Below are 57,671 nucleotides of genomic sequence, written 5' to 3'. Positions count from 1 at the left end.
GACGCGGTGGCCGTAGCCTTCGCAGATCTTGGCGACTCGGCGCAGGCGGCGGGCTCCCTCGGGCGTGGTGGTCTCGACGTCGTAGGTGATGAGTAATTCCATTACGACACCGTCCACGGGGTGCAAGTGTCGGTGTCGCCGCGCAAGTGTCGGGCGAGTAGTCGGGCCTGGGTCAGTGGGAGCAGGCTTGCTGGGATGCTTTGGTCGAGGTAGGCGTGGTGCCAGGTCCGTTCCCGGGCGGTGGACCATTGTTCGAGGAAGAGTTTGCGGCCGGTATCGGTGAGTTGCACCTGTGCGCCGGGCAGGGTTTCGGTGTGGTCGGGTTTGATCTGGTCTCGGTTGAACAGGGTCAACACGAAGCGGTCGACCAGCAGGGGCCGGAATTCTTCCATAAGATCAAGGGCCAGTGCTGGTTTGGCCGGACGGACGCCGTGGAGGTATCCGATGTACGGGTCGAGTTCGACTTGTTCGATCGCTCCGTGTACTGCGGCTCGCAGCAGTCCGTATCCGAACGACAGCAGGCAGTTGAACGAGTCGGTCGGTGGTCGTCGGCTGCGGCCGGCGCGGGCCGCAGGGGTGAGGGTGGGTAGGGCTTGGAAGTAGTCGCGGGCGGCTCGGCCTTCAATGCCCCGGACTTCATCGAGGTTGGTGCCGTCGGCCAGCGCGGTCAATGCGGTGGCGTGGGTTTGGGCGATGTCGCGCAGCTGGGCTTGGCGTGATCCGGTGAGATCGCGGGCAGCGCGCAGCAGTAGGTCGCGATAATTGTGCAGTTTGCCGGCGACCATGGACTTGGCAATGGAGAGGCGTCGGTCGGTGTCGTCGTGAGCGCGTACCTGTTGAATGCGCAGGTGCGGATTGCCGGTTCGGGGTCCGCCGACACGTGCCAGGAATTTCCCGTTGCGGGTCAACCAGGTGACACCGCGCCCATCCGCGGCGCAGCGGTGCATCAAGTCGTCGGTGACGGTGACACCGTTGAACACGACCAGGTGGTCGAGCCGCACGAGCGGGAAAAGCTGTCGACCGGGCCGATCGGGGTGATAGACGCGCAGGGCGTCGCCGTCCAGGTGAAGGCTGGTGCCTGGGGTTGTCACGTACAGGGTTTTGAGCAGTTCAGTCATCGGTGTCTCGAAGTGGGCGCGGTGTGAACAGGTCGATACGTCGACCGGCGGTTTCTGGTAGGCATCCGGGGCGCAATGAGCATCGGCGGCAACGGTTGTCATGGACCGGGCGAGGCATACTGGAGTGCTCGATCAGTTGACGGAGATGATCCACTGCCCGCTGGAGGGCTGCTGTCAGCTCATCGTCGACGGTGATCAGGTGGCGGCGCCGGTCTTTGCCGGTGAATAACTCACCGTGCGGGACAGGCCGGTTGAACATCTCACGCAGACACAGCACTTGAGCGGCCACTTGCAGGTCGGCAGGTCCGCCGGGGTGTAGCGGCCTGATTTGTGTTCGACAGGGATCAGTCCGTCTCGTGAGCGGTGCACGGTGTCACAGACACCGTGCACCCCGAGCGCGTCACTGTGTACGGGCAGCGACCGCCAGATGCGTGCACCGGCCCGTCCGGTGAGTGTGCCGCCCCGGTCGACGGCCTCGTGGGCGAGATCGCCTCGCACAGTGTCGAGGTTGGACTCGAAATACGATTCCTGCCATATCAATACCGCTTGGCGCGGACAGTACCCGTAGTGCTCGATCGCGGAGATCGGCACGCTCCACCGGTCACCGGGCGGGTGAGGTTTGTTCATGCCCGATCAGTTGAAGACCGGGGTGTAGGTCACACCGGTCGGAAGCCGGTCGGTGTCGACCGTGGCGACGGTGTAGTCGGTGAATCGACGTGGGGCCCAGTCCTCGGCGGGCCGAGTATCCGGGACGGTGGCGGGTTCGACGTGGATCAGGTCGAACAGTTTCTTGTTGGGGGCGTTGCCGAAGGCGTTGTCGTGACTGAACACGTGCAGACCGCGGGCGGTCATCCGTCCGCGCGTCGCCGAGGCGTCGTGGTCGAACATCATTTCCAGCACCTGGTAGAGCAGCTCGAAATCCTTCTCGTCCACGCCGGTTTGCTGGCCACGGGCGGCGGAGTAGGTGATTTCCACCTTGTACAGCCCGTATGGCACAGTCCATTTCGAGCCCATCTCGGTGGATTCGCCGGCCTCGATGTCTTCGCTACGGGTCTGGGTGACCCGGGTGATCGCGTGCTCGGTCGGCAGGATCGGGTCGATGGAGCGGGCCATGCCCAGCTGCAGCGGTCCCCGGATGCTGCCCAGCGCGTTGGTGTCGCCGGTGGACAGCACACCGCCGAACAGCCGGATGTCGGCGTACCGGTCGCACAGCCATGCTCGCGCGGTCTGGGCCTGTTCCGCAGTGAGTTTCGTTTGCTGCCTGCCGTTCTTCTTGGTGTCCTTCGGCGGTTTGGCTGGCGTCGTATCGATCCCGGTGGCTGTCAACGACTCCTTCAGGCGGGTGTTCAACGCGTGTCCAGCTTGGACGAAGATGCCGTAGCGGGGGTTGTCTGCGGCGATCAGAGCGAGGCTGTCGCGGATCTTGCGTTTCAAGCACACGTCGGTGACCAGGCCGTGGCCGGTGAAAATATCTGTGCGGGGCTGGTTTCCGGCGTCGGGGTCACCGTTCGGGTTTCCGTCGGTGACGTCGAACAGGTACACCATGTCGTGGCGCACAGCAGGATTGAGGTGCGCGGTGACCGTAGTGGTCATGGGAGAGCGATCCTTTCGTTGATGAAAACTCACGCCTCAGCGGCGGTGTTCTTGGTGGTCCGGTAGGCCAACTGGTGGTGGTAGCCGAGGATGAAGTGCTCTTGTTGGGTCAAGCTGCTGCGCAACGGAACCCCTCGGATGCCATCGCATTTCTCGTACAGGTCGGTCAGCCGGTTCTGGTGCCAGCGCGCGAGGGCTTCGCCCTGATGGCGCCGGATCTTGGTCAGCCATGCGGCGGAGTCCTTCCAGCCCTGCGTCAGGATCGGCCGGGGTGTTTCACAGGCGCGGCGCCGGAACTTATCTCCGAAAGAGCTGTTCACCTCGCGCCGCTGGTTCTGCTCCTGTTCCGCATCGCTGTCGGATTCGGTTGCCGCAGAGTCAGATTGCGAAGTCCGACGCGTCTTGTAGTGTGCATCTCGCTGGGCATGCTCCATCACCGCGAACAAGCGGCCAGCCAGATAGGCAGTCTCAGTGCATGTCTCATCCAGGGACATTGGTACGGAGGTTCCTTTCGGTTTGTTCGGACGACGACTCAGGGCGAGCCGGACCAGGCTGGCTCGCAGGTCGTCGATGTGCCCGTCGTTGCGGACACGGTGGATCAGGTGGGCTCGCATAGCGGCTGGAACCGGTTCGTTGAGCACGGCAGCCCGAAGGATTTGATTCAGGGCCTGCTCGGGCCGATCCGTGTTCCTGGCACCGAACGGGCGATAGCGACCCGTCGTCTCGTCCCATCGGCCCAAGCACGCCGCCAGTGCCACCGGACTGTGCAGCCACTGTCCCGCGGGAAGATCACGTCCGTCTCGTAGCCGCACCGGTGTCGTGCGGCGAGGGGTGTTCTTGTGATCGGCGAACCAGGCCACGATATTGCTGTCGTGGTCGACGACATTGTGATTCTTGCTGGTCAATGCGATGTCGATCCATTCTCGGACCATGATCCGAGCGACGTTTCCGCCGACCGCCAGCCAGCAGAACCGGCCCTTCAACCGCGATGTGCGCTCCCGCGCCTGTGGTAGCGCAGCGAAAAAGGCGTCGACCTGGGCCGGGTCCGGTTCCATGACCAGATCCATCTGGTCGCTCTCGTCGGTATCGGTCACCCACCAGGCCAGTCGAGTGTCCTGTCCCTCCAGTGTGAGCCTGTGCTTCGAGGACAGGACGCCGGTCAACCCGACCATTACGTCATCAGCGCACGACAGGCAGATCGGTGTGTGGGTCAACTGAGCAACCAAGTCGTAACCGAACACCCGCTCGTTCACGCTGACCAATGCCGCGTCGTTGCTGGCTCCCGGTACGAGAGCGGCGGGCACCTTACCCGGGATCGTGTTCGCCAACGCCCCGCAGGTCCCGCACACCAGACACCGGCCCGACCGCCCGCTCCCCTTGCGCTGCCCGACTTGGGTCTTCCAGAATCCGGCCGCGCTCGGACTGCGATAGGCGAATTGCCCGTTCACCGCGAGCACGACCCCGTCCTTGGCGCGAATCTCCTGCGGCCGATCAATTTTCGCGAGCGCCCCGGACCTGTACAGCTCCACCAGGACGTGCGGAACACCGTCCTGCGCGACCGGTATCGTCGCGGCCCATTCCCGGGTCAACTCGACGAACGCGGCATGGCATTGCGTGACCCTCGCCGACTGGGTCGTGTCATCACCCCAGCCCAACACGTACTGCACGTCATCAGCCGCGAGCTGCGGTGCCACTGCCACGGTCCGCGTCGACGCGGGCACCGTGTGCACCACGCCGCGGGCAGGTTTGTCGACATCCCGCACCGGCTCGAGGACCGGCGGCCCGGTGATGCGACCCCCCGCAGCGGGAATGTCTACCTTCCAACGGAATTCACGCTCCCGATGAAACGGGGGGATGTCACCGCGATGCTCGTCGGCATACGCGGTCAAGCGCTGCAACAACATTCACCGCTCCTGGATCTCGTCGTCACCCAAGCCATACCGCGGGACCATCAGCGTGCCGTCACGTAGCTTCGCGTGAAACCATTTCGACTGCCGCGGAGTCGACAAGTAATCGATGCTGTGCAGCATCGTGCCCAGCTCCGCGGACAACTCGATCGGCTTGTCCTCATCGGGCTCCTGGAAATACGCCGGGAACTCCCGTGTCCCCAGGTACGGCTGGGAAAAGCACTGACCACGCTGCACCCGGCGCCGCATCTGATCCCGATACGCCGCCTCCGCCTTGCCCGCCCCCGGAAGCACGTCGATCTGGGCGAAGATCCGATACCGGACATCCTTGAGGCACAGGGCATTCCGCTGCACCCGATGCCCTGCCGCATCCACGGTCCTGTCCCCGCCGACGGCATCGCTCAATGACACCAGATCAGTCGTCTCGTTCCTGCGCAGCGTGAACGTCCGGATCGGCTCCAGCACCTCGATTTTCTGAATCCGGTACAGGAACTGCGGTTTCCAATAAATCGCCTGTAGCACCCCCACCGCGGCAGTAGGCGTCATCACCGAATACGTCGTACGCTCCGCCGTCAAACCCGGCTGCGTGAACAAGGCCCCCGACCCACCCACCTGAACCACCAACGACACACTCCACCCCTTTCGCATGAGCCAATAACGCGTACGAGCCACCGTCAGGTGGACTCGCGAAAACCTATGTCCCGCATCATGCACGAGACCACCGACAAGTAACCGCCAAGCCAGAACGCCCGGCGCTGCCCCAACAGGTCGAGCGAGATTGAGCCTCCGAATCAGCACTGCTGCTTCATGTTTTCTCGGAGGCTCCAACCCTTCGACTCGATGAGTATTGGCGGTTCCCGCCGCGAAATCAAGACGCCAGCATAGTAAATACTCAGCAATCATACAGTGCTGCAAAGTAATTCAGATAGACCAGTTGGTATTCATCCGCCATTATCAGGGGCAGCCCGGACGCACGCAGAAAACGTCGGACGAATCGATCGCCAGTCCGACGTTTTCATACGCCTACGCGATAACACTTTGAGATTCTCGCCAAACCCTAGGCTCGGCGCGGCCAATTTTTGGCAGCTTTCGAGCCTACCGCCTCGTTGGATTCTCGCCCACAAACGTGCACCGCTACAACACGACCTGCGGATCCGTTGCCCTCCACAACCATTGAGATTCTCGCCGAACACGCCTTGCCCTACGTAAGAGGTGTTCATACTATGAACACCCCTGATGTCGAGATTCTTTGCCGAACGCGGACGCCCGGTGCCGCATCGACACGTAATCCCTTGCCTCACAAGCCCTCCGCGTTGGGATTTATGCCGGATCCGGAGGTCCGGCCCTGCAGCCGGAGATAGCCGCACCGAAAAAGGCTGCGAACAAGTTGAGATTCTCGCCAGACCCGGAGGTCCGGCGCTGCGCAGTCGATCGAGCGCAGCCGCCACGCACACGAGGTTGAGATTCTCGCCGGACGCGAACGTCCGGCGCTGCCGTGTCCGCGTGCTCGCGCATCAGCCCGGCCAGGTGTTGAGATTCTCGCCGGACGCGAACGTCCGGCGCTGCTCAAGTGAGGACACCATGACTGTCACACGCGACGGTTGAGATTCTCGCCGGACGCGAACGTCCGGCGCTGCGGCGAAGGCGTCCTCAGTCGACAGCGCGAACACCCGGGGTTGAGATTCTCGCCGGACGCGAACGTCCGGCGCTGCCGATGCCGATGTTCTGGACTGAAGCCGTCGAGGGCGTTGAGATTCTCGCCGGACGCGAACGTCCGGCGCTGCTGGAGGTCGCGCTCGTCGGCGACCGTGGTGGGGTCGTTGAGATTCTCGCCGGACGCGAACGTCCGGCGCTGCCCTGCCTGAACTGGGACTTCTCCCTGTAGGCCAGCTGCCTCAGGCAGATTTCGGCTGCCCGGCGTGACAAACCGCCTGATCGTAGGTTCGGAACCCTCCTGGGGATTCGGTCGCACTAGGGGTTCCCAACCTGCTCGAAGGTCTCGGTATCGAGTTAGATGACGAGGTCTATCTCGTTCTCATCCAGTCCCACCCCGCGGCAGGTGTTCGGGTCCCAGTCGTAGATGCCGTTCCATCGGCCCAGATCCCCGACGACGGGACTGATCAGCGCGGACACACTCGGCGCGGACGCGGTTCGTTCACCAAGTTGCACAATCCACGGCTGCAACATCCGCAATGCCGCACCCGCGCTGGTCGTCCCAGCGGCGAGGTCGGCTAACAGCGCTTCCAGTGTGGCCTCGTGTTCGGCATCGGGCACGACTACGGGGACAGACTCGTCCAGAATCATTCGGAACGCCTTCTTCCGATTGCGTGCACCGGTCGCTATGTCCAATGGCCCATCAGCGACAGCGAAATAGTCCAGATCTTCACGATTGGCCTGCACGATCTGACCGACGTTGTCCTTGGACCGGTCTGCCCGTCGGTAATCGAGCTGCAGATCCTCGTATAGTTCGCGGTAGTAGCTAGCCAACATAGCCTGATCATCTAGTTTCGCACCGTGCGGTCCGAAATACTTCACCGTCAGAGCGCATGCGCGCTCGTATTCGGCGGGACGTTTCCCATCCTGCGGATCGAACACGACGACCAGTCCACCCTCACGCAGCTCGCCATTGCGATTGGCCCGACCGCCAGCCTGCTGCAACGAATCCGCCGGCGCCAGTGCGCGCCACACCACCGGGAACGACACGTCGACGCCGGCCTCGATCAGCTGCGTCGATACCAATAACGTCGGCAACCCTGCCGTCAACCGGCTTTTCACCACGGCCAGAACCTGACGCCGATGCTGCGGGCACATCCGGGTCGACAGATGCCATACCTCCTCTCGCTGGACGGATAGCAACCGGTACAGGTTGCGGGCGTCGGCGACCGAATTCACGATCACCATCGCTTGTCTCACCCCGGCGAGTCCGTCGGCTACCTGGTCCCAGCTCAGTTGCGGCTCCAGGCGCCACTCATAATCCACCCGGCGCGCCCGTTCGAACAACGGCTGCGGATCCTCGATCACCTCCGTGACCGATACCCCGGCCCGCTCGGCCGACGGCTTCCACACCGACAACGCCTGGAACTCCGGTTGAGTCGCCGACGTCAACAGCACCGTGGTCCCGAAATCCTCGACCAGCGTGCGCAATCCACTCAAGATCGGCAGCAACAACCGTGTCGGCAATGCCTGCACCTCGTCCAGGATCACCACCGCGTCCGCCAGTCGGTGCAGCTTGCGCACCTGCGAAGGCTTACGCCCGAACAATGATTCGAACAACTGCACCGTCGTAGTCACCACGAACGGCGCGTCCCAGTTCTCCGCCGCCAACCGCGCCCACCGCTCGGCATCGGTCACCGCCCGATCGTCGTCCCCACCGAATCGCACACTCGAATGCTGCTCCAAGACCACCGGCTGCTCATCCGTGTCGAGCAACTCCCGATACACGCCAGCGTTCTGCTCGGTGATCGTGATGAACGGCACCGCCACAATCACTCGCGACTTCCCATGGCGCGCAGCATGTTCCAAACCGAACCCTGCCTGCGCGTACGTCTTGCCCAAACCAGTCGGCGCCGCCAAGCGAAACAACCCCGGCCGCTTCGCCGCCGCGTCAACCGCCGCTTGGTACACCTCGGACCGCATCCGACCTACGTCGGTCACCGGTCCGACGACCTTCTCAGCCCGACGTTGTTCGAATCGCGCCGCGAGTACCCGCATGTCCACTGGTGCCGTCAAGTGCGGCGCGGCGAGCCCACGCCGGTGCGCGGCCGTGTCGAGATGGTCGGCATCCACCATCGCCGAGAACACCATCCGCAACCGCATTTCCATCCCCAGCTTGTCTTTCACCGACCGCCATCGCGACGGATACAACCCTGAGGCCAGTCGAGCACCGGATCCTTCTGGCACCGCCGTCAGGAAACGAACCGCCGCGTCGACATCCGCAGCTGACCAGTCCCCATCCAGGTCGAGATCGTCGAGCGCTCCACGATTTTTCAGGCCGCCGTGGTGCCCTAGGATCGCCAACGCGGCAAAACCGACGGCCTTCGTTGTCAGCCGCGCCCCCAACTCCTTGTGCGGCACTCCTACCGGGTTATCGGTACCCTCCACCTCCAACAACCGATCCTGCCACACACAGGACGCCTTCCCCGCATCATGAAAAAGCCCTAGTACGTATGCCAATTCGCCCGCACCGAACACTGCGGCGAACCTCCTCGCCAACACTGCCGTCGACCGACAATGATCAGCCAGCGCATGCCGAGGACCCAATACGAGCGCCTCATCCGAGCCGCGCTGCCACCGCGCGCTGTGTGCCCAAAGAACCATCCGCACAACGTAAACCCCACCACCGACATCTCAGTGTCGTCCGCGAGGGGCGCGGATTATCTCCAGGCGCATTGCTCACACGTCACCTGCTCCAATGCGGAGGTGAAGTCCCCATTGAGACTCTCGCCGGACGCGAACGTCCGGCGCTGCCTAGCGGGCAGGTCTTGCATTGCCGGGCCGAGCCCTTGTTGAGATTCTCGCCGGACGCGAACGTCCGGCGCTGCTCCTCGGCGCCGGAGTATCCGGTCGGCGGCGTCGCCCTGTTGAGATTCTCGCCGGACGCGAACGTCCGGCGCTGCGAGCCCGCTCGGCTGCGTCCAGGTGCCGTTCTGGTTGTTGAGATTCTCGCCGGACGCGAACGTCCGGCGCTGCCGCCAGTGGTGTTGTCATACAGCGTGTCTGAGGGGTTCCCGTTGAGATTCTCGCCGGACGCGAACGTCCGGCGCTGCATCAGGCGTAGAGGCTGGCGGGGCATCTCGATGCCGTTGAGATTCTCGCCGGACGCGAACGTCCGGCGCTGCGTCGGGTGCCACCTTTAGAGGCTCTCTCAACAATATGTTGAGATTCTCGCCGGACGCGAACGTTTGGCGCTGCCGGGTGCGACAGCCAGCGCCTGCTCCGCTTGCTCGAGGTTGAGATTCTCGCCGGACGCGAACGTCCGGCGCTGCGAGGTCGGCGATGCGCATCCGAGTGTGGTCATGGGGTTGAGATTCTCGCCGGACGCGAACGTCCGGCGCTGCCGCGACCCGTCGGGGTCGCAGGCGCTGGAGGGGATCAAGTTGAGATTCTCGCCGGACGCGAACGTCCGGCGCTGCCCTGGCTGAACCGGGGTTTCGCCCTGTGCACCAGTCACCACAGCCCGATGTCGGCTGACCGGCCCCCTTCCCCTCCTGGTCGCCGGTTCGGAACCCTCCTGGAGATTCGGTCGCACTAGGGGTTCCGAACCAAGCCCAGCCAACTCCCCTTCCCAGTGATCACACTTACCAGATACACGGTCAGGCATCGTCTCGTGCCGCGCCTGCGTTCAATCAGTAACTGTCGCTTTCATTGTCCTCATTGTGTCCGCTCGCCGACACGCATACGTCATGGCCGCCGGCTGGCGCGGTCCGGGTGCGGTGGTGCTGCCGAGGACGGTGCGGATGGTCTGGATGCGGGTCCGATGCACTCTGGGATCGGGGGGAAGTTGAAGACCGCGTCGAGTTCGTGCACGCGGTGCACCCCTTCGTTCGCAGGATCGCGCCGGCGACTACGACCGGGTGTTCGGGACGGAACCGCCGCGCGCGCAGCACATCATGGGCTCACGGATCGTTGCATCACTGACCACCCCGAAATCCTGCTCCGATCTTCCTCACACCCCTGGCCACGGACGGCAAACTCCCGAAGGTACCTACGACACCTTCCTCAACCGCGCCCTGTCACCCTGGCAGCGGCGCGGGTCCATCGGGCGGCTCTACCTCCTACCAGGCCGATTGTCCGTCGTGGAGATAAGCGACCTGGCTGGTTTCGCGGGCGTGGAGTGCTGCGTCGACGCGTGACCAGACATACGGGCGCAGGCGTTCTCGGGCTTGTTCGGTGGTACAGAATTCGAACGCGTCGAGTTCGTGATCGGTAATCCGGAGCGTGTTCACTTGCTGAGTGTCGAGGATTCCGGCGTCGAAGATGAACATCAGCGAGTCGTCCCAGGGACCGTGAGGTGAAACCCAGTCCAGGCACAGCAGTTTCAGGCCGTCGGCGAAAGGCAGGCCGAGTTCCTCGGTGAGCTCTCTGCGGAGCGCGGTGTCGGGTGGTTCGTTGGCTTCGGCCATGCCGCCGGGCAGGTCCCAGTTGGGTTTGTAGTTGGGGTCCACGAGCAGGATCCGTCCGGCGGCATCGAACAGGAGTGCGTCGGCGCCGACGCGTTTGCGGGGTTGGGTGGCGTTGCCTTCGGCGAGATGGCGTCGCCATTCGTCGGGGTCGCGTCGGTACAGCGGTTCCACAGGGTTCATGACATCACTGCCGACCGGATCGAGCGTGGGGTGGGTTGGTTGGTGGCCATTGTTGTATCCACATCCTTTCGCGCATGCCTTCGCCGAGGTGTTCGAGGAACTGGTGTACCGCTGGGACCGCCTGATAGGGCTGGAGTTGTTGTTGCAGGTCGGCCAGGTGCTTGACGACCAGGAAGGAGGCCAGCGACGTGGTCGTGGTGATGACCTCGGCGGCGATGGCGCAGGCGTGGTCGGGTTCGCCTCGTTGGGCCAGCAGGGCGGCGAGGGTGAGTTGGGCGAACGCGCGGCTGCGGGCGCGTTCGGGTGGGCGCAGGGTGATGATCTGTTCGGCGTGCTGCTGGGCGCGGTCGAGATCGCCGAGTGCCCGCCAGCTGCGGGCGGCCTCACTGGCCAAGGACCCGTGATCGAAACGGCTGACCCACGGTGACGCCACCGCAGCGCCTTGGTCGGTGAGCGTGCGGGCCGCGCGGTCCAGCAGTTTGGCTGCTTCGCGAGGCCGATCCAGCGCGGCGAAGCCGCGGGCCTGCATCGCCCACAGCCGGGCGGTGAGCTCGGAGTTGCCAGGAGCTTTAGACAGGGCCATCTCGCCGTCGTAGGCATGGCGGATGGCGTCGCGGGGGCGGTCGAGGTGCAGTGCGAGGTGGCTCATGCTGGCCAGGACGTGGACGTGCAGTTGCCGGTCGCCGCCGAGTTTGGACAGGTCGAGTGCGCGGTGGAAGTGCCGGTATGCCTGGGCGTCGTTTCCGGTGTCGTGTGCCATCCAGCCGGCCATTTCGGTGAGTCCGGCGGCCGCGGTGAATACCGGCTGGCTGGTGGTGGCCTCGCCCCCGAACAGGCGAGGTCCGATCTCGCTGGTGAGGTAGGAGACGACCTCGGCGTAGAGGTGTCCGCCGCCCAGTTCGCTGTCGGCGGAGCGGAATGCCTGCATGGCGGCGATGTCGGGGTTCTCGTCGGTGCCGTGCGGGCCGACTCGCAGCAGTCGGAACGGACCAGCCGGGCCGGTCATGGGTTCAGGGCTGGGGGCGCGGCGTGGGCGTCCGGGGAGCTGGAACCACAGCCGGTCGTGCGGGATGCCGAGCAGATTCGCCCAGAAGATCAGTTTGTCCAGATGCTGTATCGGTGGACCGTTCTCGACGTGGCTCAGGCGGACCTGGGTAATACCGGCCCAGCGGGCAACATCGGCCTGGCGAATCCGGGAGCGGTGGGCGGGGTTGAGGCGGTAGGCGGCGATGACCTTGCCCATGTGCCATTCGGCCAAGGCACGGGCGATGGCCGGATCGTCCCAGAACGTCGGCGGCAGCGAGGTCGGCGGGCCGGTGAGCTGGTCGCGGGCAACGCCGGTGCATGCCGAACAGCGGCCGGTGGTGTTGTCGCGGGCGAGCTTTGCCCCGCACGACCGGCAGTGGTTCGGCTGACCGTCATCCATTGCTGTGACCAGGAATCTGTGTCTTCGGCGGCTGTGGTGAACCGAGTGTATCCGCACGTACGACCGCTGGGCTGCGGATATAACTGCCAGCGCATACGGGATAACCGATCGGGCATACGCTCTCGGCTCACGTCGGGCGATGGTGAGACGCACCACACAACGTTGCGTCTCGAGAAAGAGGCCCGCCCGTGAATCAGTTGCCTAGCAGAGCATTTGGTGCCGATGAGACTCGCGCCGGGGAGTTCTATCGAGGACCGGCCGACGCGATCTTCGATGTGAATCTGCTCCGGCAGGCGTACCAGCAGGTGATGGAGCGCGTCGAGCCGCTGGTGGCCGACCGCTACGGCGACCCTCTGACCTGCGTATCGCTGACACATCGGCCCGCCGCCGTCGATCCGCTGGCCGACGGCCTGGAGTCGCAGTTCGCGCCGGACGGCACGCTGCGGTATCTGGAACGCGAATTCTGTTGTTTCAACGAGCTTTTCGCCGACACCTACTTCGCCGCTGTGCATCGGTCGATCACCACGGTGTTCCCGATCGGGCGGATGCGGTTGATGATCGTGCGGCCCGGCAAGATGTACCGGTCGCACGCCGATGCGACCAAGCGCGCGCACCTGGCGATCCACACCAACCCGGATGCCTATCTCGTCGGCCCTTCCGGGTGCGGGCATCATGTGCCGGTCGACGGCCGACTGCGAGTGTTCGATACCCGGTTGCGGCACACCGCATTCAACGCCGGTACCGCTGAGCGGGTGCACCTGACGATGTCGGTGGCCGACACCGAGCGTCGGCACCACACCGCGCTGCTGACGCAAGAGGCGAGTCAGCGATGACGATCCTCACCGGCGAGGAGATCCGCCGCCAGCGCCAGCGCGGCGCGATCCGGATCGAGCCCTTCGACGAGAGCCGGTTGAATCCCAACAGCTACAACTTCACCCTCGATGACCGGCTGCGCGTGTACAGCTGCCATGAATTGGATGCGCGCGCTGAGAATCCGACCGAAGAAGTCATGATTCCCGACGCCGGGTTCGTGCTTGAGGCTGGTCGGCTGTATCTGGCGGGCACCGCGGAAGTGTTGGGCGGCACCATGTTCGCGCCGACCTTCGCCGCCCGGTCGAGTATTGCCCGGCTGGGGTTGTCGATCCACCTGTCCAGTGGACTCGGTGACATCGGCTACGAGGGCCAGTGGACCCTCCAACTGCTCGCGACTCAGCCGGTGCGGGTGTATCCGGGCATGGAAATCGGACAGATGATGTGGTGGGTGCCCTCGGGGGAGATCACCCGCTACAACGGCAAATACCAGGACTCGCGCGGTCCCCGAGCCAGCGAGTGCTGGCGCACTCTCGACCGTGACATCGCCCGCCTGCGATTTCCCGGGTCAGACGGCCCGGACCTGGATCCCGCCTGTGTGGGTGCCAAGGCCGCAGTGCTGGCGCGGCTGGCCGACCGGGTGAGCGTGCCGGAGCTGATCGTCGTTCCGGCAACCGAATTCATGGCCGCGCTGGCACCCGCGACCGGTGAGGAGATCGCAGCGGTGTTCTCCGATCTGCATGCCACAGTAGGCGCGAATATCAGCGAAGATGCCGCCCGGCTCAGCACGCTGCTGAACGAGGCCGAGTTGAGTCCGCGCGCTGCGGAATTGCTGGTTGTGCGACTGGCTGAGGTGTTCGATCCAGAGACTCGGTTCGCGGTGCGTTCCTCGGCCGCCGGGGAGGATTCAGCGTCCTCGTCACACGCGGGGGTTTACGACAGCTTCTTGGGTGTCTCGGCGCCGGATGTGGCGGGCGCGGTGGCCGGAGTGTGGCGCTCGTACTACTCGCTACCGGCCGTGGGCACGCGGTTGCGCGCGGGCGATCTCGACCCGACGCCCCGGATGGCGGTGATCATCCAACGCATGATCGAGCCCGACATCGCCGGAATCGCCATGACCGGCCTGGACTCCGCAGTACCCGACCAGGTGCAGATCGAGGCGGTGAAGGGCCGCGCCGACGAGCTTGCCGCCGGGGCCGCGACCCCGGAACGTGCCGACATCCTGTCGCCTGAACAGGTCGCGGATGTCCACAGGTTGATCGATGCGGCCCGGGCGCACCTGGCGCAGTCGGCAGTCGATATCGAGTGGGCGCTGGACGGTGACCGGATGTATCTCGTGCAGGCTCGACCGAATACAGCCCGGCACAGCCCATCTCACCGATCCCGCCCAGCGGTGATCGGACTCTACGACGAACTCGTTCCGGGCGACATCCCGCTCGGACCGATCGGGCCGGCGTGCGCGCATTTCGTGGCCAAACGAGGCTGCGCGGCACTGTGGGCGACCGAGCTGGGTATCGCCAGAGGTGCGGCGTTCGTGGTGTACATCCCGGCCCGGCCCCCGGCAGACTGGTACACCGTCCTCGCCGCGCAGCTGGACGACCCGCTCGCCGACGGCCGGGTGATCGTGGACGCCAACGAATTCGAGCGCCAGATCGTGACCGACTACGCCCGGCTGCGACTGGAGCTGGAACGAATCCGAGCAGCGACACCACCCGAAGAACCGGTCACAGCCCTGGTCCGCCAATACGTCACCGGTCTACGCGGAGTCATCACCCGCCGCACCGCCGAAGGCACCTTCTACGGCGAGGCATCGGTGGACGGCCTGCTGGCCATGAACCGCGGTACCGCCGGATGCGTCGAATTCCGGTTCGACACCACAACGCCCGCGGCTTCCGCAATCGAGACACTCGGCGGCACCACCAACATCGGCAAGGTGGTCGCCTTGACCGAACACCTCCAGGAGTCGCTCGGACCGGTCGCGGTCGAATGGGTGGTGGATGCCGAGGGCACCCTGTACTACATCGACCACACCGTGCTGGGCACCGACCATCACGACACCCCACCCGTATCGGCCACCGACGTCGTCGTGATCGCGCCCGGCCGATGCGTGGGGCGGGTATTGCGTGTGAGCGAAGACGAGGTGCTGCAACGATTGTCGGTCGCGCCCGCGGTCAGCGTCAGCGGCGGCGTCGACGTCACCGGCCACCGTACGATCGCCGACATCGTCGCCCGCGCCAGAGAAATCCACGTCACAGGCGAGCAGGTAATCGTCTCCGCCCGCCGACCCTACGCCATCCTCGCCGCCCTGCTCGGTCACGTCGACGGCTTCCTTTTCGACGCTGGCTCCCGCCTGTGCCATCTGGGAATCATTTTGCGGGAAAACGCAATTCCCGCCGCCGTCCACCACGCGAGGAACGGTGAGTTGATGATGCTCGACGACGGCCTGGTCTACTCGCTCGCTCGAACAGGAGAACCTCGATCATGACCCCGACACGCATCTGCCTGGTCGGCCACTCCGGCTCCGGCAAATCAACCACCGCAGCAATGATCCACGACGCAACCGGCGCCAGGCATCTCACTTGCGAAGTGATCAAGGTCGGCGCACCACTCTATGAGCTTCAGCAACGGTTCTACGCCAGGCTGGGCCACCCACTGCCCGCTGGGCAGCAAGACCAGCAGCTGCTGGAAGGGATCGCCCGATGGGTCCGCAAGCGCCAACCGCAGTTCCTGGTCGAGGATTTCCTCGACCGCGCCGAGCGTGTGCACGCCCAAGTGCTGGTGAACGACGACGTGCGCTCCTACGACTTCGACTATCCCGAGCTGAGGCGACGCGGATGGACCGCGGTGCGAGTGTCGGCACCGGAGGAACTTCGCGGCAAACGCCTTGCCGCCCAAGGCTACCTGAGCCTGTCCGACGCCAGCACCGCCGGCGTGGACGACATCGGCGTCGACTTCGAGATCCGCAATGACACCACCATCGCCGCATTACGCAGCAAGGTCGGCCTCCTGATGGAAAGGGTGCTGCCGTGTTGACCGGATCCGCCATCCACACCGCCGTAACCACGGGCGAGATCGTCATCGACCCGTTCGACGCCCGACAATTGTGCGCCAACAGCTACAGCTTCCGCCTCGGCGACGAGCTGCTGCGCTACGACCCGCCCGGCGCGATCCTCGACCCCCACACCGATACCCAGGTGGCCCGAACCCTCATCCCAGACATCGGGTACGTCCTGGAACCGGGCACCCTGTACCTCGGCGTGACCCGGGAAGCGATGGGCGGCACCAATTTTGCCGCCACCCTGCACGCCTGCCGATCGATATCCTCGCTAGGACTGCGGATCCAGCTGTCGGCACCACTGGGCCATTGCGGTGCGGTGATCCCCTGGACACTCGAACTGCGGGCCGCCGCGCCGATCCGCGTGTATCCCGGCATGACGATCGGCAAGATCGCCTTCTGGCCGATGCACGGACACGTCCAGCACTACGCCGGGCGGTACTCCGATTCCGGCGGCGCCGTCCGCTCCTTGCTGGCCACCGCTGGTTGCCCCTCGCCGATCCAGCCGGAAGTGATACCGTCCGCCGGTCCCGATCCGACACCCCCGTCCATCCACGACGCGTCACAGCGAGAGGTATCACAGCGATGAGCAGCATCGATCTCATCATCCTGACCTACAACAGCGCCGCACTACTGCCGGATGCAGTCGAATCGGTCCGCGCGCAATCGGCGAACAGCGACGTCACGATCACCGTCATCGACAACGCCTCCACCGACAACACCCTCGCTGTTGCTCGTGATCTGGGTATCGAGCCGATCGCCAACCCGGTCAACGTCGGCTTCGCGGCCGCGGTGAACCAGGCCGCTGCCATCGGCACCGGCGACTACGTCGCGCTGCTCAATCCCGACGCCGTGCTGGGTGACGCCAAATGCTTGGAAGTTCTGCGGGCAACTCTCGACGACCAGCAGATCGGGGTGGTCGGCACCCGCATGATCACCGACGGCAAGCCCTACCCGAACGGGCGGCGCTTCCCCTCGACCACGATCGCCGCCCGGCACGCCGTCATGGGCGTGCTGCGGCCCGGCAACACCGCGAGCAAGGAATACTTCGGCGAGGCTTTCGGCCGTCCCGATGCCGACCAGGTCGTCGACTGGGTATCAGGCTGCTGCCTGATGATCCGCCGCCCGCTGTGGGAGGAGATGGGCGGGTTCGATACCGCCTACTGGATGTACTTGGAAGACGCCGACCTTGCCTGGCGGCTCCGTCAGCGCGGCTACCGGACCGTCTTGTCCGGCCCTGCATGGGTCACCCACGCCGGGGGTGGGTCAAGCCGATTCCGCCGCAACAAATCGCTGTGGCACCACCACCGCAGCGCCGTCGTCTTCTACGCCCGTACCCGCACCGGCTGGAAACGCCTGCTGCTGCCCGTCGCGACCGTCTTCCTCGGCGTCCGCTTGGCGGCTCTGATCGCACTAAACACGATTCGCAGGTTCACCGCTCGCCGATGACACCGCGCTAAACGCACCCGGGGGTGTCTTCGTCATGCCCGAATCACGATCCCGCTGGCTGCTTTTCGGGCCCTGGCAGGCCCGCTACCCAACTGGCGGCGCCCCTTCGGTCGGCGTCCACCGCCTCATCCGCATCCATGCCGACGGGGGCCATTTCACCCGCGTCGTCACATGGCGCCAATTGCCCGACGAACCATCTGTCTACCACTACAGCGCGGGCAACGGCCTGGTTCCGGCCGACGAGACGCTCCGATATGACGGCCTGATTCTTTCGGTCCACCAATCACGAGAGCTGCCGGATGCGATGCCCCTGGCACTGCTCGCCGACGACAGCCCCGACGGATGGGACGTCTACCTGCCGATCCGACTCGGACCGGTCGACGCACTATTCCACCGCGTCGACCGCCTAGCCACGAAGCATCACGAACCACAGCCGTCAGCCGACACACTCGACCAGGTGCTCGCCCAACTACCGGACTACTCGAAAACCGTTGGCAGCCATGAATGCTGGTACTTCAAACACGATCCGGACTACGAATACGAGCACAAACTCACCCTCGATCCGGACCTGGACATCTACAGCCTGACCCGCGACATCCACAACGAGATCGGGCACGGCGACCTGCGCCGATATCGAGCCGAGTACCGGAACGACTTCGAACTCTGGCAGTTCCGCAATCACATGTTCGAAGTCACCGGACCCGCCGACACCGACCGCGGCTACCTCTCGTTCATTCCCCGTCTCAACGGCGGATACACGTTGAAGCGCAAGCTGTTTCAGCACGACGGCTTCCGCCGAGTCGAACGTAAAACCTACTGGCCCCAGACGCACGCCACCCTCGACGAAATGGATACCCACGTTCGTCAACGGCTCGGTCTGGATGCCCGCTATCTGGGAGGTTTCGATCGGATCCGTTTCGACGACATGCTCGAGAGCGCCGACACCGGGCATATCTACTCGCTCATGACCGACCGCTGCACCTTCACCGGCCACCGAATACCTCTACAGCAGCTCGAGATCGAGTACATCCGCTCCCGCGGCGACGTCCGGGACTGCCAACGCCAGATCGTCAGCGAACTCGACCACCTCAAAACCTGGACACAGACCTTCCTCGACAACCGGGGAATCGGCTACACCGCGGACTACCGATCGAAGTACACACACCTCCGACAGCTCACCAGCGGGCCTGGTCAAGGGCCTGTCACAGGAGCTGGCGCTGTGTCGGAAACCCTTGGCCACGCATGATCCGGGTAAGACCGTGCTGGATCTGGCGATCGCGGTGGCTGCGGGCGCGGACTGCGTGTCGGACGTGGCCGTGCCCCGTTCGCAGCCGGGGGTGTTCGGGCCGGTCGCTTCTGATCCGACGATCTCCCGGTTGATCACCGCACTGTCCGCTGATGCGTCGAAAGTGTTGTCCGCCATCGCTTCCGCGCGCGCCACCGCGCGGGCGGCGGCGTGGTCGAAAGCCGGTGACCAAGCCCCGGACCGCAGGATCGACCGCGACCATCCGCTGATCATCGACCTGGACGCCACTCTTCTCGAAGCCCACAGCGAAAAGGAGAAGGCCGCACCAACATTCAAACGTGGATACGGCTTCCACCCACTGCTGGCGCTCATCGACCACGGCACCGACGGCACAGGCGAACCCGCCGCCGCCCTGCTGCGACCGGGCAACGCCAGTTCCAACACCGCCGCCGACCACAAACGCGTCCTGCACGACGCGATCGAGCAGTTGCCCTGGCAGCCGGGTTACCGTGTCGGCCGCAAAGTCCTCGTCCGGACCGATGCCGGCGGTGGCACCCACGAGTTCCTCACCTACTGCCACACCCGCCGCCTGCAATACTCGATCGGGTTCGGGCTCAGCGGAACCATCGTTGCCGCACTGGATCTCATACCCGAGAAAGCATGGACACCCGCCTGCAACGCTGATGGTGAACCACGCGATGGTGCCGCGGTCGCCGAGCTCACCGGCCTGATCGACTTGGCCGGCTGGCCACCGGGCATGCGGATCATCATCCGCCGCGAACGGCCTCGCCCTCGCACGCAAGTTCACCGACCACAACGGCATGGACTATTGGCCGCAGCAGCGGATCGCTGTGGCCAATGACGCCGGATACCGACCGTCTCCGTTGTCGAGGAACGGATTTGGCACTGGTCGGCTTGGGATTTCTCGTGTATGAATCCCCTCTGCCATTTCGACGTCTGTGGGGTGGCGGGCAATCCGGTGACACGAACCGGTAGCCCTACGACCTTTTGATGGTTACCACCCTGACCTCGGCGTTCATGCGGCGAAGCTCGTTCATCGACCTGACCAGTGAAATCTGCGAGAACGGGAACAGCGAGTCGGTGGTAATCTCTTTGCCTCCGTTGAGCAGAATCGCGAATACAACTTTCAGAGTGCCGATGTCATGGACCATGGGGTGATCCGGGTTGTGGCTCGCGACGCTGTCGCGGAACTTCTTCGCGACCTCCTTGTCGGTGCGCAACACCGTGACCGCGTTGACCGCCTGTGCGAACAAGTGGCTCAGCGGTGCGCTGCTGGTGGCCTTCTTGACGCAGATCAGCTCGCAGTCGGGGCCGAGGATGTCGCAAATCTCAAGCCCACCACCGTGGTAGAAGCTGGTGACGAAATTTTGCTTGTCGAACAGCTGGTAGCCAGCCTGCTTGGCGACCCTGTGGTTGAACCAGTCTTCGTCGTGAGAGTCCTGGCCCTGTTTCGATCCGCTGGTTCGCCGTCTGCCCTTCGTCCAGGCCGGGATGGTGACATCGGTTGTAGCGGTGAAAAGTTCGTCGAGCTCCTCGCGCAGCGTATCGAGGTACCAGGCGCCGATCTCATGCCAGCAGCCCTGCCCGTAGTAATATCGGTTGTCGCCGGATTCCACTTCCGCGACCAGCCAGTCGGTACCGCGGGTTTCCGGGCCGACCGGTACGGTCTGCTCCTGATCCTTGTACATGGTGATCCGAACTTGCTGGAGCCCGGGGACGCGGCGATGTTCGTCGCGGCCGTGGATTTGTGCCAGCAGTGCACCAAGGTCGATGTCGCCGACCGCGGTCGTTCTGCTGCCCAGCGTGATACGAAACGATTGCGCGGTACCGTAATCGTCGACGCAGTTGTCGGGCAGAATGATCCCGAGCCGGGCGTTGTTGAGGTTGCCCAATAGCTTCGCCAGGATCTGATCAGCGGCCAGGGCTGCCGGGCTGTTTTTGTTCAGCTTCCGGAACTTCTGCACAAAGGCGAGTCCGTCGAGCGGATCATCCTTGTCGCAGATCCGTTCGATTTCGGCGAGGTCGGTCAGGAACTGAACGGGAGTGGTGGCGAGCGGCAGTTTGATCGCATGGCCGGAGCATTCGACTCGCACCGCGCGCGACGTATGTGGCTTGGCCGTGAGGTCCAAATGCGCACTGCCGCAGATCCTGCGGACCAGCGAGCTGAACTTATCGAGACCGAAGCCAGCGACGTCACTGCCGCCGAGCATGGTGTAATCCTCGACACGGCCGCGGCGATCCATGATCTCGCTGCGGAACCGGGTGACATCGTTCTCGTCGAGGCAGCGGACGGCGAACCCGACTCCGAAGTCGTCGTCGCGGTAGGCAGGGTCGAGGATATGGTGCCCGAGGCTGCCGTAGGTCAGGGCGTAGAGCCTGCCGGTGGAGCGAGTGAGTAACAAGCCTCCGGTCTGATTGGTGTTCACCGATACGCGAAGGCCGGTCAGTCCTTGCGCGGCCGGGCACCATTCAGAGCGCTCTGGAGGGTTCGCTCCGCTGACCAACAGTCCTGTGAGCCCGTCGTGGCTGAACTCCCGTATCTCGTAGTTGTCGTTGTGGAGGTACTTCGCGCGGACGAAGGTGCGCAGGTTGGCGGGGCCGTCGGTGGGGTCGATCAGACGATGCAGGCTCGACCACCAAGTGGCGGTCCTTGGTGGTTTTGCGCTGTCCTCGCCTTGATTTTCATCAGTCACGCTCACTCCATTCCGGCCTCGGGTGAAGGAGGGCCGTTGTGCGGGACTCCGAGGAGACGGATGTCACCGGTGAGCGCAACTCGGTCAGAAATCACCCTGTGGCACTCCGCGCGCGGAGTGCCACAGGGTGACGTAGCATCGAGGAGTCCTACCAAGACACACCCGAGGCCCTGCTGGGAGTTCCGCTTCCGGCTAGGGCCTCGGCGTCGTTCGGCAGGTGTTCAGTTATCGTCGGACCGCAATGAAAAGAATCTTGCGGTGGCAAGCATAACGACGGACAGGGTCTATGTCCAGATTTGCTGGACATAGACTGTTACGATGCTGCTATGGCAACCGCCGGAGAGGCCCTTCAAGCAACACTCAGCGAGAACGAATACGGCACCCTGAAGGTGCTTGCCGCGAGCACGACTCCGCTTTCGGGACGAAAAATCGCTAGCGCCCTGGGTGTATCTCCAACCACCGCAAACGACGCGTTGTTCACGCTGTCGGCGGCTGGGTTCGCGACGTCCAGGAAGTCGGGGAGGGCGACACTGTGGCAGCTCACGGTCTCGAACCCTTCAATCAGCGACTGGCTGGCGGAGACGATGTCTGCTGAGACAGTGTCTGCGGCCGCATCGAGCCCGTACTCGACGGGCGGTGGAGGTGTCCGCTTGGAGCACTCTTATGCGGCATGTCTGATTGCTGAATTCCTCGCGGGCGGCGCGCTTCCGGAGCTTGGTGATGCTGTATCGGTCGACTGTATTCGGCTTCAGGCGAGCGATTCCAGCGAAGTGGATGACATCTTCATCGAGGGTCGTGACGCTCACGGTGAAAAGCATTGCTCATCGATCGCCGTTCGCCGGAACCCTGCCCTTACGTCAAGCGACAGCAAGTCGGTTCCCCTGTTCCGGGACTTCTTGGTGGAAATCCTGGACCACTGGCCCGAGGCGTCCTCGGGACGGCGGCGGATCGTCCTCGCAGTGTCCACAAACGCCAACGCGATAACGCAACTCGCCGAACTCGCCGAACTCGCCGAGGACCTTCCGAGCGCAGAAGCTCTGGCGGACCGCTTGACGCAGCAAGGAAGGACTAACAGCGAGCTCCGCAAGCGATACGACAGTATCAAGAGTCTGGTCAGCCAAGCGTCGGCCGGGCTGGCTACAGCGAACGGATTGAGTTCGCAGGAGCTGACCTGGCGGCTCCTCTCATGTCTCAGCACACGAAGCCTTCGCTTGGAGAGGACCGACCGCACAGACAGAACTGCGGCAGTCGCTGCACTGCAGCGCATGCTCCGCGACGGCACACCCGCAACAGCAGATGCATTGTTCTCGCGGATCGAGGAGCTTGTCGGGGCATGGGCACCGGGCGGAGCGGTACTGACACAATCAGTGATCCGCCGGCACCTGAGTAGCTACCCACTATCGAGATCGGCCAAGTTTGCCAACGCGTGGAGGACGATCGACCGATTCGGTGTCCGACTGCGGGAGGGGACTCGTCCGGCCTTGCGGTCAGGTTCGCAGTCGCTGGAGTTGGAGCGCGCCGATGAGAAATCGCGCCTCGTTCAGGCCTTGCGGACGGTGGGCACGTCGGCTGGCACTCTCGTGGTGACCGGCGATCCAGATGTCGGGAAGTCTGCCTTGTCTTTGCGCGCAGTCGAGGCTCTTCAAATGGAGGACGCAGCCGTCGTCAGCCTCAGCCTGCGCGATCTCCCTCATAGCCCGACAGAATTCGAGAGCCAGTTGGGCGGATCCGCCATCGACGACGTCCTGGCAACTTGGGAAGTGCGACCCATCAGACTTCTCCTGGTCGATGGCGCGGAGGCCGTTCTCGAAGGCAAGGGCACGATTTTTCGAACTGTCGCGGCAGCCGCCCTCAGGGCCGGGGTCGGCGTCGTCGCCGTCACTCGAACCGATGGCTTCCGCCAAGTCCACGACGAGTTGACGCGCGCAAGCGAGCTAGCCGGATCAACCGGAGCTACGGCCAAACACGTTGTAGGGCCGTTGGCTGCCGACGAGCGCCGAGCGCTTCCGGCAACTTTCGGAGCACTCGCGCGCCTGGATAGTGACTCACGCGCAAGTTGGCTGCTTGGCCGGCCCGGCCTGGTCGACGCACTGCTACGAACCGGCGAGACGCTCGATCCAGCCGACTTGCTGTGCGAAGCGGACGTGTTCTCCGCAGTGTGGCGGAACCTCATTCGGCGGGACGAAATCCGTGCCCTGAACACTGCGTCCCCAGATGATCGCGAACACGCTGCCCTAAGCGTGGCCAAACGAACCCTCGGCATCGCTGCCGACCCGCCCCATGGCACCGGCTCCGCCGAGCTTCGTTCAGACGGGGTCCTCCGAGTGTCTGACAACCCTGCCTTTTCGCCTGGTGATGAATTCGCAACCGATCTATTCCGTGACTTCGCGCTCTGTCGTCTTTTCATCACAAACGGATGGGAGCCCCTCGCTTCGGCTGGAGCCCCGCGCTGGTCGATCCGTGCGGTTCGCCTTGGATGCCAGGTTGCGCTGCTCGACCGGAGCACCACGACTAGCTGGGCTCACCTGTCGACGAGATTCATCGAGATCGCCGATGCTCACGGCGAGAGATGGTCGGAGGTTCCCTACGAAGCCCTTCTAACACTCGGAGACGCTGAGTCGGCAATCCGCGAGTTGTGGGGGGCGCTGACAAAAAATGACGGTGCTGGGCTCGTGACGTTGCTCCGCCTCGCTAAGGCGCGATATGTGAGCGGCACGATCGGTGACGCTTTCGCACTTGCACCGCTGGTGAAGGTCGCCTTCTGCGAACGACCAGAGGTCGGACCCGGAGGACGGCTCGCCCGTCAAGCCGTCCATGAAGTCATCCACGACCTCGTCTTGGCCTGGCTATGTGGAATGGCGAACACCTGCCTCGCGCCAAATCCACTTCGTCAGGACATCCGCAACATCGTGCTCGACGGCGCCCCGTCGTTCCACGGCGACTTCGCAGTCGAGGCGCTCGCCTCTCTGGGGGCAGACATCGATGACCGAGCGGAGGCATGGCTTCGTGACGTCGCCGAAGACAGGCCAGCGCATCTCGGCCCCGCTGTGGAGTCGACGGTTATCTCAGTCAGTATGTCGCGGACCCGACCGAAACTACTGCTGGATCTTGCAGAGGCCTACTACCTCGAAACGCCGGACCCACATGATCGTTGGGGCGGTGCCAGTCCTTTCGACGATGGCATTCGAGGCTTCAAGCACGGATTTGGTACGGGATTCGGCATGCCCCAGGCCGCTTGGTACTACGGTCCTTTTTTTCGCTTGCTCAACACGATCCCTGTAGACACGATCGGCTTCATCAACCGGATGCTTGACCACGCTGCAAGATTCCGAGTTGCGAAGCCGTCAACCCGCGGGGACCACTCCGACGACCCTGAAGACCTGGAAGGCGTATATCTAGATCTGCTCGGGACTGGTCGGCGGCGATATGTCGGCGACAGTCACGTCTGGGCGTGGTATCGCGGCACGAGTGTCGGACCGTATGTGTGCATGAGCGCGCTCCTCGCGCTGGAGCGCTTCATTGACCACCTGTTGGAGAATCTGAACCTTCCCGCCCAAACGATCATCGAACGTCTACTTCACGACTGTCACAACCTCGCGATGCCTGGTCTTGCGGTGGGCTTCCTGACCCGCCATCCCGACACGACCGACGCACTTCTAGACCCCTTTCTGGCATCCCCCGACATTTGGCACTTTGAGGCTGCTCGCGTCACTGGCGACTACGGGTTTCGTGTCCGAGATGCCGATGCCGACCAGTTGACCGGATCTGACCGGCGCAGGCGCACCTTCCAGGAGACCGTTGGTGCGATGGTGGTCAACGCTCGACTCACTTCTGACGATGAGCGACTCGCCCAACTCCAAGCGGTCGGCACGAAACTCATCGAAACTGCTCGGGCCGAGCTTGGCGAGGACGGGACCGGCAACATCGAATACTTGGCAATGGTCGAGAGTTGGGCCGAACATTTCCGCATCGAGAACTATCGGGCCAGCCGGGCCGGCGAACAGATGGTTGTCGAATTCGAGCGACCAAAGCGGATCGAGAAAGTGCTTGCGCCCCGCGACGCAGACATTCAGACGAGGAGCGTTCTGTATGGCCTCCAGAACCGCTACGCGCGCTATAACGAGGCCCCGGAAAGCTGGCCTGTGGAGAGCCTCTCTGAGGACCTTGCGACCGCCCGCCGCCTTGTGAACGACGAGGCTCCTGAAGGCATGCTGTGGCCGGAGAACGCCATCGTGGGCGTCGCCGCAGCAGCCCTGCGAGCCCATGCGTTGGGCCTTGTGACGATGGATACCTCCAGTGTGATTTGGGCTGCGGATGCCGTGATCTGGGCTGCCGAGAATCCGCAGACTGACGGGATGAGTTACAGCGGATCGATGTTCCCGATGGGTGCCGACCGCGCTGCAGCAGCGTCCGCGCCGCTGCTTCTTCTCGCACCGTTCGACAACCTGAACCTAGACCGGTCGCGTGTCGAGAACTGCCTGCGATCCCTCGCGACGAGTCTCTTCGACGAGGTACGCGCGATCTACGTCAAAGGCTGCGAGCCGGTGTGGGCCGCCCCGTGCGATATCGATCAAAGTACAGGCCAATGCCGTCGGCACCAGCCGGCCTGGGTCGCCGCAACAGCAGGCCTGATCGACAGCAGGCTGGGCCCGTGGAGCCAAGAAACGCAGCGGGGCGAATCAGAGCCATTGTCTATGCCATTCCACGAGTCGCTCCTGGCCATCACCGACGACCAACTCATGGTCAATCGACTGCGCATGCCATTGGCATGCATGATTGACGCCCGACTGGTCATCTGTGTTCAGGGCGCTGTCGGCGATCTCTGGGCACCGCTCTGGGACGCCCATCGCAGAAGCCTCGCTCACTGGTGGAAAAAAGGATACGACCACCGCGAACAGGCAGCCCACGAGCCGATCGCCCACCGCATGATCGAGGTCGCGCTCGACGGTGACCGGGACCCCGTCAGGGCTCACATCGAGGCGTGTGCCGCGGACTCGCAGGCATTGCACATGCTTTTCGAGGGATTCGCGACCGTCTTCACCTACGACAACAAACTTCGACGGTCCATCGTCGACTTCTGGCCGTGGGCCATGGAGGTCGCTCTAAACAGCGTCGGTGACGCAGCCACCTTGCGTTCGAAACACCGCTGGTTCGACTACATGACCGCGGCCCTGCTCCCCGCACCGCACGCTAGATCATGGGATCCAGACATCGACGGCACCCTCTCGCGGTGCCGCGAAAACTGGCTCCACCCCGAGACTCTCGGCGAACTCGCCGACCGCTGGCTACGCCTCGCCCGTTGGGAACCAAAAGCCGTCGACGCCGTGATCAAGCTCGCAAACAGCGCGCCCGTGCAGTGGCAAACGACGACAGCGCTTAAGTGGATCGAGTCGATCATCGATGGGCACTATCACCTAATCGCCAACCATCTCTGGCTTCTGGAGGAGTGGCTAACGGGCCTCCGCAACAACGGGGTGATCGTCGCGGAGACAAAGAGCCGCTATCACCGGATCATCGATGGCTTGGCCGCCGCCGGCGACCGAGCGGCTGTGAGACTCCAACAACTGGACGAGTAACGCTGACCCGCCCAACCCAAGTGACAAAACGTGCTCGACAGACCTCCCTGGGGCTTTGACCGGCACGCACTCTCATGCCGCCGGGCGAGCGATCCGGGGCGAGCCGCGCAGCGCCTCGAGAGATCGGCGCGCAGGGACGGTATCGACCACTGCGATGCCGGAGATACCACGGAATTAGGTTGTCGAGAATTGATCTTGGATCGACACCGCCGCTGGGCAGAAACCTACTTCACCATCGTGTGCTTGCGATAACCTGGCGTTATCTGGGTAGGAGGCACCTCAATGGCCAAGTACCAGCCATTACCTGAACAATCCGAGTGGGGCAACCAACTTCAGCACTTCCGTGAGGACGTGCTGCAACTCAGTCGTGCAGAGTTCGCCGAGCTGCTGAACCGCAAGGGCGGCGAGATGAAGGTGAACGTCTCGTGCGGGGAGCGGTTGGTCACCCGATGGGAACAGGGCGACGTCAAGACGCCAACTGCGGTGTACAAGCGGCTCTTTCGTGCAATCGGTGCCCCTGAAGCAGGCGATTGTCGCGCTTCCGTCGTGCAGGTACAGACCGCCGTCACAGTGGATGTCGAGACTCCCGCCAACGATCAGGACTTCCTGGGCGCGATCGCAGCGGCTGCGGTCGGTTCGCCGGCCGACCTCACACCATGGTTGCCGGAACCGATGCTCGCCGCGAGACCGACTCCGGAGGATGTGGGCCCGCCCGACGTCGAGCACGTCCGCCTCGTCACCGCCAGTCTGCGCAGCGTCGATCAGCGTCATGGCGGTCTCGCAGTCGTCGATGCTGCCGAGGGACTCTTACGCTCGACGGAGCACCTGCTGCACGGCTGCCAGGACGACGCGACCGCAACCGCTATGAGTATGGCCCTGGCCTCGCTGGCCAGGTTGACCGGCTGGGCATACCACGACGCCGGCGAGCAGCACCGTGCCCGCTGCTACTTGGCGCTGGCGTTCCTGTATGCGCAACAGGCCGGAGCAGACAGCTTGGCCGCGTCGATCTTCTACGTGCTGGGCAGAATCAGTCTGTTCGAGCGACAGCCGAAGTCCGCGCTACGACTGTTCCAGCTGGGGCAGATCTCGGCACAGGACGCTGCGAACCGCGCCGAATCCGCTCGCCTGTACTCGAATTCGGCGTGGGCGCACGCGATGATGGGCAACGAGCGGCAGATGCGTGACTCGCTGGCACGCGCTGAGCATGAAATGAGCCTGGTCGACGAACAGGACATCGATCCCTGGACGCAAGTCTTCTTCACTTCCGGCGAATACACCGGCCTGACCGCGGTGATATACAACGAGTTCGCTGCAGCCACCGATAGCGTCGCCCTGGCCGACCGGTACGCGATTATCGCGGTCGACACCGCCCGAGCATCACTACGAGCGTCGCAGCCCGATCGGCCGCGCCGCAGCCTCCTGTTCGACCTGACGACGATCGCCACCGGCTGTTTCCGCCTGCGTGACCGCGAGAACGCGATCGATTCCGGCGCCACCGCGCTGGGGATGACCGGCGCGGTACTCAGCGCTCGCGCGTTGGACCGGCTGAGATCGATGGCCACCGCGGCGACCGGCCTGCGGGACTATTCGGACGTACGCGACGTATGCCACCAGGTGGGCCAGCTGGCGCTGCCGTCACCGTGAGCGCAGAAGATCTCGATCGAGTCCTTACGATGGCGGTGTGGCGACGCAACTCTCCCCGGGACACGCCGCCGAGCTACGGGCTGCGCTTACCGACGCCTGTGCCCGGATGGACCTCGACGCCGACGGAGCCGAACTTATCCAGTACTCCGTTAATGCCGTGTTCCGACTGGTCACCGCGCCGGTCGTCGTACGTGTAGCAGCCGGCGCCCTCGGGCGTACCCGGGGCCGGCGCCTGGTCACCGTCGCCAGCTGGTTGGAGGACCGCGACGCACCCACCGTCCAACTGCTCGACGGCGACCAACCCATCGACATCGCGGACCGGTTCACCTTCACATTCTGGGACGAACTCGACGCCCGGCGAACATGGACAGCCGCGGACCTGGCGCGCCCACTTCGTGCGCTGCATACGTTGCAGCCGGACTCGGCGATGCCGCAATGGGATCCGTTCGGCATCGCCCGTGAACGGCTCGCCGAGGCGGATTCCGCAATGTCCGCCGCAGACCTCGCGTGGCTACGCGAAGAGTGGGACACGGCTGAGGAAACCTATCGAAAATGGCAGCGCGCCATGCCGTTCGGTGTAATTCACGGTGACCCGCACCTGGGAAACCTGCTAGCCGATGGCGAACGTGCCATCCTGTGCGATCTCGATGAAACCGGCATCGGACCCATATTGTGGGATCTGGTTCCACAAGCTGTCGGCGCGACCCGATTCTCCCGCGAACCGTTCTATCGACAGTTCGTCGACGCCTATGGAGCAGATGTCCGCGAGGAATCGTATTGGCCAGTCCTGCAACATATCCGGGAACTGATCATGGTCACCAGCGTCCTGCCGAACCTGAGCCACCGCCCGGAAGTTGCCGCCGAACACGCTCACCGGCTGGGTTCTTTGCGGCGCGGCGACACCACAGTCACCTGGCACCGTTACCAATAGACTCTGGAGCCTGCCTGATCGCGACGTGCCCGAATCTGCCCGATCTTGCCTTGCCTCTTGCCATGGCAATGCCACGGATTCCAAGGCTTGACTCGATGCATGATCGACATCGGAAGGCTCGCTACCACCTTCGGTGAGCCCCTGAGCCAGGTTCGTGCACCTGGCGACAGTGCATACCGAAGCCTCGACGCGCGCGAAGCTGCACTGCCCGAGGTTGGCGCACTGCATCGAGATATGCCAGCACCCATGGCCGGGTACGCGCAATTGTGGCGGACTGCTGAGCAACCAGATCATCTGTGGCGACGCCTCGTCGTAGTCGCCGTCCAGCATGACGGGTACCTTGACCGGTTCGTTTACGACCCGATGCCACCTGCGCCTACCGAGGCACTGCCGCCCTTGGCTGGAAGACCCCCGCAAATGCAGTTGCCCTCGTGGCTGATCGAGGTCGCGGCGAGCAGCGACATCGCTCCAAATCAACTGCTGAGCATTGCACCGAATCCGGTCTTCTGGAATCTCGTATCCAACCTTCGCAAGAACGGCGGCACCATCGTCATGCCGTCCGCCGAGCACATCCCGCTGCCTGATCCAGCTCGAGACGCTGTACTGCAATACCTTTCACACGGGCGCCAGCGCATTACCGTCTTGTTCGCGGATCCCTGCAACGCAGCGAGCCCGCTCTCCGTCGAACGTGCGGCACCGAATTCGGGCGGTCGGACTGCTCGACCGTTCACCGATTCAACCGGGTCGTCGTCGCACCTGCCCAGCACTGGGCTGCATGAGGTGAGCCAACCATGGGAGTAACGAAGGTAGCCCGGCCGTTCCTCGTCACAGTCGTCGCGACAGCGCTGAGCGGAGCGGGAATCGGCCGCATATGGCCGATCACGCCGCGCCGTCGGTCGTGTCACGCTGGATGCCAGCTCAGGCCGGTTCGGCGGCCAACCGCGCGGAGTTGTGCGACACCGACGCGTCCGCTGACGATCGTCGAGGCGGGCTGTGCGATGCAGTTGCATCACGAGCACAGTTGCGCCCGCAAGCGCGCGGCTTACAAGACGTTGATCGCCGCTAAACGCATCACGCCCGATTATGCAGCACCGAAGTGGTGGCGGAAATGACATCGGATCTTGTTGTGGTGCAAAAGAATAACCCTTCCGAGTGCATGTATGAGCCCGACGGCCTGGACTGGGCCACCGCGCGTCGGCTGTGGGGCCAGCACAGCAACTGTCCGCCTGGCTGCCGAGCTCAACTCTCTGCCGGGGCTGCACTGTCGAGCGAGGCCGGGGAGGACTGACGATGCTGCATTTACCGATCGGGCGGTGACAGACGATGACGAGCATCGGGTATTTCTTGCTCGCGTTCGGGGTGCTCGCCGTGGTCTGCGCCGTGACAATCGGCCTCGTGTGCTGGTGGCCGGTCACCGATGATCGCGATTCGGTGGCTGCCCTCCTACGCCGGTTCCAAGCCGAACAGCAGAGCCGCATGCGCACATCACCACGGCGCCCCTCTCGCAAGGGGGCACCCCGTCGATGACACCGGCGGCGCGGCGACATCTGCACTTGGACTCCGGGCCCCTCCATCTGGATTACCAAGGCCCTGCCAAACAGGTCAACGAGGTCGCTGCCGATCTGGCCAACGTCGACCAGATCAATGTCCGTGTGGACGACGACGTTCGCCCGGATCAGATTTCATTGCCGTGCGCACGGCTATGGGATCCCTGCTCCGACACCACGCCACCGCCGCGGTGTGCGGACACTCCACCTCAAATCGCGAATTCCACCGTTACCGATAAAGGAGCCACAGTGTCGACCACACTCGTGTCACCGAAAGCCATTGCACCACTATTAAATCCAGATCAATCGATAGCACCCGATCTGGTCCGCGATCGTCTGATCGACGATCGTGCGAAGGTATACTTGGATACGTTCGGCCTGTGCACGGTGCGTACCCAGAACGGAACGGCCCTGGCGGTCCCCGCAGGGCAGGTCGTGGGACTGATGACATCCCGCACTCTGGCCAGAAAAATCCATGCCGAACTGCGCGAACAGTGCGGACCAATGTTCACCGACCACCGCACCTGCATCTTCCTCACCCAATGCCCGTCCTCGGACATCGATATCGCCGAGACGACCGTTGAGTTGTACCGGTCGTACGAGGTGATGGCGCTGGCGTACCCGGGCCTACTCATTCGCTTGCCTACCCCGGGATCCTCGGATCGCTGCTGGATCCAGACACCGACGGACGATCAGCTGCCGACGTTCGCCCAGGTTGTTCTCGCGCTCGCCGAAATTGCCCAGCGGGAAGAGCGGCGATGACCAAATCTGACAAGCGGCACGTGGTGTTCATCGAGCACCAGCCCCAGGTGAACACAGCGCTCGCCACAGCCACCGCAGGAGAGCAAGGGTGATCAACAGTGGCAACCGAAACACCCAAACCAGATTCATCGACACTCCGCTCACCCATGCATGGCAAGGATGGCTAGGCCAGCGCACTCGGTGCCTCGAGCAGTTCTACAGCGAGGTCCGGCTGCCTGCGGACCGGTATTCCAGCGCGGGGCTGCATGCCGCCGAACACAGCCTGCTGGCGCTATTCCCCGAATCCACTGTCCCCGAACCAATTGCGACATTCCTCGCAGGGTGTGACCGGCTGGCAGTGGAGCGATACGCGCGGTATTTCGGCGAAGTCTTGGTCGCCAGCTTGGACGGGTACTGGCACAACGACCCCGCCCCCGAGCACCCGGACCGTATACGCGCGACGATCGTGTTCGAGTACACCGACGCCCGCATCCATGTCACCGACTGGGTCCACCGCGCCCTGCGCGCCCGCGACGGCCGGGTGTGGGCCAGCCTGCACGCCGGTTTGAGCGAGTGGTGCAGCGTGTGGTGGCAATCCGGCCGCGCAACCCGGCTTGCAGCCGGTGATCCGGCCCCAGAGGCCGAACGTATCAACGGGTGACCGCCGGTCGAAGTTCGTCCGGGTTCTTTGCCGTATTTCGCTTCTCATGAAATGTCATTTGTATCTTCATAATCGAAGGACCGAGGTTCTCTGTCATGGATGAGCTGACAAATTCGACCGCGTTCGAGTCGCCCGCATGGGGCGCGTGGCTCGACGACATGGACACCCGACTGACGCACTTCGCGACGGTGACGATTCCCGGACTACCGGAACCATTCTGGGGAGATCCGGCAATCGAGCGTATCTGCGCGGTATTTCCGGTTTTCTTCCCAACCGAGGACACGGCCACGGACCCGGCGAGATTCGAGACCATCGATGTGTTCGTGCGGTGGATCGGTGAATGCTATATCCGTCGGATCGAGGGCTTCGTCTGGTTCTCACATCCGCATGCCGCCCGCGGCATTTACAGCGGTTTCGGTCCGGCACTGCGTCACCCCGGCCGCGACGAGGACACCATGTTCGTGTTGGAAATCCTGGAGTGGGCCGCGACCGAGAGTCTGGGACGGGTGCGGAGGTCGCTGGGATGGTGAACACAACTCGGCCGGACCGCACTGCAGCAGCGATCCTGGCGCGACGGTCCCTCGCGCGGCGCCTGCGCGCCCTGCGTGTCGATGTGGGGATGTCTCAGTCGGCCGGGGCGCGGGTGGTGGACATGTCCCCGCAGTCCATGGGACGACTCGAAGAGGGCCTGGCCGTGAAGCTCTCGCCCCCGAACCTGGCCGCTCTGTGCGACGCCTACAGGGTCAGCGCCGAGGACCAGCAGGTGCTGGTAGCCCTGGCACAGCAGATCCGGGAGGGTCGCACGAGGTCCGGCTACTGGTGGTCGGCGTACGCGGACCTGTGCTCGGACGACGACAGCCGCCGTATCGCCCTGGAACAAGCCACCCGCACACTCACGCTGTTCCACACCACCTTGATCCCGACCCTGCTGCAGGTCCCTGGCTATTGCCACGCAGTCGAGCAGACCGCGCACCCGCTGGACTCGACACCGGACATCCAGCGACGCGTGGAACTGGCCGCGCGGCGCCAACAACAACTGTCCGGTACCGGTGCTCGTATCCACGTGTTCCTGTTGCAATGCGTGCTCGAACATCCGATCGACAGTGCGACGGTAATGCGCCGACAACTGGGCCACCTCGAAACTCTGAGCAAGTTGCCGACCATGTCGATTCGCGTTATTCCGTCGCAGGCCGGGAGCCACACCGGGCTGCACACCGGAGCGTTCTCGGTGTTGGAGTTCGGTCCGCTTGCCGCGACCGGCCTGCCCGAGCCCCCGATCATCTACGCGGAGGTATTCCCCACCGCCGCGTACCTGGAACGCGACGAGCAGGTCCGGCCCTACCGTGCGGCGGTCACCGATATCCACCGCGTCGCACTGGACGAGGAACACTCCAGGACTCTGATCGGTCAGATTGCAGCACGGTATCGGTGATGCACAAAAAGCCCCATCCGCCCACAATGAATCCGGTCTCACCCGCCTGCATCCGGCGGTCGCCCTCGCCCTCAGCGGTACCTGCGATCCGAGAGCTGGTCGCCGCGATGACCGGCACTGTGCCTGTCGCCGGCCCGGCCCGGCCCATCCTGCAGGCTGCGTTCCTACTGGCCACCGTCGATCACTGGATCACCCCGGACATAGTCACCACCGACGACGGAGTAACCGGCGCCAACGTGTTGTCGGAAGTAGGGATCGCCAACATCGCCGATGTCGTGCGCGCTCACTTGATCGACCGGATCAACCACGCCGCAGCAGATTGTGCCCTGGGCCCTTTGGTGGACCGGGTTGCCCGCGCCTGGCAGCAGTACCGGCGCACCACACCCAGTACCGCCCCCGGCGAGGCTGACGGGCACCAGCAAGCCACCGTCGCGTTCATCACCGCCCGCGCGGCCTACACCCGCCAGCACCGAAAGCTGTACCCACACACACTCCCCGCACGCCACTCACCCACCACACGCACCGCCGACTTTCCAGGACTCCACGAATGACCGCCGCCCGATCCACCAACAACCACCTGGACGACGGTCAGCGACTCGCCGTCACAGCCCGCGCCCCGGAACCAAACGCGGTGGCCGACATGACATCCCCACCGATGCATCGCGCAACACCACTACCCGTCCCCGGTCAGTCCTCCGCACCTGGAACAACCCTGCCAGGAGGCATTACTGTGACCAGCTCGGTCGTATCGCGGCGGATGCTGGGCCGCGGGTTGAAACAGCTGCGGGAGGCGTCCGAGGTATCGGCTGCAACTGCGGCCGAGGCGATGGAGATTTCCCCGCAAACCTTATGGCGCATGGAAATCGGGCAGAAGACCAGAATTGTGAAACGGGTGTACGTCATGGCCTTGTGCCACCTGTACGGCGCCTCTCACGAGATGACCGCAGCGCTTTTGACACTCGCGCAGGGGGTAAAGAATCCGCGCTGGTGGTATGACTGCAAGGATCTCGTCTCAGACGAGATCGAGCTGCTGCTGGGTTGGGAAGACCATGCACAGCGCGTGACGACCTTTCACCCAGACCTCATCCCGCCGATGGCGCAGACACCTGGGTACCGGCGAGCGCTCGCGCGTGCCGAGTCCTCCGACCTCCCGCGCGACGAGGTGGACCGCATGCTCGAATTCCTCGACCATCGGCACGAGCATCTACTGGATCGCGCCCCCGATACCGTCGACGTGCGGGTGATCCTGCGCGAAACCGCAGTACGCGATCTGCCCGGCGGCCCCCAGGTACGCAGAGATCAACTCGCGCATCTGGTGACTCTCGGCGAACAGCCGGGCGTGTCCATACGCATCGTTCCCCAGCACGCCGGTATCCATCCGGGCCTGCTCGTCGGCGCGTTCGACCTGCTGGAATTCCCTGAACACCCGATACCCGAACTGACAGAACCACCAGTTGTCCACCTGCCCAGGCTCACCTCCACCCACTACCTCGACCACCACACCGACATCACCACCTACCGCACCGCCGTCAACGAGATCCACCACGTCGCACTCGACGAGGACGCCAGCGCAAAATTGCTCTTGGACATCGCGGCCGACAAACACGGTCACTCATGACCTGCCCCATGATTTCGATCAAGTCGACAAACCACGGGTCCTGTCAACTGTGCTCCCCAGGAACGCTCACCAGCGGGATCACAGGATATTCGCACAAGCAGGCGTCAGCGGGCCGGTTCTCAGCGCATGCGAACCCGAACCGCAGCGCGATTGGTCTGCTCCGCTGGGCGGCCCGGTAGCCCGACTCTATAGTGGAGATTCGATGAGCCAGTGGTAGCAGGAGGGGGCTTGTGTTGTCTGGTCGTGCCGATGTAGATCCCGAAGCGCTGCGTGCCACTGCGCAAGGGCTGGACAAGACCGTCGAGGAACTCGCCGACAAGGTCGATACCCACATGCGCGCCGTGCGCGCGTTCATCGGCCCAGAGTGGTCCGGCACCGCCGCCTCATCCCACGAAACCCCCTGGACGGACTGGGAAAACGCTGCCCGGCGGGTGATCGGTTCGTTCGCCACCGACGCTGATGCCTTGCGCACCACCGCCACCGGATTCCTCACCACCGACAACGCCCACGCCCAGGCGATCACCCGAACCGGATCCAGCCTCAACCTCCCAGGCATCTGACCGTGGCAGCGACCTACCGCGTCGATCTCGACGAGATGCAACGACTCATCGACGCCACCACGACCCTCGAATCCGCCATCGAACAATCCGCGGCCGACATCGACAAACGCGTCGAAACACTGCACGTCGACTGGAACGGCGACGCAGCCACCGCCCACAAAACCGCACACGACACCCGGATCGCGGCGGTCACCGAGATGCGCGAAGCGCTCACCGAGCTACGCCGCACACTCACCACAGCCCGCGAAGCATACGACGCGGTCGGGCCCACCAACCACGGTATGTGGCCACAATGAGCCCGCCCACAGTCCCGATCATCGTGTGCCGCGGCGACGAATACCATTCCGCCGGCGAAGTATTCGCGCAGATGTCCACGGACACGAAAACCACCCACGGTGGACTGCTGGCCGTCCTGGCTGCCAACGAGGGCATGGCCGGCGACGACAGCATCGGGCAGCAATGGGCCGCCTCCTATACCCCCGGCGCCCAAGCAGCGATCTCGACGGCAGCGAAACTGGCGACCGCATGCGGGCAGACCCGCGATCTGATCGTCACCGGCGCCTACAACCACCAGATCGCCGAAACCACCGCGGACCACCGCAACCTCCCACTGCCCCCTGCGCCTCAATTGATTCCGGATCCCTGCCTGGCCGAATTCACCCCCTCGGCCGCCGGGGACGGCATCCCGGAACCCTTCGGCTGGTCGATCCTCAAAGATCTCGTCGGCGCGGCCTGGCCCGACGGTCACCAAGACCGGCTCGACGCCGCCAAGGACGCCTGGCACACCGCCTCCAGCGATTACCGCACCATCGCCCAAACCGCCCCCGACGCGATCAGCCTGCTCACCAACCAGCAATCCCCCGAAATCCCGATCACCGTCCAAACCTGCACCGACCGGCAAAACAACTTAAACACGTTGGCCGACGCCTGCCAAAGCCTCGGCGACGCCTGCGGCGAATACGCCACCCACCTCGACGACGCCCACCACAAAATCCTCGACGAACTCAAAGAATTCGCCCTGGAAACCGCCGCCTGGGAAGCCGGAGCCGCCCTCCTCACACCCCTCACCGGCAGCCTGTCCGAATGGGCCGGCAACTCCGCACTCGCCACCCGCGCCACCATCAGAGCCCGACGCATCTCCACCATCATCACCGAACTCGCCGCCAAAATCGGCAAGATCATCACCGACACCCTCACACCACTCACCGAACGAATCCGGCCCCTGGTGAACAAGATAGGCGACTGGATCACCGCCGCCAAGATCCAGACACTTCCGACTCTGCGCGGCCCCCTCTTGGCCGACGGACGTATGTACTCGCGGATGGGAAACCGAACGAGCCAGGAAGTCTTGGACAGCGGTGATCATCTCCCAATCACGCAGGATACGATCCAGGAGTACGCCCGCCGAGCTGGCGTCGATTTGTCAGGAGTGCGAGTGGACATAGCCAGTACGCCTGACGACATTCGTTTCTATGACGGCTATGCCCAGGCGAGCGCGAGCACAGTGCCTGGCCATATCGTCTTCGCTCCATCCGCATTTGCCGATGAGGAGTCGTTGATGCGAACGTTGGTCCACGAAAAAGTTCATATCGACCAATACCGCGCCGGACTGATCAACTCAGAGACCAAGAATGCGATGGAAGATGAGGCATACGCCGCAGACCAACAGTTCTGGGACAACTATCTCGGTGGAAAGACAGGTGGGTGAGCGATGAGCGAATTCCGAGTGAGAGAGATTTTCCGTATCAGCGTCCTGCCGAACCCGTACGTGGCCGGGCAGGCGACAGGGAACTTCACAATCGGTCAGGAGGTCGAACTCCGCAAGGAAGACGGCATGAAATACCGAGGCCGCCTGGAAGCACTCGACTTCCATCACCACTCAGACGACGAGATCGCCTTGATGTTCTCCACAGAGCTCTCCGCGCAGATCGAACCCGGAGACGTAATCTACTCGGTCTCAGAGGAAGAGCCACCGCGATAGGTCAGGCACGAGACGCCAGCAGGTATGCTTCGCTATCGCCCAATGAGGGAATGCGTATTGACCGAACAGATTTCTCATATGGTTGTCGAGCGCATTGACACCCTCCGCAGCCGACCGCAGTGGATTTTCGTCACAGGCGCTCTGACCGGTGAGGCGATAACCATCGGCGACATACTGTCAGTCCGGCACGCTCACGGCCTGGTCGAAGCGACGGTCCGAACGATCGAAACGCACAATTTACCGGGTAAAACAACAATCGCGTTGGATGCCAGACTGAAGACGACTGTTACTCCGGGCACTATCATCGAACGGGCGGCGACACCGTAACCCGTCGAGGGCCGCGTACGGACGTCATGACTGTGAAAGGGCTGTAGCACGTGGTGAATCTGCCCGAATGGGAACGCCACCTCCAGCAGAAACTCGCGGATATCCAGCGCGACGGGCAGCAACTGGCGTCACAAGCAGCCGCGGTACGCGGACGCCACGAGGTCAGCGGCGTGCTCGTCGAGGTCGACGCCAACGGTGACATCACCAGCTTGCAGATCGCCCCCGGCGTCATGCGCTGGACCAGCCAGCAGCTCACCGCCGCCCTGCTCGACTGCCACCGCAAAGCCCGCGCCGACGCCAAATCCAAGCTCGCACGCCTCGCCAGCCAGGCCAGCCCGCGCATCCAGGATCAACTGACTCACGCACGCACCCGATCGGCAGCTCCCGAGCAAGCACGACATCCCCTGTCCGAAGCCGAGATCCAGGCCGCTGACGACCACTACTTCGAGAAACGAAACCTGCAAAGCGGTTGGACGTAGGCATCACAGCCAGCCCACGATTCCCCCTGTTCAGCCCGGTAGCACTGCCAGCGGGAATGCCCGGGGCGGTGAGTCGGCCCCGGCCGCCCTGCATACCGGTGAGTCGGTCCTGTGGATCCGCCCCTGTGATCCCAGCGAAACAAGCAGTCACCAAGCTGGCCGGACAGATATCGGGAATAGCCCGTCACTTGCGGGAACCAGTGAGCACGGTTGTATCACTGAATTCCGATAAACCTGGAACCTGTGGGCCCGGCAAATACCCCCAGCACCACGTGCGCGCCCCCCGAGATATCCCAGTTGCGATTTCTCGCCGGACGCGAACGTCCGGCGCTGCCTGCTGACCCGCGGCCGATACGACGTGGTGCTGGCGTTGAGATCCTCGCCGGACGCGGACATCCGGCGCTGCTCAGGACCCCGCAGATGCGTCGGCCCGCACGGATCACGTTGAGATCCTCGCCGGACGCGAACGTCCGGCGCTGCCCGCGACGATGGAGCGCATCCGGGTCGGGCTGGCGTTGAGATCCTCGCCGGACGCGGACGTCCGGCGCTGCCGCCGTGTTGCAACGCCTACAGCAAAGGATCGAACGGTGTTGAGATCCTCGCCGGACGCGGACGTCCGGCGCTGCTTCGGACCGAACTCGATTGCCGTCCGGCTCAAAAAGTTGAGATCCTCGCCGGACGCGGACGTCCGGCGCTGCGGTCCCTGTCGTGCGCATATACGCGATCGCGAACCAGTTGAGATCCTCGCCGGACGCGGACGTCCGGCGCTGCTGAGGACGGCTGTGCGCAGCCACGGCGTTCTTGTCGGGTTGAGATCCTCGCCGGACGCGGACGTCCGGCGCTGCCGCGGGATCGAATTCGATCTGAGCAGCGATCGACTCGTTGAGATCCTCGCCGGACGCGGACGTCCGGCGCTGCCCTGCCTGAACTGGGACTTCTGCCTCTCCGCCAGCTGCCAGAGTCAGATATCGACTGCCTAGCACCGCAATCTGCCTGATCGCTGGTTCGGAACCCTCCTGGAGATTCAGTCGCACTAGGGGTTCCAAACCTACCCCAACGTCCCCATATCGGTTAGATGACAACGTCCACCTTGTTCTCATCCGCCCACCCCACGATAAATCTTCGAATCCGGCAAGTAAGCCGCGGCCGATGACCGTAGAGCCCAAACCAGAAGGAGAACCTCCCATCAGCGTAAGCGAGTTGGCCGTGTCAGCTGCCGGACGGGCATCCGACGCCGCTGTTCAGGCTTGGGCTCTGCCGAGGCCGCCGGTGGTCGCGTATCCGCGCGCTTTACCTCAACTCCAACCGCCTGCGACACGGGGGCGGAGCCACTCCTGACCCATTCCGGCTCTGTCCGTTGGCTATTCGCACTCTTCGAGACGTGATCTCCCTGGGCCGATTCGGTGCTGGGCTCGTCGCCCTGTGCGCTTGGGTCCAGCTTCTCTATGCCGACCTTCTCCTGCTCTGCCGTGTGGCCCGGCACGATCGAGCCGGCGGGTGTTGTTTCGCCACCGAATCCAGGGTGGCAGTCGACGCAGAGTTTGTCGCGAAGTTGGCGCCATTCCTTGCACTTTGCGCATTGGCCGTTCATCGAGCGGGCATCGACCAGCAGCTGTTCCTTCAGCAGTTCGGGCTCGGTATGGGTATCGACCCACTTCTCGATGATCGGGCGTGTTTTGTAACCGGCAAACAACCACTCCTGGCGGAAGACCGCGCGGGGGTCGGTATGGGTATCGGTGTGAAAGGACTCGGCGAGGAATTGCAAGCGGGCTTCGACGGCCTGTTGGCGGGTGTGGTTGAGCGGGAGTTCGGGTATGCCGGGGCGGCCGAGTCCGCGGCATTCGCCGCAGAGGCCGTCGTCGCCGTGTCCGGTGAGGGCTTGGCCAGTCTCGCGGTCGATGGCGGAGCGTTCCAGACGGCAGGAGACGCACAGGCCGATCTGGCCTCTGTCGACCGCGTCGATGTCGTAGTCGCGGTTGTCGACGATCGGTTCTGGGCGAGGCGTGCCGGGGTCGTTGCGTTCGGTCTTTCCGAGTTCGTCTTCGTATTGTTCGGTGATGTTGCCTGCGCGGGGGCGTACGTCATCTTGTGTCGGACGCTGTTTCCTGGCTGGTTCGCGAATATATTGTCCCTCAGCTTGTTTGGGGACGCAGGCTTCGATCAGGGCTCGGTAGGGCTCGTTTCGATACCAGAGGTTGCGCAGTTTGCCCAGGGCTGCGTCGTGGGTTTTGAAGCGTAGGGTGTGGGCGATTTCGGTGATGATCAGCCAGGTCTGGTCGTCGATGCCTTTTTCCAGTTGGCGCAGTTGCTGTTTGGCTTGGCGGAGGTTCTGGGATTGGACGAGGGTGCGGATTGCGGTGAGGGCGGCGGCGGTGGCCGAGCTGGGGTCGGGGTTGGGGATTGCCATGTGGGTTACTCCTTCCGGGCGGGCCTCCTGGTGTCGGTTGGTTGCGGGGATAGCGGTCAGGGCCTGCGGCGGTGCGGTGGAGGGCGGAACGGGGGTTGGCGGTTGGCGCGTTGGCGTCGATGCTTGGCACGTTCACGGTTCTGGTCGATGAGCTTCGACTCGCCTTGGAGGTGGCTGTGGTCTTGTTCCAGCGCAGTCGAATTCAGCTGTTTCCGCCCGTCGGCCTGGGACTCTACGGACCCGGAGCTCGTGAGCCGGTACGGTTCATCGCTCCGGATCGTCTGGCGGATGTGTTGGGTCGCAGTCAGATCGTCAGTGAGGTCGGCGAGTTGGCCCTCGAAATCCCAGAGCGTGGCCGCGACATTCGCGGGCACGGCACGCGCGCTGCCTGGGTCGGTCGCGCCGGTACCGGCATGCTGTTGCAGGGCGGCCATGAGTTCGGCGCAGGTGGCGTAGTGGCCCGATGGCCCGGTGTGTGTGCTGATCCAGCCGTTGTTTTCGACTGCTATCCGGGTCTCGGCGTACCAGGGTGTGTCGCCGTGGATGATGTTCCAGCCGGCCACGATGGTGACCGCGGAATCGTCGGGTGCACGGTAGTGGGTGCTCAGGCCGGCGTCCTTCACTGCTACGGGCGCCTGCTCGGCGTGGGTGACGGTATCGTCGAGCCAGCTGGTCGTGGCGGGTTCGATGGCGTACAGGTTCGTGGTGCGCACGGTGTGGTCGATCGATGCGAGTAGGTCGGCCGGGGAGGGGATGGCGGCGCGGGTGGCGAAGTCGAGGTATTGGTCGCGCAGGTCATCCGCGCGGAGTTGGTGTTCGAAGCGGTGGCGCATTCCCCAGGGATTCGATTGGGCTGCAAGTACTTTGTGGTATTCGTCGGCAAGGACGTCTGCGCACAGCTCGTCCAGCCAGGGTTTGCCGTCGAGGTTCCGGCGTGCGCCCAGGAGCTGGTCCAGTCGGGTGAGTTCGGTGCGCAGTTTGATGGGGTCGGCGTGTTCGGCGGTCATCAGCACGTGCTGGGTGCCGGTGTGGATGTCGCGGGCGCTGATCTCGATGTCGGCAGCGGTGCTGGGGTATCTGTAGGTGGTGTCGCGGATCCATTCGCGGGCTTGCCACCAGCTGGTGAGCCGTTCATGGGACTTCAAGCGTCCGTGGGGGCGGTAAGTTGCGGTGTAGGGCAGGGTTTGCAGAGTGCGATGGTCGATCGGGTCGGGTGGCGCGGTCGCGATTCGGCGTTCGTGATCCATCACCCAGGCTTGCTGCAAGCTCGCCAGTTTCGTTGCGGCGGTGGCGGGATCGGGACTGTCGTGGTGGGTAAGACTGCCGGGGTATTTCCGGGCCTGGATCGGGTCGTCTCTGAAGTGGTCACAGGCGTCGTCGAGGTATTGCCAGTGTCGTGTCCATTCGTCGTTTCCCGCCAGCCAGCTTCGGGCGATATGGTCGGCCTGTTCGCGCAGCCTCAGACCTTCGGTCTGGGTGGTGGCGAACTCGGCCGCGACACCCAGGCGATAAGCGCGCGCGAAGTCTCGCCGCAGCGCCGATTCGATGTCGGCCCGGTCGCCAGGGCGATCGTTGCTGTCAGGTTCCATGACGGCCTCCTTGTCAGTTTCTCCTCACGTACGTTCGGGATCCGGGTCTCACCAACAGGTGCTCGTGCCGGGTTCGTTCACCTAGCGGCCCGGATCGTCGTTCCGATGTTCACCGGGGGCAGAGGCGGCATGTGGGGGGCTGTGCTGGTATTCCAGATCCACTGCGGTCCCGCTATATTCGGCGGCTCGGGCTGATGGTTGTCGGTGAGGTAGCAGGGCGTAGGTGGGTCGGTGTCGGTGAGCACCACGCAGGGGATCTGCGCGGCGGTCGGGAGCAGGTAGCGCAACGGTTTGACGTATCGGCGGCGCTTCTGGGCAAGGACACCGAGCAGGGCGTGGTCGCTGATGGTGTCGAACGGGGTCCAGTCCCGGGTCACGGTCATCAGCGCCGCGTCCTGGGCGACCGCTACACCGGCGGTGCTGAGTGCGAACGTGGCCGCCAGGATGAGATGGCTGTCGGAGATTGCTTGTCGCAGAGCGAATTCTGTGCCGTGGCTCGTGCGGAGGTGGGTGATGAGTGCATCGTCGGCCAGGATCGGAAAGTCCGGAAGGTGTTTGATAATCAGTGCGCGCTGATCGAAGTGAGCGGGACGCAGATCTTTGACCTCGCCCACCAGCAGCATCAGCCGACGGCTTCCATCGGTCCCGGTGAGCCGCTTCAGCGCCAAGGTCCGACGGCCAACGATGTCATATTTTATTGCACTGGAGAACATTTCGGGGATATACAGATAGTCGGCCAGCGGGTGGCCTTTGGTGACCTTGTCCTCGGCCGCCCGCTGAAGCCTCGAGCGGACCATCCCCCAGTGACGTTTGCCAGCCAGGGCGGGAGTCCAGCGGGTCAGCCCCGACTCCTCCCACAAGTAGTGCAGCAGCCCCCGCAGACTCAACCGGGCGTGCCTACCGTCCTCGGTGTCGGTGACAGTGCTGCTGGCACCGACGGTGGTGTTGCGGCCAGGCTGGCGGGTAAGAGCGAAGCCGAGGCCGAGACGGGTTGCGCCGTCGTCGGGTTGGTCGCAGATCGCGGTGCCCAGCAACGGCGCCAGGCCGGACAGTTCAGCCGGTGGGCTCCAGGATCCGCAGTCAGGTGCGTGTTCGGGACCGGTACCTGGCATGCGTTTGAGGTAGTAACGCTGGCCGATTCGAGCGATGTACATCGGTACCCCGCCGTCCTGACTCGGGCTACACAGGCAGCCCGGTCGGCGGCTCGGGTCGCGGTGGATATCGGCCAGCACCTGTTGCCCGGCCTCGCCGAGCAGGTCCAGGGGGTGTCCGTCGAGGGTGTACATCACCATCCACTCGCGTTCTCGGCGCGGGCGGTATAGGTGGCGATCAGGTCAGCCAGGCCGTCGAGAGTGGGCTGCTTGGTGCGCCGGTATCCGCACTCGGTGGGACGGCAACCGGTGAAATCGCTGATGCGGGTGAGGCGTTCGACCGTGGGCCAGAACCATTGGGTGTGCCAGGCGGTGAGGTCTTCACGCGCCAGCTCGGCCTGAGCCGGTGGGCAGGTGTAGGCGGCGATGTGCGCAGCCATGAGCGCGGTGAGTTCTTCCACGACCGCTTCGTGACGCCACCAGCAAGCGGGAATACGGGAGCCGAGCTGGTAGCGCTGCCGCAGCCAGTCAACCCAGTCCGCCAGATCTTGCCACAACGCAGCTTTCCCGGCGAAATCCAGGTCTGGCCACGAATACCGGCACGGGACAGGCAGATCGACCGAATCTTCCTGACTACGTTCCTCGTCGAATGTCATGGATCACTCCCTTCGACTGAACTTGAATGCTGTTGTGCTCATTACCTGTTGGCAGAATCGGTGTTCTGCATCAGGCTCTTCCGGCGACTCCGTCCGCATCGGTGCCGATCCGCGGTCATATCCGGCGGGGTTTCACGAGTCGCCAGGGCTGGCGCGAAACCGGCCGACGCCGTTGCTTGATGCGACAGCGATATACCTCGGTGGCCGCGGCACACATCTCCTGGACGATCTTCTGTCGACGCAGGTACTCGGCCAGGTCGTGATCGGCATGTTCGCTCATCGCGACTTCTTTCTCGGGTCCTGTTGCAGCGGTGTCGACGGCACTGGTGTGGTGGTGACGATGTGGTCGAAGCGTGCGGTAGAGGCAATGACCTTCTCCCGCCAGCGGGGCACATCCCAGACGCTGGGCAGCCGAAGCACGATGGCGGGGGCGTTGCGGTAGATCAGGAGGGCTTGGTCGGTGCCGAGTTCGCGGATTTCGTCCGCGCGTAGCACGGTGTCGTCGTGTAGGGCGTAGCTGCGGCTGCCGTCGTGCAGGGTGGCTTCCCAGTGGCGGCGTTCACCGAGTAGCCGGGACAGGGCGGTGAGTTCCTCGACGCCGCGCAGGCCGGGCAGGATGACGGTGGCGGGTGCGGATTGGGCCAGGACTTTGCCGCCTTCGGTGCCCCATCGCAGTTCGTTCTGGTCTTGGTTGTGGCTGAATCCCCAGACGCTGATTCCTTTTCCGCCGGAGTCGGTCATGATCGTGGGAAGGTCAGGCAGCGGTGCGACGTTGTTCATCTCGTCGAGTACCAGGCGGATCGGCGGATCCAACCGCTTGCCAGGCCGGTGTTGGGAGGCGCGGTCGGCGATGTAGTGGACCTCAGCGGCGAGGGCGGCGACGAACGGGGCCATGCTGTGGGTGCCGCCTTTGGAGATCAGGTACAGCGTGTTGGTCCCGAACAGCACGAACTGCTCGATGGTGAAGGATTCCTCGATCGGGATGTCCACGGCGGCCAGGAGTTTCGGGGAGGCGAGGGGCTCGAGGAGGCGGGCGGCGGCGGCCAGGACGTCGTCGGTGGATTCCGAGGCTGAGCCGAGGATCTGTTCGAGTTCGGTGGCCCAGTCTGGTAGGGCGTCGGTGAGGATGTCGATCGCGGTGCGGTTGGTGCGTGCGGAGATCCACACGCGCACGTCCCGGATCGAGTACTCGTCCAGGGCTGCGGCGTGCAGGTAGCAGCGCACCACGGTGGCGGCTTTTTGTTCGAAGTAGGCGCCGTTGCGGGTGCCTTCCAGAGGCATGGCGCGGGCCAGGGCCGCGGCGCGGCGGATGGCGGTGTCCGGGTCGTCGCAGCCGGTCAGAACCGACCAGCGGATCGGGTCGGGCCAGCCGGTGAGGTTTTCCGGGTCGAATACCGCGACCTGCCCGACTTCGGCGCGGGCGGCGAAAGTCGCGGCGACGAGGTCGGCTTTGGTGGTGGTGGCCAGCACGAATCCCGGTGCGTCCCAGACTCGTTGGCAGGCGACGCGCCAGGTTTTTCCAGAGCCGGTGGGTCCGTGCACGATCACCCCGTCGCGGTGTTGCAGGTAGACGTGCTCGCGAGGGTCATCGCGCAGTACGCCGATATCGATCGCTACCGCTGAGGGGTCCACCGCTGGATGTGTCCGGGATAAAATCCAGGTCATCGCATCCACCGCCTTCGGTGTTGTGTTCGCGGGATACGGTGCTGGGCAACCAGGTTTGGGTATTCGTGGATGGCTTTGCGAACTGCGGAGCGGGCATCGAGGCCGGTGCGGCGGATGTCCTGGACGCTGGCCAGGCCCTCGTCGCGCCGTCGCCCCAACCGCCCGTGCACCGCGCTGCCGATAATGCTGACGCCCGCGCTCCAGCCGATGGCGACGAGCAGGATGCACGGCCAGGTGAGCCACGCTGGCCCGGGCCGCGGGTCGTGTGGCCATGCTGCGGCGGGGTGTGCGGGGTGGGTGATCAGGGTGCCGATGACGCCGACGACAGCGCCGGGCCCGGCCAGCGCGGGCCGATGCCCGCACAGGATCGCCGACAGTGCGCCGCCGCCGAGTACGGCGACCACGATCGTGGCGCCCGCCAGCAGTGCCAGGGTCAGTCCTGCCGGAAGCATTGGCTCGTGTCGGCTCGGGCTCGGCATGCCGCGGCGCGTCATGATTCGTCCTGACGGCCGATCGCTTGCGCGGGGTTCGTGTGGGGTTGGCCGGTGATCGCGGCGTCGGTGTCGGTGAGTGCGATTTCCCAGGGGGATCGGATGTGGCTGAGTAGGAACGGGTCTCGGCTTCCGATCTTGATCAGGGCTTGGCCGCGCCCCAGCTGCATGAGGGTGTCCTCGGTTCCGGCTGGCAGCCGGTACAGGTTGACCGTCTCGGTGGCGTCGTCGGCGCGCGATTGCCCGAACAACACCACGATCGACGCCTCGCCCATCAACGCCCGCGCGGGCGAGTCCGGCGGCTGATCGGCCGGATGATGGAACGCCGAGACAGTCGAAAGCCCGAGTCCGCGTGAGAGTTTCAGATTGGCGCGGAAGACTTCGCCGGTGGAGCCGCCCGCGACGTGCCAGCCTTCCTCGACGACCAGGATGGTTTGCTGGTAGCGCGAGGATCGCGCTGCCAGCCGGTTGGCCAGCCAGGTGTTGATCGCGGTCATCACCACTCGCAGCGCGGGTCCGTCGGTCGGCAAGGAGCTGAGGTCGAAGTGCACCAGCGGATGGGTTTCCAGGGCGTCGCGGACCGCAGGGCTGGTGGGTGCGTCGACCAAACCGCGCAGGTCCCGGTCGGCCAGCCGAGCAAGCGCCAGGCCCGGTTCCAGGCCCCATTCCAGTGCGCGTTCGCTCCATCGGGAGCCGAACACGGTTCCGTCGTTCGACGCTGGGTCCAGTAGCCGCATGGCCAGATCGCGGATCACCGGCTCGGTGTCGGTGCTGTGCGCGGCGGTATTGACCGCAGCCAGCGCCGCGCCGACGGCGGCTTTCTCTTTCTCGTCGAGGGTGCGGCCCATGGCGTCGGTGAGTACGGCCAGGACGAGGGCTTCCTGTCCGGCGGGGACGATGCCTTCCAGTCCGTGCTGGTGGTCGCCGCCGCGGCTGATGGCCGGGTCGAGGAGGTTCAGGCAGGCGCCGGTGCCGCCGATGCGGAACCGGATGCTTTCCGCGCCCAATCCCTGGGCGAGGGGTGTGTATTCGCCGGATCCGGCTTGGGGTTTGCGGTCCAGGACTACGACTTGTCGTCCGGCCACGAGCTGGCGTAGCACGCACACGGTTTTGATCCAGGAGGATTTGCCGCGTCCGATGTCGCCGATGACCACGATGTTGATGCCCGAGGTGTCGATGCCGTAGGCGGCGAAGGCGTCCACGATCTCCAGGGTTTGCGTCATGGTGTTCAGTCCGGCCAGCACTCCGTCCTGGCGAGTACGACGCCGGTTGGTCGCCAGGTTCCATGCCTCGGCCTGGCGGGTCGTCGACCACGCGCCCTCTGAGCGCCCCTCGTACCAGCCGTACTTGTCCAGCAGGCGCCGCCGCCGCGATACCCGCCGCCGATCACCGTCGACCGATCGCTCCGCAGTCTGCTCGGTAAAGGTGGGCACGCTGTGCTGCAATGCCTTTTGCTGCCGTCGTAGCGGGTTTCGGGCAGCTCGCCGTACCAGCTGGGGAGTCGCGGCTATGCGTGTTCGTTTTTTCGTCATCGAGGATCGCCTCCTTCTCAGCGGGTGTGCGGGGTGGCGGCCAGGCCGCGGCCGAGGGGCAGGGTGGTGAACACGGCGACGTCGTGATCGTCGTCGGCCCAGGTGATTTCGGCGACGGCGGATTCGTTGGCCGCTTCGGTCACGCGCAGGCAGGCTCGGTCGAGGTCGTCGGGGTCGCGGCCGGTGACCGCGACGGCGGCGGTGTAGATCACGCCGTGGTGCCCGGAGCCGGGTACCAGATCCTGGCGGCGCCGGTCCGAGGCGGTCGCCATGACCTCGGTGGAACCGTCGTCGAGCTTGCCGCGCTGATAGTCCTTCGTGCGGCGGGCCTGGTCGGCGGTGAAATCGCCGCGGGCTGCGGCGCGGGCGCGGTGGGCGGGCACGAAATCGATACGGACGCACAGGGTTCGGATGGTGGGCATCGGCGCTGTCTCCTCATCTCCTGGGTCGGCTTCGACCCCGGTCAGCAAGGGCGCCAGCCACAATGGCCCCAAGGGGACCGGTTCGATGGCGCGCGGTGCGATGGTCCCGACCCGGGTGCGCCACTGCCCGCGAGGGCCGACTGCGACGCTGTCGGAGCCGCCGATGTAGCTGGGCCAGCAGGTGGCCCAGCTGGCGTCCCGGTGCCGGTCGAGCTGATAGGTCGGATCCACGAACGCCCGGATCACCGCGCAGGCGCGCCGCTCCCCCAACACATCCACCCGACCCATACCGGCCATTACCAAAAGGCGTGTCGCGCGCTCGGTTTCGTCGCGGACGACTTGTGCGATCGCGCCGTGCATGGTGGCGTTCTTGCTGCGGGCCAACCGGGCGGTGGCGGCCATGAACGCCTCGGTTTGCGGGATCCGCAACACCACGAACGACCGGTGCTCCTCCGCCAAGGGGGCGGTGACGTCGATCAGCGCGCCATAAGATTCCACAGCGGGTGCCAAACGTGCGTCGGCCAGCTGGGCGACGCGGGTGTGGGCCCAGTGGATGTGCGGGGTCATGTCGTGGGGGACGCTGCGATGCAGCAGCTGAATGCCCCGGATCAGCGAACTCGTGCGGGCCATCTGGGCCAGGAACACTCCGAACGCGCTGGAGGCGCTGGCGTAGGCGGCGTCGCCACGCAGCCCGTCCGCGACGCCATCTACCGCAAGGGTCACCGTGAAGTACACGCGCTCACCGGGATTGGCGGTCCGCACGATGAACATCTCATCCAGCCCCGTACCGGCCACCTCCAGAGGCGCGGTGTGCCCGAGCGGCGGCGGATACGCCCACCCGGGATCCAGTACCGGGTTGCCGTAGGCGGGGTCGCTGGAGTTTCGATAGACGTGTTCCCCGCGCCGTCGCCGCGACCATGTGCGTAGGGCGTGCAGGCGACGCGCGGCGAACGAGGGTCTGTCGCGCCATTCCATGGTGGCTGCGAACACACCCGCGAGCAGGGCCAAGGCGGCGATGATCGCCCAGGTGGCGCCGCCGCCGAGCAGGTAGATCGCCAGTGCGGCACCGATACTCGCGGCCCATGCCAGCAGCACCGGGCGCGAAAGCCCGAGCCAGGAGCGGCGCGCGATCTCCCCGCCCAGCACGCTGGTCCGTGGCCCGGTCATTCGGTCTCGGCCTCTCCGGGAGCGCCTTCCGCGGCGCTGCGTGCCTTGGTCAACGCCCCGCTGGCCGCTTGTGCCGCGATCGGCACCGCGACCACGCCCGCGCTCATCGCGGCCCCACCGGCGGCCTTGGCCACCGAGCCCACGGTGCGTGTCGTGCGCGTGGCAGCCTGTCCGACGGTGGCGTGGCTGCCCGATGGGGTGGACGGGTTCGCTGTGGCAGTGCTCCTGGCCAGGGTGCGGCCGAGACCGGCTTCGGTGTCGGATTTGCCGTCGCTGCGTCCGCCGGTACGCCACTTCGGATCCCCGCTCTTGCGTTCACCGCCCCCGCTGCCCTCGCTGGCACCACCGCCTCCGCTGGCATCGCCCTGACCTGGACCGGCTGCGGGGCCGGAGCCCTCGGCGCGCGGGGGCTGGCGGCGCATGCCCATCCCGCGGTTCATCATCATCGCCGACCCCACGCCGCCGACCGCACCGGCCAGCATGGAGCTGGATTGCCCGAACCCGGCCGCGTCCGATCGCGCGGGCAGCAACGGGGCATACCGCAGCAGAGTCCACGGCGCCATCCCGGCGACCAGGAACGCCACCACAACCGTGCACAGCCGGGCCAGAATCCCGAGCTGGTCACCGCCCGCGCCGCTGTCGGGGAGATCGGCGTTGATCGCGCCGGTCAGCACCGCCAGCAGCAGAAATAACAACGGTTTGCTGAACACGATCGCCACGAACAGCAGTGCGGGCCGCAGCGCTTTCTTGCGCCAGACCGGATGCACCCACATGCCGAACCCGATCCCGGCCGCGACCGCCAGACACGGCAGCGCGACCTGGTGCATGAGCAACCCGAAGAACACCGCCAGCGCACCGACGATCAGCAGCAGGAACAACACCAGCCCGACCAGCACGCCGCCGACCAGATGACTGGCTGTGATCTCGCCGACGAACTTCTGCAGATTGGTGATCATCTGGCCCATGTCCGGGCCCAGCGTGCTGGTGATCGATTCCGAGGACCGGTTGGCGACCTCGAGGAGCATTCCGGCGATCATCGGCGCGAACATCATCATCAACACCCCGACCGGCAGATATCCGAACAGGTCGGCGCCCAGGGATTTGAGGTTCTCCTTCTGCGCCGACGCCCGCCACAGCGCCAGCAGGGTCATCGCGCCCATCACCATGATCCCGATCCCGCACGACAGCGCGTACCAGTGCAGAAACCACGGCGCGGCAGGATCGAAACGCCCTGTAGCCGCAAGCCCGTCCAGCACCCGGCTACTCAAATCGACGGCACTCGACTTGGAGGCATTGGCCCAGTCATCGATCACGCTCTGCGGGTCCTCGACGAATTTGGCTGTATCCGAAGCCCTCTGCACGACCCAGGAAAACGCCTTGACCATCGCCCCGCCGGCCGAATTCCCGAACACGTCCTTCATCGCCGCGCTCGCGCGATCGGAGAACCCGGTGTTGCGGTCGAGCCAGTCCGCGGTGCCCACGAACAGGTTGCCCACCGCGACGTTCCAGCGTTGGCAGGCGATCTGATCACCGGTAGCGGTATCGGCATGGGCGCAGTCCACGAAGAACGCGTGCGCACAATAGGATCCGTTCACGCTGCACGGGTCGGACCATGCCTTGTCGGGCACCTCGGCGAAGGCGTGCGTGGTCGCATCATGGATCGCACGCAAGGACTGGGTATCCGGGGCCGGCGTCCAGTCGAAGCCCCACGAATTCCATGCCGGGGTGCGGCCCCACCGCTTCAAATCGTCCGCGCAGGCCGGGGACGGCAGGTGAAAAGTAGCGTCACCGGCCGGGAAGACCCGTGGCAGAGCGGTTTTCGGCGGCTCTGTGCCTTGGGAGACCAGTTGCTGAGCGACGGTGTCCGGCAGCTGGCCGTGCAGCATCTGAAGCTTTTGATCGTCGGTGGAGGTCCAATACAGCAGCCGATCCTCCACCGTCATCGCGGCGTTGATATAGCCACCGACATCTCCACCGCGCCCCGCGCAGGGGCCGGAAAACCACGGCGCGGACTTGAATTCGGCGGTACCGGCAACGAACTGACGCAGATCCGCCGGGAAACCATTCGGCAGCCCACCGCCACTGACCGAGATTCCCGGGCTGATCGGCCCGGCGGACGCAGCACCCACAGCGGCGCCCAATATCCCGCACGCCAGCAGCACCACCGCGAGGGCGGCGAACAGGCGGTAATGGTGGTGTCGGTGCAACATCGCCTCACCGCCTAATTAACATAGAAGGAGTAGTAACCGGACTGGATCGGTTGCGCCAGAGGCGAATCGGCGTCCGGAGTGACGACCTGGTCCGGAGTGGGACCGACCTGGCCGGTGGTGTCCTTGGCCTTCCAATCCGAGTCCTCCCACACCACATCCACCGTGTGCGTGGCCCAGGCGGTGATCACCGACACTGGAGCACCGTCGCTGATCGCGCCGCGCGAGATCGCCATCGTCCACACCGACACCCGCGCAGACAGCGGTGAATAGCTGGCCACGCTCACCGCGGCCGGAACGATGTTCACCACATCACGGCTCTCAGCCCGATCACGGCCCACCCCGATCGACGCGCGCAATCCCGGACTCGGATCCCGGGCCACAAGCCCTGCCACCACCGCGTCCATCCGCGCCCTCCCCTGGCCCGCCTGGGTCAGCGCTTGCAGCACGTTCACCGCGGCCGTTGCCGCCCCCGCCGGATCGTGCGTATATCCCACTGGCACACCGGCCACGCTTCCGTGTGGGCCATGCGCGGCATGCACACTGACCTCCTGCTGCGCTCCCCCACCCCCGCGGGCGCAGGCATGCACCAGCAGCAATCCACACGCCACCACCGCAACCAGACACGCACCGGCACTCAGCCACCACCGCGTCGACCGCCATCCGCGCGGCACCGGAGCTACCGAGTTACCCTCGCTATCCTGTTGCCGACTCGGCGTTTCCGGGGTTAGGTCCGCGAATTTTCCTGTGCTCCTTGTCATCTGCTCCACCTCCTCACATCCGGGCCCACAACATGAGGGGCCGGGTGAATAAGCCTCATCTACGGCGTGAATTCGTCAGCTTCCGCCGACGACGAACAAGACGGTCGCGATGATGGGTGACGCCAACCCGACCAGGCCCAGAGACACCAGTGCGTCCTGGAGTTCTTCGGATCCTTCGGCCAGATCGTTGGCGTAGCCGCGGGACTTGGCGCGTTTGACCTTGAACGCGCCGACGATCACCCGCACCGCGGAGCCGACCACGACCAACGCCCAGATGAACGCGACCACGCGTTTCCAACTCGCGTCCAGAGCGCTGGAGAACAAACCCAGGTCGGGCTTAACCCCGTTCAACGGGTTATCGATCACCCCCGCGTCCGCTGTGCCCATCGCGACGAGGAGGCTGACGGTGACCACGGCATACGCCACGGCGCATCCGCTCACCAGACGGCGCAGTCCCTGTCTCGGGTGTGTTGAGTGCATCTCGAACCTCCTACTTTTCGTGCGGTTGGTCACCAGCCGGGATCCTGCGAGTAGGTCGGCACCGACGGGATCCGGTGTTGCTCGGTCATCGGCGTCGGTGCGTGGTGCAGGGAATAAGCCAGCATTCGGCGTTGCCGCACGCTCGCTTGCTCGGATCCGGGTGTGGTCCACCGGGATTCGGGAACGAATCCGCTTTCCAACGGGACGGCACGCCCGGCCAGTGCGTCCGCGGCGCCGTCGGCGACGGTAGCCACGACCTGGGTCCAAGCCGCGATCGTGGACCGCGGCAGGCGAGTGACCACGATCCGTTCGCCGCTGGCGAGAGCGGCATCGAACGGCACCCGCACGACCCGCTGTATCCCGGCCGCAGTCAGTGCCTCGCTCGCCACGCCACCGCCACCTGTCTCGGCGAGCACGATGATCGCTGCCTCGGCGAGGTCTTCGCGCCCGTTGTCGGCCACGCCATCCAGGAGCCGCAGCGCGGCGACCACCGCGTCGCGGCGACCGATGACCGGGACCACGAGCACCGTCGCGTGCTCAATCGTCCACCGGAACGCCGCGGCGCGTTCGTTGTCGCCGGTGTCGGCCACGACCAGTGACCGATGCCGGCGTAGCACCGCCCAAATCGCCGCGCATTCCTCCGCGCCGATGCACGCGCTCCCACCGGGGGCGTCGTCGGCGGCCAGGACCTCGTCCAGGGTCGGCTGCCGATGCAGGAACCGCCCCAACCCCGAGGCGTCCGTGTTCGCCGAGCACAGCTCTCGCGCGTGCCCGAGCACATCCCACACCGACTCCAGGCCACTGCTCACCGCAGCCCGGTCGCCCAAGGTGCCGCATGCCTCGTTCGCGTCCCACGCCACCACCTGCCCTCCACGGTGCCGGGCGAACAACGCCGACAACAGCACCACCGCCGGGCTCACCCCGGTGCCGCCCTTGGGATTGGCCACCACCACCAGCGGTGTGCCCGGCAACGGTTGCCGAATCCGTTCGACCGCACGCCGGTACACCACTTCCCCGCTCATGCGGTGTGGCCGCAGCCGCAGACCGAGACTGTTGAGTTTCCCGCGCCACCCCCACAGCGCCGGATCGGTTTCCACACCCGGCGCAGGGTTACGCAACATCGCCAACCGCGCCTCACGTACCGCGGCGATCTCGCGCGGATCGGGCATCGGAGTACTCAGATTCTCCGCACCGACCCCATACGGATCATCCACCACTACAACCGGATCGGCGTCATCATTGCGGTCTTCGAAACGTTCCTCGTCCGGCTCGTCCGCGCTCACCCTGCGCGGTCGTCCTCGAAGGCGTTGCCGACGCAGATCTACCGGGTCTTCGGCGGTGTAGTCCGCACGATCACCATCGATTGCCTCTACCGCGGTCGATTCATCGGGCTCCCACGGACTATCGCCCTCGATCGGTTCGTCGCTCATCTCAACCTCCTTCGCGTGCCCGATCACCGCGCTGCCCGTCCGACTCACGCGCTCTGCGCCATCGAGCGAGGTCGGGCCGAACTCAACAGATCCCTTGTGGTTCACCGTTTTTCACCAGAATGCGCACGCAGATCGGTGCCGGGCACACGGTAGTTAGCGGCCAGTTGCGGGATGATCTGGACGTAGTGCAGTGTCTGACTGTTCTGGCAGACTTCGCCTTGGCCAAGGGTGTTCGCCGCGCCGCAGTTGTACATGCTCAGCCACAACTCGGTCAGGTCCCCATGCAGCCGCCCGTCAGTCAAGCCCTGTTTGGCGATGCCAATCAGCTCGCAGGCGTATTTCCCTTGCGACATAACAGCGTCCGGGATCGAGAACGGATCCGGTGGACCACTGCCCTCGGCTCGCACGCCATGGGTGGCCCAGGTTCCGGGCATGAACTGCGCCGGCCCCTGCGCACCGGACGGAGACACCGCCCACCGGTTGTACCCAGACTCCTGCTGCAACTGGGCGGCCAAGATCGGCGCGGACAGTTCCGGACACTGCGTGGCGGCCTTCCGGATCCACGGCTCGTACTCCGGCGGCACCGAGCCCGCACGCAACGCACCGTCACCGGTCGGCCCCGATGCCGGGGCAGGGCTACAGCCGCTGGATGCCAGCGCGCTGCGGCGGCGCGCCGACCGTGAGGTCAGGGCAGCACTCTGGTCCACTCGGGCTGGCTGGGCTGTGGCTGTGTGCCCGGTGAGCCAGGGCATCGGGTCGATGGCGTGCCCGCCGGCCAATCGCCCGCCGGGCCACACCTCGAAGTGCAGGTGCGGGCCGGTGGCCTCACCGGCAGCCCCGACCGCGCCGATCCGCTGACCGGCCCGTACTTGGTCACCGGTGTGGACCAGTACACCGGTGTCGAACATGTGCCCGTACACGGTCGAGGTCAGCCCGTCCGGCCCCTGGGAGTCCAGCACGATCCAGTTCCCGAACCCTGAGGCCGGTCCGGCGGCCACCACTACCCCGTTAGCGGCGGCCAGGATCGCAGTGCCCAGCGGTGCCGCCAGATCCACTCCGCGGTGGAACCCGCCCGACCGGGGTCCGAACGGCGAGGACTCGGTGTAACTGCCCGCTGGTAGCGGCATCACCACCACTCCCACCGAGGCCGGTGCGATCCGATCGACTCTGGGCATGTCCGGCAAGCAGTTCGGGTCCTGCGGTGTGCGGTCACCGGAGCCGATCAGCACCAGCATCAACACCACCAGCGCGGCACCGGCCACCACCGGCACGCCGATCCATCCGGCGCTCATCACGCCGCTCCCAGCGAACGGATCCGGTTACCGAACCAGTCCACCAGCCACTGCGTCGCGGTACGCCCCTGCGCGTCGACCCGATACTTGTCGTACCCTTCGTGCACACCGGAGGCGAAAAACGAAGCGGCACTGAATCCTTCGGATCCCAGCTCGGCCAGCGAGTCAAGCCCCTGACCGGAAAGCTTGTCGGTCACCGCTTTCGCGGCACCCGCCACACCCGCCTCGGCGCTCGATTTCGGGGCACCCGTCAGCGTGTTCACCGCCACGGTGGCGAACCCGAGAAGCGTCGGAATGAACGCCACCGCACTGGTGATGACATCTACCGGGTTCGCTCCCGAGGTCAGCGCTTGCGCCAACTGCCACAGGTTCTCCTGCAACCGGCCAATCTGCGCCGCCAACGCGGGCACATCCAGATTGCCCAGCAGATCCACCAGCACCGAGATGATCTGCGCGGTCCCGCCCTGATCAGGGATCATCCCGATTAGGTGCGCCACCATATGCAGATCCACCCCCGCGGCCAACCGGACCAGCGGCTCGAACGCCGTATTCAACTGCCCGACAAGCTCATGCAGCCCGCGGACCTTGCCCGGCACATCCACCTTCTGATCGCCGATCAGCCCGATGATCCGGTTCAGCGTGTCCAGCACGCTCGGCACGTTTGCCGCGAACTTCAGCCCATTCACCGCGACATTCGTGACCTGACCAACCACAGCGGACGGCTTCAACACCCCCAGCGCCTGCGACGCCACATCCAACGCCTCGGCCGGTGACCCCGACACCGCGCCCTGCAACGGCACTGTCGCCGACGCCACCCGATTCGCCGCTCTCGACAAGTCGCCGCTCTCACGACTCAGGGCGGACCCTGCGGCAGTGCCGGCGATCCGGGAACCGATATCGGCCAAGGAATCCAGGGCGCCCTTCAGATCCGAATGCGAGGCCGCGTCCAGCACCTTGCCCGCCAGCCGACCCGAGCCCGGTGCCGCCGCGGCCAACCGCGACTGCGCCTGCGGATCCCCCGCCGTCTGCCCGACGACATCCGCCAGTGATCGCAACGTGCCGGTCAGGCTGTTCACGCTGTGTGAGACCTGGCCCGGGTCAGGATGCCCGGAGGTCACCTGACCGATGAGCTGCTGGATAGTGCCCGGAACATCTCCCAGATGCAGGTCGCCGAAGTCTGATACCAACGACCGCAACTCCGCCGACGTATCGTCCCCGGCGCCTCCGGCACCTGCTCCCGGCGGGGTTGTTCCGAGTTGCTGTGTGGGTTGCGACAAAAGCCGTCCCAGCGCGCCCAGGACCGGGTGCTGCGCGATATTGGTCGAGCAGTACAAATCCCCGCCCGCACAAATCTCGGCCGTTAC

The 57,671-nt window shown here is 64.8% G+C and carries 47 protein-coding genes, 1 pseudogene and 3 CRISPR repeat arrays (1 of these 51 running past the window's edge); of the genes and pseudogenes, 23 read left to right on the top strand and 25 right to left on the bottom strand.

Features of this window, described 5'->3' with window-relative positions; all coding sequences use genetic code 11:
- The 10 genes from cas2 to JZ791_RS16170 form a co-directional block, all read right to left on the bottom strand.
- On the bottom strand, nt 1-117 hold the start of the coding sequence (gene cas2 / locus JZ791_RS16215) for a CRISPR-associated endonuclease Cas2 (RefSeq protein WP_216895684.1). Its footprint begins 189 nt before the window's first position; only the first 117 of its 306 coding nucleotides appear in the window; it begins with the start codon at nt 115-117; its stop codon lies beyond the left edge, outside the window.
- Nucleotides 102-1,118, bottom strand: a complete 1,017-nt coding sequence (gene cas1c / locus JZ791_RS16210) for a type I-C CRISPR-associated endonuclease Cas1c (protein ID WP_216895682.1) — start codon at nt 1,116-1,118, stop codon at nt 102-104. The genes cas2 and cas1c overlap by 16 nt, the downstream gene beginning before the upstream one ends.
- On the bottom strand, nt 1,111-1,377 hold the full coding sequence (locus tag JZ791_RS46815; RefSeq protein WP_368858329.1) for a CRISPR-associated protein Cas4: 267 nt from the start codon (nt 1,375-1,377) through the stop codon (nt 1,111-1,113). Before JZ791_RS46815 ends, cas1c begins: the two co-directional genes overlap by 8 nt.
- Nucleotides 1,314-1,745 (bottom strand): CRISPR-associated protein Cas4, encoded by a 432-nt coding sequence (locus JZ791_RS16200; protein ID WP_216895678.1) that lies wholly within the window; start codon nt 1,743-1,745, stop codon nt 1,314-1,316. The genes JZ791_RS46815 and JZ791_RS16200 overlap by 64 nt, the downstream gene beginning before the upstream one ends.
- Nucleotides 1,746-1,751: 6 nt before the next feature.
- Nucleotides 1,752-2,711, bottom strand: a complete 960-nt coding sequence (gene cas7c / locus JZ791_RS16195; protein ID WP_216895676.1) for a type I-C CRISPR-associated protein Cas7/Csd2 — start codon at nt 2,709-2,711, stop codon at nt 1,752-1,754.
- Between the two features lie 29 nt (nt 2,712-2,740).
- On the bottom strand, nt 2,741-4,615 hold the full coding sequence (locus tag JZ791_RS16190; RefSeq protein ID WP_216895674.1) for a type I-C CRISPR-associated protein Cas8c/Csd1: 1,875 nt from the start codon (nt 4,613-4,615) through the stop codon (nt 2,741-2,743).
- Nucleotides 4,616-5,248: a type I-C CRISPR-associated protein Cas5c gene (cas5c, locus tag JZ791_RS16185; RefSeq protein WP_216895672.1), complete on the bottom strand. Its 633-nt coding sequence runs from the start codon at nt 5,246-5,248 to the stop codon at nt 4,616-4,618.
- A 756-nt stretch (nt 5,249-6,004) separates the two neighbouring features.
- A CRISPR array of direct repeats spans nt 6,005-6,474; the repeat unit is 37 nt; unit sequence GTTGAGATTCTCGCCGGACGCGAACGTCCGGCGCTGC.
- A 154-nt stretch (nt 6,475-6,628) separates the two neighbouring features.
- Nucleotides 6,629-8,935, bottom strand: a complete 2,307-nt coding sequence (cas3, locus tag JZ791_RS16180) for a CRISPR-associated helicase Cas3' (protein ID WP_254205792.1) — start codon at nt 8,933-8,935, stop codon at nt 6,629-6,631.
- A 113-nt stretch (nt 8,936-9,048) separates the two neighbouring features.
- Nucleotides 9,049-9,750: a CRISPR direct-repeat array (repeat unit 37 nt; unit sequence GTTGAGATTCTCGCCGGACGCGAACGTCCGGCGCTGC).
- Between the two features lie 642 nt (nt 9,751-10,392).
- Entirely contained in the window at nt 10,393-10,920 is a 528-nt protein-coding gene (locus JZ791_RS16175; RefSeq protein WP_216895668.1) for an NUDIX domain-containing protein, read from the bottom strand.
- Between the two features lie 4 nt (nt 10,921-10,924).
- Complete coding sequence (locus tag JZ791_RS16170; RefSeq protein WP_216895666.1) at nt 10,925-12,346, bottom strand: helix-turn-helix domain-containing protein; 1,422 nt, start codon at nt 12,344-12,346, stop codon at nt 10,925-10,927.
- Between the two features lie 188 nt (nt 12,347-12,534).
- Between JZ791_RS16170 and JZ791_RS16165 the strand changes: the two genes are divergently transcribed.
- The 7 genes and pseudogenes from JZ791_RS16165 to JZ791_RS16135 form a co-directional block, all read left to right on the top strand.
- A complete protein-coding gene (locus JZ791_RS16165; protein ID WP_216895663.1) occupies nt 12,535-13,179 on the top strand; it encodes an aspartyl/asparaginyl beta-hydroxylase domain-containing protein in 645 nt (214 codons plus the stop codon).
- Nucleotides 13,176-15,641 (top strand): PEP/pyruvate-binding domain-containing protein, encoded by a 2,466-nt coding sequence (locus JZ791_RS16160; RefSeq protein ID WP_216895661.1) that lies wholly within the window; start codon nt 13,176-13,178, stop codon nt 15,639-15,641. Before JZ791_RS16165 ends, JZ791_RS16160 begins: the two co-directional genes overlap by 4 nt.
- Complete coding sequence (locus JZ791_RS16155; protein ID WP_216895659.1) at nt 15,638-16,189, top strand: ATP-binding protein; 552 nt, start codon at nt 15,638-15,640, stop codon at nt 16,187-16,189. The genes JZ791_RS16160 and JZ791_RS16155 overlap by 4 nt, the downstream gene beginning before the upstream one ends.
- On the top strand, nt 16,183-16,800 hold the full coding sequence (locus tag JZ791_RS16150) for a dCTP deaminase (RefSeq protein WP_216895658.1): 618 nt from the start codon (nt 16,183-16,185) through the stop codon (nt 16,798-16,800). The genes JZ791_RS16155 and JZ791_RS16150 overlap by 7 nt, the downstream gene beginning before the upstream one ends.
- Nucleotides 16,797-17,660, top strand: a complete 864-nt coding sequence (locus tag JZ791_RS16145) for a glycosyltransferase family 2 protein (protein WP_216895656.1) — start codon at nt 16,797-16,799, stop codon at nt 17,658-17,660. The genes JZ791_RS16150 and JZ791_RS16145 overlap by 4 nt, the downstream gene beginning before the upstream one ends.
- 34 nt (nt 17,661-17,694) lie before the next feature.
- Nucleotides 17,695-18,906, top strand: a complete 1,212-nt coding sequence (locus JZ791_RS16140; RefSeq protein WP_216895654.1) for a hypothetical protein — start codon at nt 17,695-17,697, stop codon at nt 18,904-18,906.
- Nucleotides 18,845-19,747, top strand: a pseudogene (locus tag JZ791_RS16135) (transposase); the annotation flags it as partial. The gene JZ791_RS16140 and the pseudogene JZ791_RS16135, both read left to right, overlap by 62 nt.
- Nucleotides 19,748-19,904: 157 nt before the next feature.
- Here the strand turns inward: JZ791_RS16135 and JZ791_RS16130 are convergent.
- Nucleotides 19,905-21,620, bottom strand: a complete 1,716-nt coding sequence (locus tag JZ791_RS16130) for a DUF6119 family protein (protein ID WP_216895652.1) — start codon at nt 21,618-21,620, stop codon at nt 19,905-19,907.
- A 326-nt stretch (nt 21,621-21,946) separates the two neighbouring features.
- On the opposite strand from JZ791_RS16130, the gene JZ791_RS16125 reads away from it, so the two are divergent.
- From JZ791_RS16125 to JZ791_RS16050, 16 genes are all read left to right on the top strand, one after another.
- A complete protein-coding gene (locus tag JZ791_RS16125) occupies nt 21,947-27,196 on the top strand; it encodes a hypothetical protein (RefSeq protein WP_216895651.1) in 5,250 nt (1,749 codons plus the stop codon).
- A gap of 282 nt (nt 27,197-27,478) precedes the next feature.
- A complete protein-coding gene (locus JZ791_RS16120; protein WP_216895650.1) occupies nt 27,479-28,840 on the top strand; it encodes an NsdA family TPR-like regulatory protein in 1,362 nt (453 codons plus the stop codon).
- Nucleotides 28,841-28,946: 106 nt separating this feature from the next.
- Nucleotides 28,947-29,771 carry a phosphotransferase gene (locus JZ791_RS16115; protein ID WP_216895648.1) on the top strand — a complete coding sequence of 275 codons (825 nt, stop codon included), beginning with the start codon at nt 28,947-28,949 and terminating at the stop codon, nt 29,769-29,771.
- 99 nt (nt 29,772-29,870) lie between these two features.
- Complete coding sequence (locus JZ791_RS16110) at nt 29,871-30,572, top strand: hypothetical protein (RefSeq protein WP_216895646.1); 702 nt, start codon at nt 29,871-29,873, stop codon at nt 30,570-30,572.
- 722 nt (nt 30,573-31,294) lie between these two features.
- On the top strand, nt 31,295-32,080 hold the full coding sequence (locus tag JZ791_RS16105) for a hypothetical protein (protein WP_216895644.1): 786 nt from the start codon (nt 31,295-31,297) through the stop codon (nt 32,078-32,080).
- Between the two features lie 88 nt (nt 32,081-32,168).
- Complete coding sequence (locus tag JZ791_RS16100) at nt 32,169-32,720, top strand: hypothetical protein (RefSeq protein ID WP_216895642.1); 552 nt, start codon at nt 32,169-32,171, stop codon at nt 32,718-32,720.
- A 95-nt stretch (nt 32,721-32,815) separates the two neighbouring features.
- The gene (locus tag JZ791_RS16095) at nt 32,816-33,250 is read left to right on the top strand and encodes a hypothetical protein (protein ID WP_216895640.1); all 435 of its coding nucleotides are present in this window, start codon (nt 32,816-32,818) and stop codon (nt 33,248-33,250) included.
- Complete coding sequence (locus tag JZ791_RS16090; RefSeq protein ID WP_216895638.1) at nt 33,244-34,152, top strand: helix-turn-helix domain-containing protein; 909 nt, start codon at nt 33,244-33,246, stop codon at nt 34,150-34,152. Before JZ791_RS16095 ends, JZ791_RS16090 begins: the two co-directional genes overlap by 7 nt.
- Nucleotides 34,153-34,259: 107 nt before the next feature.
- A complete protein-coding gene (locus JZ791_RS16085) occupies nt 34,260-34,703 on the top strand; it encodes a hypothetical protein (RefSeq protein ID WP_216895636.1) in 444 nt (147 codons plus the stop codon).
- Nucleotides 34,704-34,909: 206 nt separating this feature from the next.
- Nucleotides 34,910-35,770 carry a helix-turn-helix domain-containing protein gene (locus tag JZ791_RS16080; RefSeq protein WP_216895634.1) on the top strand — a complete coding sequence of 287 codons (861 nt, stop codon included), beginning with the start codon at nt 34,910-34,912 and terminating at the stop codon, nt 35,768-35,770.
- A 230-nt stretch (nt 35,771-36,000) separates the two neighbouring features.
- Nucleotides 36,001-36,330, top strand: a complete 330-nt coding sequence (locus tag JZ791_RS16075; protein WP_216895632.1) for a WXG100 family type VII secretion target — start codon at nt 36,001-36,003, stop codon at nt 36,328-36,330.
- Nucleotides 36,331-36,332: 2 nt separating this feature from the next.
- Nucleotides 36,333-36,626 (top strand): WXG100 family type VII secretion target, encoded by a 294-nt coding sequence (locus JZ791_RS16070; RefSeq protein WP_216895630.1) that lies wholly within the window; start codon nt 36,333-36,335, stop codon nt 36,624-36,626.
- Between the two features lie 71 nt (nt 36,627-36,697).
- Nucleotides 36,698-38,038 carry a WXG100-like domain-containing protein gene (locus JZ791_RS16065; RefSeq protein ID WP_254205791.1) on the top strand — a complete coding sequence of 447 codons (1,341 nt, stop codon included), beginning with the start codon at nt 36,698-36,700 and terminating at the stop codon, nt 38,036-38,038.
- 3 nt (nt 38,039-38,041) lie between these two features.
- Entirely contained in the window at nt 38,042-38,311 is a 270-nt protein-coding gene (locus tag JZ791_RS16060) for a hypothetical protein (RefSeq protein ID WP_216895626.1), read from the top strand.
- 57 nt (nt 38,312-38,368) lie between these two features.
- Nucleotides 38,369-38,638: a hypothetical protein gene (locus JZ791_RS16055; RefSeq protein WP_216895624.1), complete on the top strand. Its 270-nt coding sequence runs from the start codon at nt 38,369-38,371 to the stop codon at nt 38,636-38,638.
- 50 nt (nt 38,639-38,688) lie between these two features.
- Nucleotides 38,689-39,117: a YbaB/EbfC family nucleoid-associated protein gene (locus JZ791_RS16050; protein ID WP_216895622.1), complete on the top strand. Its 429-nt coding sequence runs from the start codon at nt 38,689-38,691 to the stop codon at nt 39,115-39,117.
- Nucleotides 39,118-39,486: 369 nt separating this feature from the next.
- A CRISPR array of direct repeats spans nt 39,487-40,035; the repeat unit is 37 nt; unit sequence GTTGAGATCCTCGCCGGACGCGGACGTCCGGCGCTGC.
- 268 nt (nt 40,036-40,303) lie between these two features.
- Here JZ791_RS16050 and JZ791_RS16045 read toward each other — a convergent pair.
- From JZ791_RS16045 to JZ791_RS15980, 14 genes are all read right to left on the bottom strand, one after another.
- Complete coding sequence (locus JZ791_RS16045; RefSeq protein WP_216895620.1) at nt 40,304-41,524, bottom strand: hypothetical protein; 1,221 nt, start codon at nt 41,522-41,524, stop codon at nt 40,304-40,306.
- Between the two features lie 56 nt (nt 41,525-41,580).
- On the bottom strand, nt 41,581-43,113 hold the full coding sequence (locus JZ791_RS16040) for a hypothetical protein (RefSeq protein WP_216895618.1): 1,533 nt from the start codon (nt 43,111-43,113) through the stop codon (nt 41,581-41,583).
- Between the two features lie 77 nt (nt 43,114-43,190).
- Nucleotides 43,191-44,405 carry a DUF1173 family protein gene (locus JZ791_RS16035; RefSeq protein ID WP_216895616.1) on the bottom strand — a complete coding sequence of 405 codons (1,215 nt, stop codon included), beginning with the start codon at nt 44,403-44,405 and terminating at the stop codon, nt 43,191-43,193.
- Complete coding sequence (locus tag JZ791_RS16030; protein WP_216895615.1) at nt 44,399-44,860, bottom strand: hypothetical protein; 462 nt, start codon at nt 44,858-44,860, stop codon at nt 44,399-44,401. The genes JZ791_RS16035 and JZ791_RS16030 overlap by 7 nt, the downstream gene beginning before the upstream one ends.
- A gap of 276 nt (nt 44,861-45,136) precedes the next feature.
- Nucleotides 45,137-46,492 (bottom strand): type IV secretory system conjugative DNA transfer family protein, encoded by a 1,356-nt coding sequence (locus tag JZ791_RS46505; RefSeq protein WP_216895613.1) that lies wholly within the window; start codon nt 46,490-46,492, stop codon nt 45,137-45,139.
- A 29-nt stretch (nt 46,493-46,521) separates the two neighbouring features.
- A complete protein-coding gene (locus JZ791_RS16020; RefSeq protein WP_216895611.1) occupies nt 46,522-46,977 on the bottom strand; it encodes a hypothetical protein in 456 nt (151 codons plus the stop codon).
- Nucleotides 46,978-47,015: 38 nt separating this feature from the next.
- Entirely contained in the window at nt 47,016-48,548 is a 1,533-nt protein-coding gene (locus tag JZ791_RS16015; protein ID WP_216895609.1) for a putative type IV secretion/conjugal transfer ATPase, read from the bottom strand.
- 17 nt (nt 48,549-48,565) lie between these two features.
- Entirely contained in the window at nt 48,566-50,137 is a 1,572-nt protein-coding gene (locus JZ791_RS16010; protein ID WP_216895607.1) for a hypothetical protein, read from the bottom strand.
- Nucleotides 50,134-52,347 (bottom strand): hypothetical protein, encoded by a 2,214-nt coding sequence (locus tag JZ791_RS16005; RefSeq protein ID WP_216895605.1) that lies wholly within the window; start codon nt 52,345-52,347, stop codon nt 50,134-50,136. The genes JZ791_RS16010 and JZ791_RS16005 overlap by 4 nt, the downstream gene beginning before the upstream one ends.
- An 11-nt stretch (nt 52,348-52,358) precedes the next feature.
- The gene (locus tag JZ791_RS16000; protein WP_498049401.1) at nt 52,359-53,105 is read right to left on the bottom strand and encodes a DUF8175 domain-containg protein; all 747 of its coding nucleotides are present in this window, start codon (nt 53,103-53,105) and stop codon (nt 52,359-52,361) included.
- 75 nt (nt 53,106-53,180) lie between these two features.
- On the bottom strand, nt 53,181-53,585 hold the full coding sequence (locus JZ791_RS15995; protein ID WP_216895601.1) for a hypothetical protein: 405 nt from the start codon (nt 53,583-53,585) through the stop codon (nt 53,181-53,183).
- A gap of 29 nt (nt 53,586-53,614) precedes the next feature.
- Nucleotides 53,615-55,015, bottom strand: a complete 1,401-nt coding sequence (locus tag JZ791_RS15990; protein WP_216895599.1) for a MinD/ParA family ATP-binding protein — start codon at nt 55,013-55,015, stop codon at nt 53,615-53,617.
- A 101-nt stretch (nt 55,016-55,116) separates the two neighbouring features.
- Nucleotides 55,117-56,307 carry a peptidoglycan DD-metalloendopeptidase family protein gene (locus JZ791_RS15985; protein ID WP_216895597.1) on the bottom strand — a complete coding sequence of 397 codons (1,191 nt, stop codon included), beginning with the start codon at nt 56,305-56,307 and terminating at the stop codon, nt 55,117-55,119.
- A partial coding sequence (locus JZ791_RS15980; protein WP_216895595.1) for a hypothetical protein occupies nt 56,307-57,671 on the bottom strand: 1,365 nt, incomplete at its 5' end. The genes JZ791_RS15985 and JZ791_RS15980, both read right to left, overlap by 1 nt.

The organism is Nocardia alni (genome assembly GCF_019038435.1).
GTDB lineage: Bacteria > Actinomycetota > Actinomycetes > Mycobacteriales > Mycobacteriaceae > Nocardia > Nocardia alni.
This window is presented reverse-complemented; position numbering and strand designations above follow the sequence as displayed.

Bases quoted from the DNA above. Each gene is read 5' to 3' on its own strand.
- cas1c (WP_216895682.1), bottom strand. From the start codon at position 1,118: ATGACTGAACTGCTCAAAACCCTGTACGTGACAACCCCAGGCACCAGC.
- JZ791_RS46815 (WP_368858329.1), bottom strand. From the start codon at position 1,377: ATGTTCAACCGGCCTGTCCCGCACGGTGAGTTATTCACCGGCAAAGAC.
- JZ791_RS16200 (WP_216895678.1), bottom strand. From the start codon at position 1,745: ATGAACAAACCTCACCCGCCCGGTGACCGGTGGAGCGTGCCGATCTCC.
- cas7c (WP_216895676.1), bottom strand. From the start codon at position 2,711: ATGACCACTACGGTCACCGCGCACCTCAATCCTGCTGTGCGCCACGAC.
- JZ791_RS16190 (WP_216895674.1), bottom strand. From the start codon at position 4,615: ATGTTGTTGCAGCGCTTGACCGCGTATGCCGACGAGCATCGCGGTGAC.
- cas3 (WP_254205792.1), bottom strand. From the start codon at position 8,935: ATGGTTCTTTGGGCACACAGCGCGCGGTGGCAGCGCGGCTCGGATGAG.
- JZ791_RS16175 (WP_216895668.1), bottom strand. From the start codon at position 10,920: ATGAACCCTGTGGAACCGCTGTACCGACGCGACCCCGACGAATGGCGA.
- JZ791_RS16170 (WP_216895666.1), bottom strand. From the start codon at position 12,346: ATGGATGACGGTCAGCCGAACCACTGCCGGTCGTGCGGGGCAAAGCTC.
- JZ791_RS16160 (WP_216895661.1), top strand. From the start codon at position 13,176: ATGACGATCCTCACCGGCGAGGAGATCCGCCGCCAGCGCCAGCGCGGC.
- JZ791_RS16155 (WP_216895659.1), top strand. From the start codon at position 15,638: ATGACCCCGACACGCATCTGCCTGGTCGGCCACTCCGGCTCCGGCAAA.
- JZ791_RS16145 (WP_216895656.1), top strand. From the start codon at position 16,797: ATGAGCAGCATCGATCTCATCATCCTGACCTACAACAGCGCCGCACTA.
- JZ791_RS16140 (WP_216895654.1), top strand. From the start codon at position 17,695: ATGCCCGAATCACGATCCCGCTGGCTGCTTTTCGGGCCCTGGCAGGCC.
- JZ791_RS16125 (WP_216895651.1), top strand. From the start codon at position 21,947: ATGGCAACCGCCGGAGAGGCCCTTCAAGCAACACTCAGCGAGAACGAA.
- JZ791_RS16120 (WP_216895650.1), top strand. From the start codon at position 27,479: ATGGCCAAGTACCAGCCATTACCTGAACAATCCGAGTGGGGCAACCAA.
- JZ791_RS16115 (WP_216895648.1), top strand. From the start codon at position 28,947: ATGGACCTCGACGCCGACGGAGCCGAACTTATCCAGTACTCCGTTAAT.
- JZ791_RS16110 (WP_216895646.1), top strand. From the start codon at position 29,871: ATGATCGACATCGGAAGGCTCGCTACCACCTTCGGTGAGCCCCTGAGC.
- JZ791_RS16105 (WP_216895644.1), top strand. From the start codon at position 31,295: ATGACACCGGCGGCGCGGCGACATCTGCACTTGGACTCCGGGCCCCTC.
- JZ791_RS16095 (WP_216895640.1), top strand. From the start codon at position 32,816: ATGGATGAGCTGACAAATTCGACCGCGTTCGAGTCGCCCGCATGGGGC.
- JZ791_RS16090 (WP_216895638.1), top strand. From the start codon at position 33,244: ATGGTGAACACAACTCGGCCGGACCGCACTGCAGCAGCGATCCTGGCG.
- JZ791_RS16085 (WP_216895636.1), top strand. From the start codon at position 34,260: ATGACCGGCACTGTGCCTGTCGCCGGCCCGGCCCGGCCCATCCTGCAG.
- JZ791_RS16080 (WP_216895634.1), top strand. From the start codon at position 34,910: ATGCTGGGCCGCGGGTTGAAACAGCTGCGGGAGGCGTCCGAGGTATCG.
- JZ791_RS16065 (WP_254205791.1), top strand. From the start codon at position 36,698: ATGTCCACGGACACGAAAACCACCCACGGTGGACTGCTGGCCGTCCTG.
- JZ791_RS16060 (WP_216895626.1), top strand. From the start codon at position 38,042: ATGAGCGAATTCCGAGTGAGAGAGATTTTCCGTATCAGCGTCCTGCCG.
- JZ791_RS16045 (WP_216895620.1), bottom strand. From the start codon at position 41,524: ATGGCAATCCCCAACCCCGACCCCAGCTCGGCCACCGCCGCCGCCCTC.
- JZ791_RS16040 (WP_216895618.1), bottom strand. From the start codon at position 43,113: ATGGAACCTGACAGCAACGATCGCCCTGGCGACCGGGCCGACATCGAA.
- JZ791_RS16035 (WP_216895616.1), bottom strand. From the start codon at position 44,405: ATGGTGATGTACACCCTCGACGGACACCCCCTGGACCTGCTCGGCGAG.
- JZ791_RS16030 (WP_216895615.1), bottom strand. From the start codon at position 44,860: ATGACATTCGACGAGGAACGTAGTCAGGAAGATTCGGTCGATCTGCCT.
- JZ791_RS16020 (WP_216895611.1), bottom strand. From the start codon at position 46,977: ATGCTTCCGGCAGGACTGACCCTGGCACTGCTGGCGGGCGCCACGATC.
- JZ791_RS16015 (WP_216895609.1), bottom strand. From the start codon at position 48,548: ATGACGAAAAAACGAACACGCATAGCCGCGACTCCCCAGCTGGTACGG.
- JZ791_RS16010 (WP_216895607.1), bottom strand. From the start codon at position 50,137: ATGACCGGGCCACGGACCAGCGTGCTGGGCGGGGAGATCGCGCGCCGC.
- JZ791_RS16005 (WP_216895605.1), bottom strand. From the start codon at position 52,347: ATGTTGCACCGACACCACCATTACCGCCTGTTCGCCGCCCTCGCGGTG.
- JZ791_RS16000 (WP_498049401.1), bottom strand. From the start codon at position 53,105: ATGACAAGGAGCACAGGAAAATTCGCGGACCTAACCCCGGAAACGCCG.
- JZ791_RS15995 (WP_216895601.1), bottom strand. From the start codon at position 53,585: ATGCACTCAACACACCCGAGACAGGGACTGCGCCGTCTGGTGAGCGGA.
- JZ791_RS15990 (WP_216895599.1), bottom strand. From the start codon at position 55,015: ATGAGCGACGAACCGATCGAGGGCGATAGTCCGTGGGAGCCCGATGAA.
- JZ791_RS15985 (WP_216895597.1), bottom strand. From the start codon at position 56,307: ATGAGCGCCGGATGGATCGGCGTGCCGGTGGTGGCCGGTGCCGCGCTG.